At 59.0% G+C, this 57,079-nt stretch carries 57 protein-coding genes and 1 tRNA gene (2 of these 58 cut by a window edge); 25 read left to right on the top strand and 33 right to left on the bottom strand.

Annotated elements, in window-relative coordinates:
* The 11 genes from Q0936_RS07660 to Q0936_RS07610 all read left to right on the top strand — a co-directional run.
* Window positions 1–671, top strand: the 3' portion of a protein-coding gene (locus Q0936_RS07660) for a substrate-binding domain-containing protein (RefSeq protein WP_299294425.1). Its footprint begins 370 nt before the window's first position; only the last 671 of its 1,041 coding nucleotides appear in the window; the start codon falls outside the window, past its left edge; the stop codon is at window positions 669–671.
* Between the two features lie 114 nt (window positions 672–785).
* Window positions 786–1,547: an ATP-binding cassette domain-containing protein gene (locus Q0936_RS07655; protein ID WP_299145380.1), complete on the top strand. Its 762-nt coding sequence runs from the start codon at window positions 786–788 to the stop codon at window positions 1,545–1,547.
* Entirely contained in the window at window positions 1,544–2,671 is a 1,128-nt protein-coding gene (locus tag Q0936_RS07650; protein WP_299294423.1) for an ABC transporter permease, read from the top strand. The genes Q0936_RS07655 and Q0936_RS07650 overlap by 4 nt, the downstream gene beginning before the upstream one ends.
* Before the next feature lie 85 nt (window positions 2,672–2,756).
* Complete coding sequence (locus Q0936_RS07645) at window positions 2,757–3,902, top strand: substrate-binding domain-containing protein (RefSeq protein WP_299145385.1); 1,146 nt, start codon at window positions 2,757–2,759, stop codon at window positions 3,900–3,902.
* Between the two features lie 55 nt (window positions 3,903–3,957).
* Entirely contained in the window at window positions 3,958–5,025 is a 1,068-nt protein-coding gene (locus tag Q0936_RS07640; protein ID WP_299377980.1) for a LacI family DNA-binding transcriptional regulator, read from the top strand.
* Window positions 5,026–5,123: 98 nt separating this feature from the next.
* The gene (gene ugpC, locus Q0936_RS07635) at window positions 5,124–6,212 is read left to right on the top strand and encodes a sn-glycerol-3-phosphate ABC transporter ATP-binding protein UgpC (RefSeq protein WP_299294419.1); all 1,089 of its coding nucleotides are present in this window, start codon (window positions 5,124–5,126) and stop codon (window positions 6,210–6,212) included.
* A 27-nt stretch (window positions 6,213–6,239) separates the two neighbouring features.
* Window positions 6,240–7,568: an extracellular solute-binding protein gene (locus Q0936_RS07630; RefSeq protein ID WP_299145391.1), complete on the top strand. Its 1,329-nt coding sequence runs from the start codon at window positions 6,240–6,242 to the stop codon at window positions 7,566–7,568.
* 78 nt (window positions 7,569–7,646) lie between these two features.
* Entirely contained in the window at window positions 7,647–8,558 is a 912-nt protein-coding gene (locus Q0936_RS07625) for a sugar ABC transporter permease (RefSeq protein ID WP_299294417.1), read from the top strand.
* Entirely contained in the window at window positions 8,558–9,493 is a 936-nt protein-coding gene (locus tag Q0936_RS07620; protein WP_299145395.1) for a carbohydrate ABC transporter permease, read from the top strand. The genes Q0936_RS07625 and Q0936_RS07620 overlap by 1 nt, the downstream gene beginning before the upstream one ends.
* Window positions 9,493–10,236, top strand: coding sequence for a cytochrome b561 domain-containing protein (locus Q0936_RS07615; RefSeq protein WP_299145397.1), 744 nt, complete (start codon window positions 9,493–9,495; stop codon window positions 10,234–10,236). The genes Q0936_RS07620 and Q0936_RS07615 overlap by 1 nt, the downstream gene beginning before the upstream one ends.
* Window positions 10,196–11,119, top strand: a complete 924-nt coding sequence (locus Q0936_RS07610) for an SMP-30/gluconolactonase/LRE family protein (RefSeq protein WP_299294415.1) — start codon at window positions 10,196–10,198, stop codon at window positions 11,117–11,119. The genes Q0936_RS07615 and Q0936_RS07610 overlap by 41 nt, the downstream gene beginning before the upstream one ends.
* Here the strand turns inward: Q0936_RS07610 and gndA are convergent.
* Window positions 11,108–12,529 carry an NADP-dependent phosphogluconate dehydrogenase gene (gene gndA, locus Q0936_RS07605; RefSeq protein WP_299294413.1) on the bottom strand — a complete coding sequence of 474 codons (1,422 nt, stop codon included), beginning with the start codon at window positions 12,527–12,529 and terminating at the stop codon, window positions 11,108–11,110. The genes Q0936_RS07610 and gndA overlap by 12 nt on opposite strands.
* A 66-nt stretch (window positions 12,530–12,595) precedes the next feature.
* On the opposite strand from gndA, the gene Q0936_RS07600 reads away from it, so the two are divergent.
* The gene (locus Q0936_RS07600) at window positions 12,596–13,009 is read left to right on the top strand and encodes a heme-binding protein (RefSeq protein WP_299145404.1); all 414 of its coding nucleotides are present in this window, start codon (window positions 12,596–12,598) and stop codon (window positions 13,007–13,009) included.
* 101 nt (window positions 13,010–13,110) lie between these two features.
* Here Q0936_RS07600 and phoB read toward each other — a convergent pair whose 3' ends face one another.
* The 12 genes from phoB to Q0936_RS07540 all read right to left on the bottom strand — a co-directional run bounded on the left by phoB (window position 13,111) and on the right by Q0936_RS07540 (window position 24,092).
* The gene (gene phoB / locus Q0936_RS07595; protein WP_299294411.1) at window positions 13,111–13,800 is read right to left on the bottom strand and encodes a phosphate regulon transcriptional regulator PhoB; all 690 of its coding nucleotides are present in this window, start codon (window positions 13,798–13,800) and stop codon (window positions 13,111–13,113) included.
* A 12-nt stretch (window positions 13,801–13,812) separates the two neighbouring features.
* Window positions 13,813–14,514 (bottom strand): phosphate signaling complex protein PhoU, encoded by a 702-nt coding sequence (gene phoU, locus Q0936_RS07590; protein ID WP_299145409.1) that lies wholly within the window; start codon window positions 14,512–14,514, stop codon window positions 13,813–13,815.
* An 11-nt stretch (window positions 14,515–14,525) separates the two neighbouring features.
* Window positions 14,526–15,323: a phosphate ABC transporter ATP-binding protein PstB gene (gene pstB / locus Q0936_RS07585; RefSeq protein WP_299145411.1), complete on the bottom strand. Its 798-nt coding sequence runs from the start codon at window positions 15,321–15,323 to the stop codon at window positions 14,526–14,528.
* A gap of 10 nt (window positions 15,324–15,333) precedes the next feature.
* Window positions 15,334–16,659: a phosphate ABC transporter permease PstA gene (gene pstA, locus Q0936_RS07580; protein WP_299145413.1), complete on the bottom strand. Its 1,326-nt coding sequence runs from the start codon at window positions 16,657–16,659 to the stop codon at window positions 15,334–15,336.
* Window positions 16,659–18,131 carry a phosphate ABC transporter permease subunit PstC gene (gene pstC / locus Q0936_RS07575; protein WP_299294409.1) on the bottom strand — a complete coding sequence of 491 codons (1,473 nt, stop codon included), beginning with the start codon at window positions 18,129–18,131 and terminating at the stop codon, window positions 16,659–16,661. The genes pstA and pstC overlap by 1 nt, the downstream gene beginning before the upstream one ends.
* A gap of 111 nt (window positions 18,132–18,242) precedes the next feature.
* Window positions 18,243–19,283: a substrate-binding domain-containing protein gene (locus Q0936_RS07570; RefSeq protein WP_299294407.1), complete on the bottom strand. Its 1,041-nt coding sequence runs from the start codon at window positions 19,281–19,283 to the stop codon at window positions 18,243–18,245.
* Window positions 19,284–19,402: 119 nt separating this feature from the next.
* On the bottom strand, window positions 19,403–20,476 hold the full coding sequence (locus Q0936_RS07565) for an ATP-binding protein (RefSeq protein ID WP_299294405.1): 1,074 nt from the start codon (window positions 20,474–20,476) through the stop codon (window positions 19,403–19,405).
* Window positions 20,477–20,490: 14 nt separating this feature from the next.
* On the bottom strand, window positions 20,491–21,678 hold the full coding sequence (locus tag Q0936_RS07560; protein WP_299294403.1) for an aminotransferase class I/II-fold pyridoxal phosphate-dependent enzyme: 1,188 nt from the start codon (window positions 21,676–21,678) through the stop codon (window positions 20,491–20,493).
* Entirely contained in the window at window positions 21,675–21,998 is a 324-nt protein-coding gene (locus Q0936_RS07555) for a hypothetical protein (protein ID WP_299294401.1), read from the bottom strand. The genes Q0936_RS07560 and Q0936_RS07555 overlap by 4 nt, the downstream gene beginning before the upstream one ends.
* On the bottom strand, window positions 21,998–22,525 hold the full coding sequence (locus Q0936_RS07550; protein WP_299145425.1) for a gamma carbonic anhydrase family protein: 528 nt from the start codon (window positions 22,523–22,525) through the stop codon (window positions 21,998–22,000). The genes Q0936_RS07555 and Q0936_RS07550 overlap by 1 nt, the downstream gene beginning before the upstream one ends.
* Window positions 22,522–23,172 carry a guanylate kinase gene (gene gmk / locus Q0936_RS07545; protein ID WP_299294399.1) on the bottom strand — a complete coding sequence of 217 codons (651 nt, stop codon included), beginning with the start codon at window positions 23,170–23,172 and terminating at the stop codon, window positions 22,522–22,524. The genes Q0936_RS07550 and gmk overlap by 4 nt, the downstream gene beginning before the upstream one ends.
* 5 nt (window positions 23,173–23,177) lie before the next feature.
* Window positions 23,178–24,092, bottom strand: coding sequence for a YicC/YloC family endoribonuclease (locus Q0936_RS07540; RefSeq protein ID WP_299294397.1), 915 nt, complete (start codon window positions 24,090–24,092; stop codon window positions 23,178–23,180).
* A 173-nt stretch (window positions 24,093–24,265) separates the two neighbouring features.
* On the opposite strand from Q0936_RS07540, the gene Q0936_RS07535 reads away from it, so the two are divergent.
* On the top strand, window positions 24,266–24,961 hold the full coding sequence (locus Q0936_RS07535) for a PAS domain-containing protein (RefSeq protein WP_299145432.1): 696 nt from the start codon (window positions 24,266–24,268) through the stop codon (window positions 24,959–24,961).
* 98 nt (window positions 24,962–25,059) lie between these two features.
* On the opposite strand, the gene Q0936_RS07530 is transcribed toward Q0936_RS07535, so the two are convergent.
* Window positions 25,060–26,433 carry a class II 3-deoxy-7-phosphoheptulonate synthase gene (locus Q0936_RS07530; RefSeq protein ID WP_299145434.1) on the bottom strand — a complete coding sequence of 458 codons (1,374 nt, stop codon included), beginning with the start codon at window positions 26,431–26,433 and terminating at the stop codon, window positions 25,060–25,062.
* 188 nt (window positions 26,434–26,621) lie between these two features.
* Between Q0936_RS07530 and Q0936_RS07525 the strand changes: the two genes are divergently transcribed.
* Window positions 26,622–27,626, top strand: a complete 1,005-nt coding sequence (locus Q0936_RS07525) for a GlxA family transcriptional regulator (RefSeq protein WP_299294394.1) — start codon at window positions 26,622–26,624, stop codon at window positions 27,624–27,626.
* 168 nt (window positions 27,627–27,794) lie between these two features.
* Window positions 27,795–28,019 (top strand): hypothetical protein, encoded by a 225-nt coding sequence (locus Q0936_RS07520; RefSeq protein WP_299377978.1) that lies wholly within the window; start codon window positions 27,795–27,797, stop codon window positions 28,017–28,019.
* On the opposite strand, the gene Q0936_RS07515 is transcribed toward Q0936_RS07520, so the two are convergent.
* Window positions 27,966–28,697 (bottom strand): RlmE family RNA methyltransferase, encoded by a 732-nt coding sequence (locus Q0936_RS07515; protein ID WP_299294392.1) that lies wholly within the window; start codon window positions 28,695–28,697, stop codon window positions 27,966–27,968. The genes Q0936_RS07520 and Q0936_RS07515 overlap by 54 nt on opposite strands.
* Before the next feature lie 60 nt (window positions 28,698–28,757).
* Window positions 28,758–29,882: a Ppx/GppA phosphatase family protein gene (locus Q0936_RS07510; RefSeq protein ID WP_299145440.1), complete on the bottom strand. Its 1,125-nt coding sequence runs from the start codon at window positions 29,880–29,882 to the stop codon at window positions 28,758–28,760.
* 295 nt (window positions 29,883–30,177) lie between these two features.
* Between Q0936_RS07510 and Q0936_RS07505 the strand changes: the two genes are divergently transcribed.
* The 10 genes from Q0936_RS07505 to Q0936_RS07460 all read left to right on the top strand — a co-directional run bounded on the left by Q0936_RS07505 (window position 30,178) and on the right by Q0936_RS07460 (window position 37,585).
* Window positions 30,178–30,474: a virulence factor gene (locus Q0936_RS07505; protein ID WP_299294429.1), complete on the top strand. Its 297-nt coding sequence runs from the start codon at window positions 30,178–30,180 to the stop codon at window positions 30,472–30,474.
* A gap of 30 nt (window positions 30,475–30,504) precedes the next feature.
* Entirely contained in the window at window positions 30,505–31,431 is a 927-nt protein-coding gene (locus Q0936_RS07500; protein WP_299294391.1) for a methylenetetrahydrofolate reductase, read from the top strand.
* A 15-nt stretch (window positions 31,432–31,446) separates the two neighbouring features.
* On the top strand, window positions 31,447–32,529 hold the full coding sequence (locus Q0936_RS07495; RefSeq protein ID WP_299294389.1) for a methyltetrahydrofolate cobalamin methyltransferase: 1,083 nt from the start codon (window positions 31,447–31,449) through the stop codon (window positions 32,527–32,529).
* Between the two features lie 210 nt (window positions 32,530–32,739).
* Window positions 32,740–33,015: an STAS domain-containing protein gene (locus tag Q0936_RS07490; protein ID WP_299294387.1), complete on the top strand. Its 276-nt coding sequence runs from the start codon at window positions 32,740–32,742 to the stop codon at window positions 33,013–33,015.
* Entirely contained in the window at window positions 33,015–33,380 is a 366-nt protein-coding gene (locus Q0936_RS07485; protein ID WP_299145451.1) for a response regulator, read from the top strand. Before Q0936_RS07490 ends, Q0936_RS07485 begins: the two co-directional genes overlap by 1 nt.
* Before the next feature lie 11 nt (window positions 33,381–33,391).
* On the top strand, window positions 33,392–35,512 hold the full coding sequence (locus tag Q0936_RS07480) for a chemotaxis protein CheA (protein WP_299294385.1): 2,121 nt from the start codon (window positions 33,392–33,394) through the stop codon (window positions 35,510–35,512).
* 1 nt (window position 35,513) lies between these two features.
* On the top strand, window positions 35,514–35,972 hold the full coding sequence (locus Q0936_RS07475) for a chemotaxis protein CheW (protein ID WP_299294383.1): 459 nt from the start codon (window positions 35,514–35,516) through the stop codon (window positions 35,970–35,972).
* Window positions 35,972–36,865, top strand: a complete 894-nt coding sequence (locus Q0936_RS07470) for a CheR family methyltransferase (RefSeq protein WP_363323274.1) — start codon at window positions 35,972–35,974, stop codon at window positions 36,863–36,865. Before Q0936_RS07475 ends, Q0936_RS07470 begins: the two co-directional genes overlap by 1 nt.
* Window positions 36,852–37,238: a response regulator gene (locus Q0936_RS07465; RefSeq protein ID WP_299145458.1), complete on the top strand. Its 387-nt coding sequence runs from the start codon at window positions 36,852–36,854 to the stop codon at window positions 37,236–37,238. Before Q0936_RS07470 ends, Q0936_RS07465 begins: the two co-directional genes overlap by 14 nt.
* Before the next feature lie 50 nt (window positions 37,239–37,288).
* Window positions 37,289–37,585 carry a hypothetical protein gene (locus tag Q0936_RS07460; protein ID WP_299294379.1) on the top strand — a complete coding sequence of 99 codons (297 nt, stop codon included), beginning with the start codon at window positions 37,289–37,291 and terminating at the stop codon, window positions 37,583–37,585.
* Between the two features lie 31 nt (window positions 37,586–37,616).
* Here Q0936_RS07460 and Q0936_RS07455 read toward each other — a convergent pair whose 3' ends face one another.
* From Q0936_RS07455 to Q0936_RS07375, 17 genes are all read right to left on the bottom strand, one after another.
* Entirely contained in the window at window positions 37,617–37,997 is a 381-nt protein-coding gene (locus tag Q0936_RS07455; RefSeq protein WP_299294377.1) for a chemotaxis protein CheD, read from the bottom strand.
* Window positions 37,998–38,125: 128 nt separating this feature from the next.
* Window positions 38,126–39,205, bottom strand: a complete 1,080-nt coding sequence (locus tag Q0936_RS07450; RefSeq protein ID WP_299294375.1) for a chemotaxis protein CheB — start codon at window positions 39,203–39,205, stop codon at window positions 38,126–38,128.
* Window positions 39,174–41,936, bottom strand: a complete 2,763-nt coding sequence (locus tag Q0936_RS07445; protein ID WP_299377976.1) for a methyl-accepting chemotaxis protein — start codon at window positions 41,934–41,936, stop codon at window positions 39,174–39,176. Before Q0936_RS07445 ends, Q0936_RS07450 begins: the two co-directional genes overlap by 32 nt.
* 167 nt (window positions 41,937–42,103) lie before the next feature.
* Window positions 42,104–42,658 (bottom strand): sulfopyruvate decarboxylase subunit beta, encoded by a 555-nt coding sequence (gene comE / locus Q0936_RS07440; RefSeq protein ID WP_299145468.1) that lies wholly within the window; start codon window positions 42,656–42,658, stop codon window positions 42,104–42,106.
* Entirely contained in the window at window positions 42,655–43,161 is a 507-nt protein-coding gene (locus Q0936_RS07435; RefSeq protein WP_299145470.1) for a sulfopyruvate decarboxylase subunit alpha, read from the bottom strand. Before Q0936_RS07435 ends, comE begins: the two co-directional genes overlap by 4 nt.
* 24 nt (window positions 43,162–43,185) lie before the next feature.
* Window positions 43,186–44,166, bottom strand: coding sequence for an alcohol dehydrogenase catalytic domain-containing protein (locus Q0936_RS07430; RefSeq protein ID WP_299294370.1), 981 nt, complete (start codon window positions 44,164–44,166; stop codon window positions 43,186–43,188).
* Window positions 44,167–44,220: 54 nt separating this feature from the next.
* Entirely contained in the window at window positions 44,221–45,528 is a 1,308-nt protein-coding gene (hisD, locus tag Q0936_RS07425) for a histidinol dehydrogenase (RefSeq protein ID WP_299294368.1), read from the bottom strand.
* Window positions 45,529–45,825: 297 nt separating this feature from the next.
* A tRNA-Ser gene (locus Q0936_RS07420) sits at window positions 45,826–45,915 on the bottom strand.
* Between the two features lie 64 nt (window positions 45,916–45,979).
* Window positions 45,980–46,699, bottom strand: coding sequence for an alanyl-tRNA editing protein (locus Q0936_RS07415; protein WP_299294367.1), 720 nt, complete (start codon window positions 46,697–46,699; stop codon window positions 45,980–45,982).
* Complete coding sequence (locus tag Q0936_RS07410; protein ID WP_299294365.1) at window positions 46,696–49,047, bottom strand: DUF3772 domain-containing protein; 2,352 nt, start codon at window positions 49,045–49,047, stop codon at window positions 46,696–46,698. The genes Q0936_RS07415 and Q0936_RS07410 overlap by 4 nt, the downstream gene beginning before the upstream one ends.
* A gap of 3 nt (window positions 49,048–49,050) precedes the next feature.
* A complete protein-coding gene (locus tag Q0936_RS07405; protein ID WP_299294363.1) occupies window positions 49,051–50,079 on the bottom strand; it encodes a cysteine synthase A in 1,029 nt (342 codons plus the stop codon).
* Between the two features lie 52 nt (window positions 50,080–50,131).
* Window positions 50,132–51,256, bottom strand: coding sequence for an NUDIX domain-containing protein (locus tag Q0936_RS07400; protein WP_299294361.1), 1,125 nt, complete (start codon window positions 51,254–51,256; stop codon window positions 50,132–50,134).
* 5 nt (window positions 51,257–51,261) lie between these two features.
* Window positions 51,262–51,702: a TrgA family protein gene (locus tag Q0936_RS07395; RefSeq protein ID WP_299294359.1), complete on the bottom strand. Its 441-nt coding sequence runs from the start codon at window positions 51,700–51,702 to the stop codon at window positions 51,262–51,264.
* 19 nt (window positions 51,703–51,721) lie between these two features.
* Window positions 51,722–52,930 (bottom strand): cyclopropane-fatty-acyl-phospholipid synthase family protein, encoded by a 1,209-nt coding sequence (locus Q0936_RS07390; protein ID WP_299145488.1) that lies wholly within the window; start codon window positions 52,928–52,930, stop codon window positions 51,722–51,724.
* A gap of 75 nt (window positions 52,931–53,005) precedes the next feature.
* Window positions 53,006–54,424 carry a deoxyribodipyrimidine photo-lyase gene (locus Q0936_RS07385; protein WP_299294357.1) on the bottom strand — a complete coding sequence of 473 codons (1,419 nt, stop codon included), beginning with the start codon at window positions 54,422–54,424 and terminating at the stop codon, window positions 53,006–53,008.
* 78 nt (window positions 54,425–54,502) lie between these two features.
* On the bottom strand, window positions 54,503–55,729 hold the full coding sequence (locus Q0936_RS07380; protein WP_299294355.1) for an aminotransferase class V-fold PLP-dependent enzyme: 1,227 nt from the start codon (window positions 55,727–55,729) through the stop codon (window positions 54,503–54,505).
* Window positions 55,730–55,829: 100 nt separating this feature from the next.
* On the bottom strand, window positions 55,830–57,079 hold the 3' portion of the coding sequence (locus Q0936_RS07375) for a BCCT family transporter (protein ID WP_299145494.1). Its footprint extends 445 nt past the window's final position; 1,250 of the gene's 1,695 nt are visible here — the last part of the coding sequence; its start codon lies beyond the right edge, outside the window — the gene reads right to left on this strand; the stop codon is at window positions 55,830–55,832.

Below are 57,079 nucleotides of genomic sequence, written 5' to 3'. Positions count from 1 at the left end.
CGTGGCACTCTGGTCCGAAAATCGGCTGCGATGCACCCGGCGGGATCTTTTCCAACGTGTCGACCGACGCGATGACCGTTTCCGAAGTGGCCGCCGAGTGGGCCATTGACGATGGTGGCAAGGACATCGGTGTCGTCATCTTTACCGACAGCACCTATCAGATCGCCATCGACAAGGCAGACCGCCTCAAGGAAACCGTGGAAGCCGCCGGTGGCAAGGTCCTTGAATATGTGGACACGCCGATTGCCGATACATCGACACGTATGGGCCCGCTGACCACATCGCTGTTGCAGAAATACGGTGACAGCTGGACACACGCGCTGGCGATCAACGACCTGTATTTCGACTTTATGGGGCCGTCGCTGGCAGCCGCAGGTCTGTCGCCCGATGCCGGTCCCCAAGCGGGGTCTGCTGGTGACGGTTCCGAAGCTGCGTTCCAGCGTATTCGGTCGAACGGCTACCAGGCGATCACAGTGGCTGAGCCGCTGAACCTGCAAGGCTGGCAGCTCGTTGATGAGCTCAACCGTGCGATCCAGGGCGAACCCTGCTCGGGCTACATCACATCGCCCGCACTGGTGACACCCGAAGGTTTGGCCAAGCTGGGCGACAGCAACGCGTTTGACCCTGACATCCCTTATCGCGACGCTTACGCGACCATTTGGGGGAAATAGGGTCCTCCCCGCAGGGTCCCGGTGTGAGTGCTCGGGGCCCTGCACTTTGCAGATACGACCAAAGTTTCGGCGCACAATCCGCGCCACCCATCCGAGTTGGCGGAGGATAACGCCATGCAAGAGACACCCCTTGTCCAGATGACGGGCATCACAAAACGGTTCGGCGGGGTCACCGCATTGGCGGGCGTCGACCTGTCGGCATATGCAGGCGAGGTGCTCGCCATCGTGGGCGACAACGGCGCCGGCAAGTCGACCCTGATCAAAGTGCTGACAGGCGTTTACCAACCGACCGAGGGCGACATTTACCTCGACGGGCAAAAGATCGAATTTTCCAACCACGCAGATGCCGCCAGAGCGGGCATTGACGCGGTCTATCAGACACTTGCGCTGGCCGATCACCTTGATCCTGCGGCCAACATGTTTCTGGGCAATGAGCTGACCAAAAAAGTGTTCGGCATCACCGTGCTCGACAACAAAAAGATGCGGTCCGAGACCGAGCGGGTCCTGATGGAACGCCTTGGCGTGCGTCTGAAATCACTGGACGCCCCCACCGACAGCCTGTCGGGCGGGCAGCGTCAGGCCGTGGCCATTGCGCGCGCCGTGTATCACGAGGGCCTTCGGGTGCTGGTGATGGACGAACCCACCGCCGCCCTGGGTCCGCAGGAAACAGCGCGCACCCTGAAACTGATCAAGGCGCTCAAGGCCCAGGGCCTCGCCGTGATCCTGATCAGCCACTCGCTGGATGACGTGTTCGAAGTCGCCGACCGCGTTCACGTGCAGCGCCGGGGCCAATGCGTTGGCGTGGTGCTGACAGCAGACAGCTCGACCCAGGAAGTGCTGGGCATGATCGTTGGCGCCAAGGAGGACGCAGCATGAACACCGCAGTTGACGCAGACTATAAGCCGCCGCTGAGCGAACGGCTTGAGCCGTATATGGCTGTCATCGCGCCGATGGCGATGATTGCCGCCATTTTCCTGTTCATGGCCGTGGCCTCGCCTGATCGGTTCTACCGGATCAGCAACCTTGAACTGATCCTGCAGGACGCCGCCCTTTATATGCCGATGGCGATGGCGATGACCTTTGTCATCACCCAGCGCGGCATTGACTTGTCCGTCGGATCGGTTGCCGTTCTGTCGGCCATCATCATGGCGTTTCTGGTCAAGCAATTCGGGTTCTCGATCTATGTCGGCATTCCGATTGCGTTGTCGATTGGCGCGCTTCTGGGCCTGATCAACGGTCTGATCATCACGCGCCTGAACGTACCCGATCTGATCGGGACGCTGGCGATGGATCTGGTTTACAAGGGCCTCGCGCTGCTCTTGGCCAAGGGTCTGGTTCTGGCACGCTTTCCGGACGTGTTGACGGAAATGGGGCGCGGTCAAACGCCGTTCTTTATCCCCACGCCTGCCGTGATCGGGATTCTGACGATGATCGCAGGCTACTACATCCTGCAACGCACGCATTTTGGCCGCTACACCGTCGCCATCGGGTCCAGCCCGGAATCGGCGGAGCTTACCGGCATCGGCGTGAAACGTCACAAGGTCTATGCCTATGTGCTGTGTGGTGCCTGTGCGGCGCTGGCCGGTCTGATGCTGACCGGCAAACAGAACGCCATTCAGGCAACGATGGCGCCATTCTTTAACCTGCACGTCATTGCGGCGGTGGTTGTTGGGGGCACATCGCTGTTTGGTGGGCGCGCATCCATCATCGGATCGTTCTCGGGCGTGTTGCTGCTCGCCATGATGCTGAACGCACTGGTGACACTGCGGATTGAATTCTTCTGGCAGCCAGTGGCGTCGGGCTTTGTGATTATCAGCTCGGTGGCGCTTTATGCCTGGATTCAAAAGAAAGATCGCGATGGCGGGGGCGGCTGGTTTGCCGACCTCAAAACCGCGGAAGGTCAGAAACTCGTGCGCTTTTCCGCACTTCTGATCGGCGTGTTGATTGCCTTGCTTGCAATCGGCGGCGTCTTTGCCGGGGACACCGTGAACAGCGGGTAAACGGCCAAATGCGGGGTGGCCAGGCCGAGGGTGCAGCCTCGACCCGGCCGATGGCCCCGCTCTCATTGCAAAGGGAGGAACCAAGATGAGACTTTTAGCAACCACAGCCCTCGTGGCAACAGCGATGACAGGCATGGCACTGGCAGATGGCCATGCGACCCTGCCGCTGAAGGAACTGCCCGGTATCGAAGATCGCGACTACTGGGTGCCGCTTGAGGTGAATGCCGAAGGCAAGCTGGAGGCCATGCAAGCGGTCGTCGGCAGCGACGCTGTGAAATTCAGCGGCTCGCAAGACGCGCCGATCCAGATCGCTTTGATCTATCCGTCGTCGGACACTTCGGACTTCTGGGCCCGCAACTATCTGGCCATGACCAAGCGTTTGGATCAGTTGGGCATCGAGTATGAAACAACCGAATTCGCATCGCGTCAGGTCGAACATTCGTTGCAAACGACCTATGCCAACCAAGTGGTGCTGGACAAGGACGTCTATGACTATGTCGTCTTTGGCCCCTCGGAACTGGCCATTCAGGCAGACAACATTTCCAAACTGGCGGCAGAAACCGACGATCTGACCACCTATGTCTGGGCCTTCCACACTCCGCTCAAGGATCTTGAACACCAGCCAGCGGCATGGTTCGACTTCTCGTCTGCTGCGGGTGCGTTGACCATGTGCGACTATATGATCGGTCGTCTGGGCGAAGGCGTCACAATGGCGATGAACCGGGGTATTCCGGGTATCACCGACAACCAGCGCTCGGGCGATTTCAAAGCATGCGTCGAGGAAAAAGCAGGCTGGAACACCGTCTATGAACACTACGGTGAGTATCAGCGCGAAGGCGGCTTTGCCGGCACATCGCTGATCCTGCAATCCTATCCAGAGGCTACGATCATCCACAACGCCAACACCGCCATGGCGATGGGCAGCGTTGAGGCACAAGTGTCCGTCGGCAAAGAGAAAGAGATCTTCTCGACCGGTTGGGGCGGCACAGGGCTGGAACTGGACGCCATCCGCCGCGGCGAGCTGGACGCCACACCCATGCGCATGGGTGATGACGTGGGCGCGGCAACAGCCGAAGCGATCAAGGCTGATCTTGAAGACCGCGCAGACGAACTGCCCTTCGTCTTCCTGGGTCGGATCACGGTCGCCCATGATCAGATGAGCGCCGAGGAAATCGACGCTCTGGAACAAGAGGCATTCCGCTTCTCCGGTGTTGGCGCGCTGAAACGCTAACTTTGGTTTATGGGCGCATTCCTGTGTGTTTGCGCCCATTTCCCTGACAAAGGCCTTGACGCGCATTGTTACCGCGAACACCCTGCGTGATATGGCCCAAGCCCCCACAAAACCTTCCGGCCCCGTGACCATGCGGGATGTCGCCCGCGCCGCCGGTGTCTCGCGGATGACCGTGAGCCGGGCGTTGAAAAAAGACAGCCCTATTTCCCAGGATACGCGCGAACGGATCCTAAAGGTTGTGCGGGACATGAACTATGTCCCCGACCACATGGCGGGCAGTCTCAGCACCAAACGCTCTGGGTTCGTGGCCGTACTGGTGCCGTCTCTGAACAACCTTCACTTTGCCGAAACCGTCCAGGCGTTGACCGAAGAGTTGGAGCAATTTGGCCAGCAAATCCTGTTGGGACACACCGACTATTCGATTGAGCGCGAAGAACAGCTGGTCGAGGACATGCTGAAACGCCGACCAGAGGCGATTGTTCTGTCTTATGACGGGCATTCGGACCGCACGGTCGCATTGCTCAGCGATGCGCATGTCCCTGTGATTGAGCTGTGGGAACGGCCAGACGACCCGATTGGCCATACAATCGGGTTTTCCAACAGGCAGGCGGCGGCCGATATGACCCGTGCCTTGATCGCTAAAGGATACCGGAACATCACCTTTCTGGGTGAGGCGGATGACGACTGGACCCGTGGCGCGGCGCGGCGCAAAGGGTATGTCGATGCCATGACCGAAGCGGGTCTGCCAACGGACCGGGTGCTGAAAATCGGCAAACCGCCTCTGTCGATTGAGGATGGCGCTGCCGCGACCAACCGATTGTTCGAGACTTTTCCAGACACCGACTGCGTGTTCTGTGTGTCGGATGCACCAGCCTTTGGCGTGCTGTCGGCCATGCCCGCATTTGGTCGCAACGTGCCCGGCGACATTGGTGTTGCAGGTTTTGGCAATTTCGAGGTGTCGCGGTTCGCCATGCCACCGATCTCAACCGTGTCCGTCGATCCCAAGACCATCGGACGGGAGACCGGAAAACTGATTGGCGAATTGCTGTCGCGTGACTCGGATGCGAGTCGCAAATTGGTGTCCGTTCAGGTCGATCTGACTTTTCGCGGCAGCACGAAATAGCAAAACCGTAGGTAATCAATAGGTTAACGCCGGTGTTTTTTCTTGTGTTACCGGTCACAATTGCTAATGTGACCGGTAACAAAAGTGAGAATGACACAATGCCAACCATCCGGCTCGAAAATCTGGTCAAAAGATACGGCAACGTTGAGGTCCTGCACGGCATCAACCTGGAAATGGCCGACAACGAGTTCACCGTGCTGGTTGGCCCGTCTGGTTGCGGGAAATCAACTACGCTGCGCATGATTGCGGGACTCGAAGATGTCTCTGACGGAGAGATATTTGTCGACGACAAACCGGTCAGCCATCTGGAGCCCAAGCAACGCGACCTTGCCATGGTGTTCCAGGATTACGCGCTTTATCCGCACATGAACGTCGCGCAAAACATCAGCTTTGCCCTGCGTCTGGCCAAACGTCCCAAGTCCGAAATCAACGCCAAGGTCAGGGAGGTCGCCGACATGGTCGGGTTGACCGACTTTCTGGCGCGCAAGCCCGGCGCTTTGTCTGGCGGTCAACGCCAGCGTGTCGCAATGGCGCGTGCCTTGGCCAAGGACAGTGGCATTTTCCTCTTTGATGAACCGCTGTCAAACCTGGATGCCAAACTGCGCGGACAGATGCGGGCCGAGTTGGCTTTGATGAGCCAACGTGTCGAGAAAAACATGATCTACGTCACGCACGACCAGATCGAGGCGATGACGCTGGCCGACCGGATCGTCGTCATGCACGGCGGCCACATTCAACAGCAAGGCACGCCCGAAGAGCTGTTCAAGAAGCCGGTGAACAAGTTTGTCGCCGGGTTCATGGGGATGCCGCCGATGAACTTTCTCGACGGCGAAATCCATGACCGGGCAGGGGCCATTCATGTGGTGGGCGAGGGCTTTGACATCCTGCTGGAGGGTGAAAAAGCGGCGACCGCCAAGGCGCACAGCGCCAAGGACGTGACGTTGGGCATTCGCCCGTCCGACCTGCGGTTCGAGGAAAACGCAAACCCTGAGCAATCACTGCAACTGGATGTGCAGGTGTCGGAATATGTCGGCGCGCAATCCGTGTTGTTGTGCCGCTGTGGTCCGGCGCGCGTCATGGTCGAGGTCAACTCGGAATCGCCGGTGGCGCTGGGTCAGTCGTTGACCTTTGCGGTGAACTCGGCTGGCGTCCATCTCTTTGATCGCAAGAACGAAAACGCACTTTGACACATCATAAGTTCTAGGGAGGAACACATGTTAAAAGTACTGAAATCCACGGCTGTCGGACTGACGACTGCCGCCTTGATGTCCGGGGTGGCCTTTGCCAACCCTTACGAGGAATACGCGGGCACGACTGTCGTCGTGAACTTCCCGGCGCACCCACATTACAACGCTGTTCTGAAGGTGCTGCCTGAGTTCACCAAGGAAACAGGCATCGAAGTCGAGGTGGATCAGCTGCCTTACCTCAAGATGCGTGAGCGTCAGACGCTGGAACTGGCGCAGGATGAGGGCGAATACGACCTGATCTCCTATGTGGTGTTTTCCAAGGCGGACTATGTGTTTGCCGATCAGCTGGAAAACCTCGCCAAATTCTTTATGAACCCACGTCTGTCCGATCCCGCATATGACGCGGACGATCTAATTGATGGCTATGTCGAGAACATCGGCGTGGCCGGTGGTACCAAAGGGTATCTGCCCGGCAAGACCGGCTCGCTCTTTGGTATTCCGTTCGGCTCCGAGACCTCTGTTCTGGCCTACCGCAAGGACATCTTTGAAAAGCACGGTATCCCGACACCTGAAACCTATGACCAACTGCTTGATGCGGCCTGCAAAGTGCCAGAAGTCGAGCCGGGCATGGGTGGTATGGCGTCGCGCGCGGCCTCGGGCCACCAGGCCAGCCACGCGTTCCTGTTGCACCTCGCGCCACTGGGCGGTCGCGTCTTTGACGACGCATGGAACCCGATCATCAACAACGCCGCCGGTGTCGAAGCCGCCAACGCGTTGAAAACCATTGTCGATTGTGGTCCCGAAGGCGCCATGAGCTTTGGCCCAGCCGAAGCCGCCAACGCCTTTGCGAACGGTGATGCGGCCATGTTCATGGACTCCATCGCGTTCATGCCCGGCTTCGAAAACCCCGAGCGGTCCAAGGTTGTCGGCAAGGTTGGCTATGCAATGCACCCCAAAGGTGTGCGCCGCGGCAGCCAGACCGGTGGGTTCGGCATTGCCATCCCCAAGAACGCGGAAAACAAAGAAGCCGCGTTCCTGCTGATGCAGTGGCTCACATCCAAGAAAGGTGACCTGATGGTCGCCATGGAAGGTGGCAACCCCTCGCGGTTCTCGACCTATCAGGACGCAGGCCTGAACGAAAAGTTCCCGTTCGCGTCGACCTTTGGTGAAGCGCTGAAGTACGCCGACCCCGACTGGCGCCCGATCATCCCCGTCTGGGGTAAGATCAACGCCGACATCGGCACAACCATGTCCAAGGTTCTCACCGAAGACCTGGACATCCAGGAAGCCCTGGACGGTGTGGCCGAGCGGACCAAAGCCGTGATGGAAGACGCCGGCTACTACACGTGGCAGTAATCTGACCACTTCGGTGCGCGGCGGTGTTGGGCCGCGCACCACCCCTCTCTGCAGACACTCAGCGCACAAGGATCCGTCATGCGAACGGCCATGCCCAACCGGCTGACCCCCTACATGTTTATGGTGCCCGCCGTGGTCATTATGGCGATCGCCCTGATGTACCCTCTGGGTTACATGATCTGGGGCAGCTTCCGTGACTGGAACCCAAGTCAAACCATCGGCGAGGCCGAGTTTGTCGGGCTGAAAAACTACATCACACTGTGGAACGACCCCAACTTTCACGAAAGCCTTGGCGTCACGTTGCGATTTGCCTTCTTCGTCGTCAGCATCGAAATGGTGATCGGCGTCGGTCTCGCGCTGCTGCTTGACCGGGACATCCGCGGCATCTCGGTTCTGCGTACGATGTTCATCCTGCCGATGATGATCGCACCCGTCGTGGTGGGCCTGATGTGGCGCTATATGTACCACCCGACTGTGGGCACCTTTAACCGGTTTCTGGAAAGCGTGGGTTTGCCCCGTGTCGACTGGCTGGGCGATCACGCGTTGATGAGCGTCATCATTGCCGACATTTGGCAGTGGACACCGTTTATCTTCATTCTTGCCCTGGCCGCGTTGCAATCCCTGCCGCGCTCTGCGTTGGAAGCGGCCCGCATCGACGGGGCAACCGCCTGGCAACAGATTGTGCACATCAAGCTGCCCTTGATGATGCCCGTCCTCATCGTAACCGCGCTTTTGCGGCTCATCGACGCCTTCAAGGTTCTCGAAGTGATCCTCGTGATGACCGAAGGGGGGCCGGGCCTGTCGACCGAAATCCTTGCCCTGCGGATCAGCCGGACAGCCACCGAATTCCGTGAGCTTGGCGTGGCGGCGGCGATGTCTAACTACCTGCTGATGCTGCTGCTGGCCCTGACCGTGGCGATGTTCGTTTTCAACCGCTGGCAAGAAGCCCGCGCCGCGCGCCTGACCGCCGCCGTGCAGGAGGAAACCTGATGTCATCTCCCAACACCAAAGCAAATCCGGCCTTCTATGCGGTCATCGCCTTGTTGGTATTTATGTCCGTCGGGCCTGTGATCCTGATGTTCATGAACTCGTTCAAGCTGGATGTGGACATCATTTCTGGCACGTCAGGACTGATCTTTCTGCCGACCATTCAGAACTATGAGAAGGCTCTGTGTGACGTGTTGTGGTACGAACCCGATCACGTTGATTTCTGCTCGCTGAAATTTGGCGGGGCGTTTGTGAACTCGCTCATCATCGCGCTGGTGTCCACAATCCTGACATTGGTGATCGGATGTATGGCCGCCTATGCACTGGTGCGTTTCCGATTCATGGGGCGTGATACCGTGTCGCTGACCACGTTGATGGTGCGCATGGTCCCGCCTGCGGTGCTTTTGGTGCCTGTGTTTGGGCTGTGGAACAACGAATTCTGTCTGGACCGCGACGGTTTGGTCGGCGGTGCCATCCGCGAGGCATTCGGGGGCAGGGGGGATGTGTGCCTCGCCGGGACACATTCGGGCATCATTCTGATCTATGTGGCGATGAACCTGCCGTTTGTGATCTGGATCCTGCAAAGCTTTATCGTGCAAGTGCCGCGATCCCTCGAAGAGGCTGCGCGCGTCGATGGCGCGGGCCCGTTCCAGGTCTTTTTCAAAGTGGTTCTGCCCTTGATCAAACCCGGACTTGCGGCCGCTGCCATCTTTACGTTCCGCATCGCCTGGAACGAATACCTGCTGGCCTCCGCGCTCAGCGACCGCGACACAAAGACAGTGCCGATCCTGATCGTGAACAACATGTCCGAGTTCAATGTGGAATGGGGTGTGATCATGGCGACCGGCATGCTGCTGGCCATTCCGCCGATCATCTTTACTCTGTTCGCGTCACGCCAGATCATCACAGGTATGACCGCCGGAGCGGTCAAAGGCTGATGGACTGGCTGCTCGCCCCCATAGATGCGACACGCGCCCACGAGATCGGCTTTGCGGTGTCTTGGCACGCCCGGCTGATGGTTGTGGCATGGGGTGTGCTGGCGCCATTGGCGGTGTTGGTCGCGCGATTCTTCAAGGTGATGCCGGGCCAGAACTGGCCCCAAGAGCTGGACAATCAGACCTGGTGGCGCAGTCACTGGATGGGGCAATCCATTGTCGTTGGCCTTTCGGTATTGGGGCTGATCCTTGTGCTGCCCAGCGACATCGCCAGCATGACGTGGCACAACTGGCTGGGATACGCGGTGTTGGTCGGTGCAACCATCCAGATCGTGCTGGGCCTGTTTCGCGGGTCCAAAGGTGGGCCGACAGACACGCAGATGCGCGGACACCACTACGACATGACCCCGTGGCGGCGTGCGTTTGAGGCGCTGCACAAAACCATCGGATACGGCACCATTTGCGCGGGCATCGTGACCATCGTGCTGGGCCTGTGGAAGGCCAACGCCCCGGTCTGGATGTGGCTGACGCTCACGATATGGTGGGCCGGTCTCTTTGTGACCTTTGCGCTGTTGCAAAGGCGGGGTATGGCAGTGGACACTTACCAGGCCATCTGGGGCACAGACCCACAGCACCCCGGCAACAAGGTCCCAGCGGCCAGTTGGGGCATGCGGCGCGTGGGCGACGTAGAAGAAGGAAAAGACAATGTTCGGCATCATCGAGGGAACCGGGTTCGAAGTCATTGAACCTGAATTTGAGGCCTGTTTCGTAGGCCATGCACATGTCGAACGGTTGTGGACCGGTGCGCGCTGGTCAGAGGGGCCTGTGTGGTTTGCCGCTGGCCGGTATCTGCTGTGGTCCGACATTCCGAACAACCGCATCATGCGCTTTGATGAAACGGACGGATCCGTGTCGACGTTCCGCGACCCGTCGAACAATTCAAACGGACATACGATTGACCGACAGGGCCGCCTTGTCTCCTGCGAGCATCTGGCGCGGCGTGTAACGCGCACCGAACATGACGGGCGCATCACGGTTATCGCCGACAGCTACCAGGGCAAGCGGTTGAACTCGCCCAACGACGTGGTGGTGAAATCCGACGGGTCCATCTGGTTCACCGACCCCAGTTACGGGATCCTGATGGACTACGAGGGCGAACGGGCAGAGAGCGAAATAGGCGCGTGCCACGTGTACCGTGTGGACCCCGATGGCACGATCAGCATTGTTGCGGATGACTATTTCAAACCCAACGGGTTGGCCTTTTCCCCGGACGAGTCGTTCCTGTACATCGCAGACACTGGCCTAACGCATGACGCCAATGGCCCCAAACATATCCGCCGTCATACGGTTGCAGCAGATGGATCATTGGGGGACGGTGCCGTGTTCGCCGAATGCACCGAAGGGCTGTTTGACGGCTTCCGCCTTGACCGCGATGGTCGCATCTGGACCTCGGCAGCGGACGGTGTGCATTGCCTGAATACGGACGGGACCCTGATTGGCAAGGTTCACATCCCCGAACTGGTGGCAAATGTCTGCTTTGGCGGACCAAAGTTGAACCGGCTTTTCATCGCCGGCACAACTTCGCTCTACTCGGTGTTTTTGAACGTCAACGGGGTCTCACCCCTGTAGGTGCTGATCCAGCCACGGACCGTGATGTGCACCGTCGCGGTCCGTTCGTTCAAAGCTGTGTGCGCCAAAGTAATCCCGCTGGGCTTGCAGCATGTTCGCCGTCGTGCGTGCGCTGGTCAGCGTATCAAAATAGTTCAGCGCCGACGCAAGGGCAGGGACCGGATGCCCGGCTGCCATCGCGACAGTTGCGACTTTCCTCAACCCGTCCACGTTTTGTGTGATGACGTTCTGGAAATAGGGCGCAAGGGCCAAGTTTTGACCAGGCGCGTCCGCGAGCGCCGACGCCATATCATTCAACATCGCAGACCGGATGATACATCCTTCGCGCCACACACGTGCAATATCTGCCATGGGCAACGCCCAGTCGTAGTCGGCGCTTGCCTTGTCCAACAGATCAAAACCTTGCGCATAGCAAAGGATCTTGCCCGCAATCAGCGCGCGTTCCAGATCGTCTAGCGTCAGGACGTCCTGGCCAATGGTCTTGGCGTGATCGCCGAATGCGGCAGCCCCTGACAGCCGCAAGTCACGGGCCGCGGACATATTCCGTGCAACCACAGCGGCCTCGATCACCGGCACCGGTGTGCCCAGCATCTGGCTTTCGATGACGGTCCAGCGGCCGGTGCCTTTTTGTCCCGCGCGATCCAGAATGACATCCAGCATAGGCTGACCTGTTTCGGTATCTGTTGCGGCGGCAACCTTGCCCGAAATCTCGATCAGATAGCTTTCCAGCGCCCCCTCGTTCCAACGGTCGAACACGCCACCACAGGCCGCAGCATCCATGTCCATGCCGTCGCGCATGACGCCGTATGCCTCTGCAATCAATTGCATGTCTGCGTATTCGATACCGTTGTGCACGGTCTTGACGAAATGTCCGGCGCCGCCAGCGCCCATATAGGTGGCACAGGCCGTGCCCTCGTATTTGGCGGAAATCGCCTCCAGGATATGCGCCACGCGGCCCCAAGCGGCGGACGTACCGCCACCCATAATAGAAGGGCCGAAACGGGCGCCTTCAGCACCGCCGGACACCCCAATTCCCAGAAATGGCACGCCGTCGGCCTCTGCATCCTGTGCGCGACGTTGCGTGTCGTGAAAATTGGCGTTGCCAGCGTCGATGATCATGTCATCCGAGTCGAGTAGGGGGCGCAGCTGCGCGATCTGCGCGTCGACGGCTTCGCCCGCTGGAACCATCAGAATGATGTTGCGTGGTTTGGCGAGCGCCGAGACAAAATCCGACAGCTCTGCATGGCCGGAAACGCGTTCGGCCAAATCACCGGCCTGCGCCATGAACTCGGGAATGCGCGACGCCGTTCTGTTGTGCACCGCGACCCGAAAACCATTGTCAGCGATGTTGAGCGCGATCATTGCACCCATCGTACCCAATCCAATCACACCGATTTCTGCTGCGGACATCTGCTTTCCCTCCGGATTCAAATTTGTTATGTTACCGATAACAAATGTGCGGCGGGGAGGAAAGCCATGTTCACCGAAAACACCATGACACTGACACACGCGGCGACACTCGCGATGCTGAGCGCAGCGGTAAAGCGTGCTGAGGATATGGGCCAACCGCAGTGCATCGTGATCGTGGACGCGAGCGGGATGACGCTTGGCCAGATCCGCATGACGGGTGCAAAATTTCTGAGCCTGGACAGTGCGCGGGCCAAAGCGCGTACCGCGGCCTCCATTCGTGCGGCCAGTGACGCGATACCAGAAGCGGTTGGGCTTGCCATCGCAGCGGCAACCGACGGTCAGGTGACGCGCCTGGGCGGCGGTTTGCCGATCATGGTTAATGGCACATGTGTGGGCGGAATAGGTGTCGGGTCAGGTTCGCCGGATCAGGATAAGGATGTCGCGCAGGCCGCCATTTCGGCGCTGGAAGCCCAACTATGATTGGGACATCAATAAGGCCTATAATCCAAATTATGTTAATTTAATGAGCGTCTAAATAGTCGACTTGCCAGTGACTTACACGTGAACCTTAAACCAGCGCGTCAACCTAGAGCGTATCCCGCACCACGCACAGTCCGCACCGGATCGCTACCCCCATATTGTGTCAACGCTTTGCGCAAGCGTCCGATATGCACATCCACGGTCCGTGTATCGACATAGATGTCGCGGCCCCAGACACGATCCAGCAATTGCTCACGGCTCCAGACCCGGCCCGGCTTTTCCATGAACGTGCTCAACAGCCGAAACTCCGTCGGGCCAAGCTTTAACTCATCAGTTGCGCGTGTGACCTTGTGGCTTTCTGCATCCAGCACGATGTCATCGAATTCCAGACGCTGGCCCACAGAAGCGGGTCTGACGCGCCGCAGCTGACTGCGCACACGCGCCATCAGCTCGATCACGGAATACGGTTTGATCACATAGTCGTCGGCACCGGTTTCCAAGCCACGCACTTTGTCGACTTCTTCGGATCGTGCTGACAACATGATGATCGGAATAGCCCGTGTTTCCGGACGGATCTTGAGACGTCGGCAAACCTCGATCCCGCTGAGATTGGGCATCATCCAGTCAAGGACAATGATGTCTGGCATGTCTTCGTCAACAAGAAGCAAAGCCTCTTCGCCGTTTTGGGCCCGGCTTACCGCGAAACCTTCGGCCTCAAGATTGTACGAGAGAACCTCGCGCTGCGCAGGTTCGTCTTCGACCACCAGAACTCTGGGCTGATCGACAGCCATGATGCAGTCTCCTCAGGCTTGCAGTGACGTCTTGTCTGCCTTTTGGCGTGTTTCATCCGGCGTCGCGCCGGTCACGAGGTACACAACCTGTTCGGCTATGGACGTGACGTGATCACCCATGCGTTCGATGTTCTTGGCGATGAAATGCAGGTGCATACACGCGGTGATGTTACGCGGATCTTCCATCATAAAGGTCAGGAACTCGCGGAACAGCGCGTTGTACATCTGGTCGACTTCGGCGTCCCGGTCGATCACATCCTGTGCCAGCTCGGCGTCACGCGCGATGTAGGCATCCAGCGCGTCCTTCAACATCCGCTCGACCTCTTTGGCCATGCGACGCAGCGCGCCTGCGCTGTCGTTCACGGGCGCCATTTGGGACAGAACGCTGGTGCGCTTGGCCAGGTTTTTCGCATAATCTCCAATGCGTTCGAGGTTGGCGCTCACCTTGATGACCGACAAGACCAGCCGCAAATCAATCGCAGTTGGCGCACGTAAGGCGATCACGCGTGCTGCCTCTTCGTTGATCATTTCTTCTAGTGCGTCGATGGCCTTGTCGCCCTTGCGGACAAGTTCAGCACGTTCCTCATCGCGGGTCTCAAGGCTGATTGCGGCCTCGAGGATCGCATTCTCGACCAGACCACCCATTTTCATGATCTGCGCCTGGATCGCTTCTAGGTCCCGGTCAAAGGCCGAGGCAATGTGTTGGTCTTGCATGGGTCTGCTCCTTAGCCGATGCGGCCAGTGATGTAGCTTTCAGTGCGTGGATCGGTTGGGTTGGTGAAAATCTGTCCGGTTTCACCGTATTCGACGAGATTGCCGAGGTGGAAAAACGCTGTTTTCTGGCTGACCCGCGCGGCCTGCTGCATAGAGTGCGTGACGATCACCACGCTGTAATTCTCGCGCAGTTCGTCGATCAATTCCTCGACCTGGGCGGTGGCAATGGGGTCTAACGCGGAACACGGTTCGTCCATCAGCAGCACCTCGGGCTCCGTGGCCACGGCGCGTGCAATGCACAAGCGTTGTTGCTGACCACCCGACAGGCCGGTGCCGGGCGCATGCAAGCGGTCCTTGACCTCTTCCCAAATGGCGCCGCGCCGCAGTGATCTTTCGACGATGTCATCAAGGTCTGACTTGTTCTTGGCCAGACCGTGAATGCGCGGACCGTAAGCGACGTTGTCATAGATCGACTTTGGAAACGGGTTCGGTTTTTGAAACACCATGCCGACCTTGGCACGCAATTGCACCGGGTCGACCTTGGGATCATAGATGTCCTGGTCGTCAATCCGGATGTCACCGGTCACACGACACACATCAATTGTGTCATTCATCCGGTTGATACAACGCAGAAAAGTCGACTTTCCGCATCCTGATGGACCAATAAATGCGGTCACGGTTTTGTCTTCGATGTCGACGCTGACATCCTTTATCGCATGCGTGTCGCCATAATGGACCTGCACGTCCTTGGCTGCGATTTTGACGTCATTGGTTTCCACGTCTCTCTCCACAATTCTCATGTCGTTCATGGCAGCCCCCTTACCAGCGGCGTTCAAAGCGGCGCCGCAGGATCACGGCGATGGTGTTCATCGTAATCAGGAAGAGCAGCAAGATGATGATGCCACCCCATGCCTTTTCATAAAAGCCCGGATCGGCGCGGCTGGCCCAAGTGTAGATTTGCGCGGGCATGGCAGAGTTCGCATCTGTAAACCCTGCCATAAATCCATCGGGGTATTCGCGCGCGACAAATCCGACCATACCGATCAAGAGCAGCGGTGCGGTTTCCCCGAGTGCCTGCGCCAGGCCGATGATGGTGCCGGTCAGGATGCCGGGCATCGCCAGAGGCAGCACATGGTGGAACACCGACTGCATCTTGGATGCCCCTACCCCCAGTGCCGCATCACGGATCGATGGCGGAACAGCGGCCAGTGACGCGCGGGTCGAAATAATGATCGTGGGCAATGTCATCAACGTCAGCACCAGACCACCTACCAGCGGCGCGGACTGTGGCAGCCCTGCGAATTGGATGAACACAGCGAGGCCCAGAATACCAAACACGATGGACGGGACAGCGGCCAGGTTCGAGATGTTCACCTCGATCAAGTCGGTGAACCGGTTCTTGGGCGCAAACTCTTCGAGGTAGATGGATGCCGCCACGCCAATTGGCAGCGACAGGAACAGCACCACCAGCATCATAAAGAACGACCCGATCACCGAGGCCCCGAGGCCCGCACCGCCGGGATTGTCCACGCCGGAATCCTTGCCGGTGATGAAATTCCAGTTGAAAGCGCCGTGGATGATCCCCGCCTCTGCCAGCGCATCGACCAGATCAAGGTCCGACAGTTGCAAAAAGCGGCTGTCCACCAGAGTCTCACGCGTGACACGCCCGTTAAAGTATCCGTCAACCCGCGAGGACGCCGCCAGTTCAAACGAAACCGGTTGCCCGATGGCATCGGGGTTGTCCTGAAAATGCGACCGGATTGTACCGCCAGTTTTGCCGACAATCCGCTGGATGGCTTTGGCGTCAAAGGCCACGTCCATCCCACGCTCTGCCAATTGCGCCTCGAGGGCCGCGATAAAGTAGTTTTCATAGGCCTTGGTCTTGAGCATCTTGCTCTCGGCCTCGTCCACCGCCTCTTGGGTCATGGTGAATTCCACATCCACAACCGTCTGTGTGAACGCTGGAATACCGGACTTCAGGATGGATCCGAACAGGAACAACAGGAACAACAGCCCAACACTGATGGCAGCAATGCCATAGGCGCGAAACCGTTTCTCTGCCGCGTTGCGCTTGCGCGTGCGAGCGTCGGTCACCGACAGGCCCGATTTGGGCAACGCGGCATCATTCATACTTGCGTCGGTCATCAGTCGTATTGCTCCCGATATTTGCGCACGATGTAGAGCGCAAAGATGTTCAGCCCCAGCGTCAGGACAAACAGCGTCATGCCGAGGGCAAATGCCACCAGCGCCTCTGGCGAGGCAAAGTCCGCATCACCTGTCAATTGGCTCACGATCTTGGCGGTGATCGTTGTCATCGCTTCAAAAGGGTTCAGGCTCAGCCGTGCCGCGGCCCCTGCCCCCAGCACCACGATCATCGTTTCGCCGATGGCGCGGCTTGCCGCCAGCAGGATCGCACCCACGATACCCGGCAAAGCCGCAGGCAGGATCACCTGGCGGATTGTTTCGGATTGCGTTGCACCCAGCCCGTAAGACCCGTCGCGCATCGCCTGTGGCACTGCGTTGATAATGTCATCCGACAAGGAGCTGACAAAGGGGATCAGCATAATCCCCATAACGAGGCCCGCCGTCATGACAGCGGTGCCGCCCGACATCCAGCCCAATGTGTCCTTTCCGAACATCGACACCAAGATCGGCCCAACTGTCAGCAGCGCGAACAGACCGTAGACGATTGTCGGGATACCGGCGAGGATTTCGATCAACGGTTTGGCGATGCTGCGCACCCGCGGGCTGGCATATTCCGACAGGTAGATCGCCGAAAACAGGCCCACCGGCACGGCCACCAGCAATGCGATGAACGAGATATAGAACGTCCCCCACAACAGTGGCAGTACGCCAAGGTCGGAGGCGCCACCGCGCCCTGAAAAGCTGGGCGCCCATTTGGTCCCAAAGAAAAAGTCAGCCGCCGGATAAAGCCGGAAAAATTCAATCGTGTTGAACAAGAGCGCGAACAGGATGCCGATGGTGGTCAGAACCGCAATGGAGGCCGCGCTGACCAGCAACACCAGAATGCCTTTTTCAACGACGTTGCGGGCGCGGAAATCAGCATCGGATCGGGCATAGGCAAATGCCGCGCCACCCAGCGCGATGATCAGCACCAGCGCAGTCATCACAACGGACCCAATGCCCGTCAATTGCCGATATGTTTGCGCGCCGCGCAGCACATCCGGGCTGACGCTCGACCCCAGTGCTACGCCGACACCGCCCAACAATTCGCGAATGTCAGTATCCTCGGTCGTCAGTGTCCGCGCAGCGTCGACGGTCATCGCGCCTTGCTGGACCGCGACGTCGAGGCCATCGGCCACCCTGCGCACATCGCTCATCACGAGGCCCATCGAGCTTCCGTCGGCGACGGTGATGTCCGAGAGCGATGCCAGAACGCGCGAGTTTACAAAGATCGGTTGCGCCAGCAGCCAGACCAGCAGCACGGCAAAGGCCGGCACAATGGCCCACATCGCGACGTTCGTCCCATAGTAGACCGGCAACGAGTGCAGCGCACGGCTGTCGCCGCCTGCACTCTTGAGCGCGCGTGCGCGCCCCATCACATACCCCATGGCCGCAATGGCAAGAACGACGAGGATGAGCCAGGACAGTGACATGGCAGCTCCGAGAATGGTGGTTTGTTTGGCAGCGCCCGCAGCAGGACGCAGGCTAAAGGCAGAAAAAAGGAGCGGCGCGCGAACGCCGCCCCCGGTATTAGATAGCGTGGCTTAGCTGCCGCCGCCCATTGTGGCTTCGTTTGCCACGGCGTCCTGAGTGGCCGACAGTTCGGGGTCAGACACCAGACCGTATTGCGCCAGAGGGCCGTCAGAACCGGCAATCTCGTCGGCGACAAAGAACGAAGCGTATTCTTTCAGGCCTGGGATCACGCCGATGTGCGCTTTCTTGACGTAGAAGAACAGCGGACGCGACACGGGGTATTCACCGGTCGAGATGGTTTCAGTCGATGGGGCAACACCGCCCATGGTCGCGACCTTCAGCTTGTCTGTGTTGTTCTCGTAGAACGCCAGACCAAAGATGCCGATGCCGTTGAGGTTGGCGTCGATGCGCGCCAGTGTCTCGGTGTAGTCGCCGTCGATGTCGACCGATTTGCCGTCCTGGCGTACGTCGATGCAGGTATCTTCGGCGTCATCTTCGGACATGCCGGAGGCGATCATCGCTTCCATTGCGCCGGTTGCTTCGCAGCCTTCCAGCAGCACCTTGTCTTCGAACACTTCGCGTGTGCCGTGCTTGGTGCCGGGGATAAATGCGACGATGTCCGTGGCGGGCAAGTCACCGTTGAAATCGGCCCATTGCTGGTGCGGGTTGTCGACAATTTCGCCGTCCACAAGAACCTTGGACCCCAGAGCGTTGAAGATGTCGGACGGCTGGAACGCGGTGTAGGCCGGGCCGTCGATCTGGCTGGCAAAAACGATGCCGTCATAGCCGATGCGCACTTCGATGATGTCGGTCACACCAGCTTCGGCACAGGCCTTGATTTCCTTGTCGCGGATTTTGCGCGATGCGTTGGCAACGTCGATCGTGTTCTCGCCGACGCCTTCGCAGAAACGCTTGAGGCCCGAGGAGGAACCGCCCGATTCGACAACAGGCGCGGGAAAGTCAAAGTTTTCGCCAAAGGCTTCGGCCACGATGGAGGCGTAAGGCAGAACGGTGGACGAACCGGCAACTTGGACCTGGTCGCGCGCCACAGCGGCAGTTGCAGCAACGGCCGAGATGGCCAGCGCCGATGTGGTGAGTTTCACAAAGGACATGAATGTCTCCTGTCTGTACATATTTGGTGATCCCCCCCATGAGGACCTTGCCGCCCGTTTAGGCAGACCTCGCTATGCTTTTGTGACAGTTGTGTAACGGTTTTATGACACCGCCAGAATTAGTCGGATTGCGGTCCCGAATAATCCCGTACCGGCAGAATGATGGTAAAGGTTGCGCCCTCGCCCAGCACGCTTTCCACCCGCAACCGACCACGGTGCCGGTTGATGATGTGTTTGACAATCGCCAGCCCCAGACCCGTTCCACCCAGCGCGCGGCTACGGTGATCGTCGGCGCGGTAGAACCGCTCGGTGATGCGCGGCAGGTGGACTGGGTCGATGCCAGGGCCATAGTCAATGATCTGCACGCGAACGCCCGGCGCACGCAGTGCCGCTTCGCGCGGGTTCAGAACCATACGCACCGTGACCTTGCCACCTGCGCCACCGTATTTGATGGCGTTTTCGATGAGGTTGGTAAAGACCTGCTTGAGCTGATCACCGTCCCCGTTCATGACCGCGTGAACATCGTGAAAGTCCGGCTCCAATTCGACACCGGCCTCGCTGGCAAGCGGGCGCATGGTGCGCAATGTGGAATCAAGGACATCCCCAAGAACCACTGTCTCGGTCGGACGCACACGCTCGTCGCCTTCAACGCGGTTGAGCGACATCAAATCGCCCACCAACCGGTTCATGCGTTCGGCTTCGTCCTGCATGATGTCCAGAAACCGCCCGGAGGCTTCGGGGTCGTTGCGTGCAGGTCCGCGCAGGGTTTCGATGAACCCCATCAAGGCGGTCAACGGTGTGCGCAATTCGTGGCTGACATTTGCCACAAAATCACGTCGCATCTGGCTGGCTTGCTCGAGATGGGTCATGTCTTCGAACACCAGCAATGCGACCCCTGCCCCATCACGCCCCAATCCAAGGACGGGCCGACAACTCACACGGAATGTCGTGTCCTGTGCGCCGTCATTTGCCAGATACCGCGTTGTGCCTGCCTTTCCGTCGACCAGCGTCGCCTCAACCGTGTCCAACAGGGCGGGTTGGCGCAACATGGTCACGTAGTTGCGGCCCAGCACGTGCTGACCAATCAGGGCCAGTGCTGCGTCGTTTGCCGCCGCGATCCGCTCGCTGTTGTCGATGGCCAGCGCCGGTTGCGGCACAGCGGCCAGAATGCTGTTCAACACGTCGTCCTGCATTCATCCGGCCCCGATCAGCCTATGGCGGCCTGGACCGCTTCGGTGAACACATCGCATAGGGCTTTGGGATCTTCCAAACCGACCGAGATACGGAAAAACCCCTCGGTCATGCCCAGCTCTGCGCGGCGTTCAGCGGTCAATGCACGGTGCGATGACGACGCGGGGTGCGAAATGGTGGTGCCAACATCACCGAGGGTCGGTGCGAAATTCAAACCCTGTGCCGCGCGCGCAAAGGCATTGGCCGCATCGCGGTCGCCATCAATCTCAAAGCTGACCATGTTGCAATACTGCCCCTTGAGCAGAACTGCTGCCTGATCGTGGTCCGGATGGTCGTGGCGCGCAGGGTAAAGCACCCGCTTGACGCCCGGCAGACCCGCCAGATGATCGGCCAGTGTTGCGGCCGTTGACTGTGCCCGGTCAAAGCGAAGCGGAAAGCTAAGCATGCCACGCTCTGCCAACCAGCAGTCAAAGGGGCTGGGTGTCATGCCGGCCGTCACCGTAAACACCCGCAACCGATCATTCAGTGCCTGATCCTTGGCCGCGACATAGCCCAACATGACGTCGGAATGGCCCGCCAAAAGTTTGGTAACAGAGTGGATGACGATATCAGCGCCGTGATCAAAGGCCCGAAACGCGCGCGGCGTGGTAAAGGTGTTGTCGACGACCAGCAGCACCCCCGTTTCGCGCGCCAGTGCGGACAGGCCAAGGATATCTGCAACCCGCAAGGTCGGGTTCGACACGACTTCGACAAGGATCATCTTGGTGCTGGGTCGGATTTCGGCGCGCACTGCGTCCACGTCACCGGGATCAACCATGGATGTTTCGATGCCCAGGCGTGGCAAGTCTTCGGCCATCATGCGCAGCGACCGGCCATAAAGCTGATTGCCCCCGATGACGTGATCTCCGGCCTGCGTCAGCCCCAACAAAACGGCGGACACGGCAGCCATGCCGCTGGCCGTGACCACACCCATGTGCGGCGCGCCCTCCATGCGGTCAATGGCCTGCGCCACGACGTCCGCATTTGGATGCCCTTCGCGGCTGTAGGTATAGCCCTGCAGGTCGCCATCATACTGTGCGTCCAGCATGTCGGGCGTGTCGGAGGCATAGACCACCGACGGGCTCAGAGGTGTCACCACCGGGCGCGATGCGCTGTCTGGCAACGGGTCGGGGCGCATGATCGACCCCTTGCTGTTCGAGATCATTCGAGAAATTCCGTGTGATAGGTCGCCGTGCTGTATGTGATGTCGACACTCAGCCAGCATTTCGGAGGCAAATGCGCAGCGATCAGCGCAACAAGGTCCTGTTGCAGCGCAGCCGTAAACGCCGCACCACGGTGCGGTTTTGACAGCAATACCACAGAGGCCTTGAGATGCGAGTGGTGAAAAATTGGCGCCGGATAGGCTCGGCCCTTGGTCTCGCCCGCACCGTCGTCATGGCGCAGGATACAGGCCTCGACTTCGGACAGGATCGCTTTGGCATCAATACCCAGATCGTCGGAATAGCTGAGTTCGCAATGTGGCATCAGGCGACCACCTCGACCATTGTGTCGCGAAACCGGCGCATGTTCTCCTGATAATGCAGCGCCGAGGCACGCAAACCCTGGATCGCGGCGTCATCTAGCGTACGTACAACCTTGCCCGGCACGCCCATTACGAGTGATCCGTCGGGGATTTCCTTGCCCTCAGTGATCAACGCCCCTGCCCCGATCAAACAGTTTTTGCCGATGCGCGCGCCGTTCAACACCGTGGCGCCCATCCCGATCAGGCTGTTTTCGCCGATCGTGCAGCCGTGCAGCATCACCTTGTGCCCAATCGTGCACCCGGCACCGATAGTCAACGGGAAACCCATATCAATGTGCATGACACAGTTTTCCTGCACGTTCGTGCCACGGCCAATGCGAATTTCCTCATGGTCGGCGCGGATCGTACAGCCGAACCAAACGGATGCCGCCTCTTCCAGAACCACTTTGCCAATCAGGTTCGCATCCGGTGCCACCCACGTGTCTTCTGCGATCTCGGGGCGATCTTCGCCCAATGCGTAAAGTGTCATGACACCTCCTCGAATTCGGCCTGTAGAGCCCGCACATGGTCCGTCAGTTGCGGTTGCTGCAACCGGCGCAGACGGGTGGCGGTGATGATGGTCTTGAGCTGGGCCTCGGTCTCGTCCAGATCGTCGTTGACGATGACATAGTCATACCCGCCCCAGTGGCTGATCTCGTCCCAGCTTTTCTGCATGCGTCGCGTGATGGTTTCGGCATCATCTTGCGCGCGGCCCTCAAGGCGGCGGCGCAATTCGGCAATCGATGGCGGCAAGATAAAGATCGACAGCGTATGCTGGCCGAGCGCCGAGTTTGTGATTTGCTGCGCCCCCTGCCAATCAATGTCAAAAAGCACGTCCCGCCCCGCATCAATGGCGGCCTGAACCGGCCCCTTGGGTGATCCATAGAAATTGCCGAAAACATGCGCGTGTTCCAGCATATCACCTGCCGCAACCTGCGCCTTGAAATCAGCCTCTTCGATGAACCGGTAGTGTTCGCCGTCCACTTCGCCGGGGCGTGGCGCACGTGTGGTTGCGGACACCGAGAAACCCAATTCAGGATCCCATGCGCGCAATCGGCCCGCCAACGTGCTCTTGCCTGCTCCCGAAGGGGAACTGAGAATGATCAGCAATCCGCGTCTGGACTGTGTGTCGGGCATGGGCGTTATTCCACGTTTTGAACTTGTTCACGCATCTGGTCGATAAGCGCCTTCAACTCAAGACCGACGCGCGTCAGGTCCGCGTTTTGCGCCTTGGAACACAGCGTGTTGGCCTCGCGGTTGAACTCCTGCATCAGGAAATCCAGTTTGCGCCCCACGGGGCCTGCGGTGTCTAACAGCGTTTGGGCGGCTGCGACATGCGCGTGCAGACGGTCGATTTCTTCGGTCACGTCCGCTTTGACAGCCAACAGTGCCAATTCTTGCGCAACCCGGTCCGGGTCTGCGCCGTCGGTGTTGTCCAGAACGCGGGCCAGATTGCGTTTCAATGCTTCGGCCACGTCGTCCTTGCGCGCTTCGGCCAGTGCAGCGGCTTCTTGCGTCAGCGCCGTCACCGTTTCGAGCTGGCTCGACAACACGCCCAAGAGAGCAGCACCTTCGGACTGCCGCATCGCGTCAAAGGCCGTCAACAGCGCGGGCAACTCGGCCAACAACGCGGCCTTGAGCGGTGCCGGATCATCTTGCGCCATGCCCTGCTCCAGAACTCCGCGCACCAGCGCGATGTCACTGGCACGCGATGGGGCCAACGACAGGCCACGCTCCATCGCCTCGCTCTCGATCTGCAACATGCTGGCAACAACAGCCTTCATCTGCGGTACATTCAGGGCAACCGCCGCCACCGCATCATCGCGCGTCACCCGCAGCGATAGGGTGATGTTCCCCCGCTTAGCGTGGGCCGCAACCAGTGGCCGTACCGCAGCCTCAAGGCCGTCAACCCAGTCCGGCAGCCGCAACCGCAGATCGAGCCCCTTGCCGTTCACACTCCGAATGTCCCAGGACCAGCGGAAAGGCTCCAGTGATCCGGTTCCAGCGGCAAAGCCGGTCATCGAACGCAGTGTCGGCGCATTGGAAGATGTTGTCATGCTCACGCGTGTAGGACGTCACGCGAACGCAGGCAAGCCAAAGCCCAACCGCGCATCGGTTAACCAATCGTTAGGAATCTCCGCCAAAGTCCCCTCCAATTTGATACGTTTTGCCCAGATCACAGCACAGTTCCGCTGGATAATACGCAGATAACGAGTGGAAGACGCAACCAATGGACAAATCGGACCTGAACCCGCACAATATAGCCATTATGACAGAATTTCGCGCAGAAGTAGGATTTTCAGCTATTTCCCAGGTCGAGGCCTATTGGGATGGGCTGCGCGGCTCGCGCTTGATGCCGCGCCGATCCGAGATTGATCCGCGTGGGATCGAGTCGGCGTTGGAATACACCTTTGTGCTGGAACGCATCGCACCCGGAATGGCCCGGATTCGCATTGCCGGCAGCCACCTGAGTGACCTGATGGGGATGGAAGTGCGCGGTATGCCGCTGACGTCGCTTATCACGCCGCCCTGCCGCCGCCAGATCAACGATGTTCTTGAGGATGTGTGCCAGCGCCCAGCCGTGTGTGAACTGCGCCTGAATGCAGAAACGACCGCGACCAAACCGCATTTGGATGCACGCCTGCTGCTGCTCCCGCTCAAGAGTGATCTGGGCGACGTGAGCCGTATTCTGGGCTGCATGATTGCCCAGGGCGACATTGGCCACACGCCCCGGCGTTTTGACGTGGTCGGCGCCAAGATCCGCCCCATCACGGCGGCATCGACGGCACCCGAAGTGCCCGCAGACATGGCAGAACCGAAAAAGGCGGCACCGGTCCGCGGATTTTCCGAACCCGCACCACGGTTCAAAAGCCGGACACCACGGCCTGATGTGCCTTATCTCCGCATCGTCTCGTCAGACGACTGACAACACTGACATTCCAAAAAAAAGAGCGCCGGACATTCCAAAAAAAAGAGCGCCGGACATCCCAATCCGGCGCTCTTTTCGTTTGTCTCTTGGAACGATCAGCTTGCTGCGCGCGCCTTTTTCCGTGCGGTCCGCAGGTCCGACAGCTCTTCGGCAACGAGGAACGCCAGTTCCAGCGATTGCGACGCGTTCAAACGCGGATCGCAGGCTGTGTGGTAACGGTCGCTCAGGTCCTCTTCGGTCACTGCGCGTACACCGCCGGTGCACTCGGTCACGTCCTGGCCGGTCATCTCAAAATGCACGCCGCCCGGCACAGTGCCTTCGGCAGCATGAACGCCAAAGAACTCGCGAACCTCGCGCAGCACGCTGTCAAAGGGCCGTGTCTTGTAACCCGTGGACGACTTGATCGTGTTGCCGTGCATCGCGTCGCAGACCCAAGTGACCTCGGCCCCTTCTTCGCGGACCGTGTTGATCAGGCGCGGCAGATGCTCGGCAACCGTCCCTGCCCCGAACCGGGCAATTAGGCTCAGGCGGCCAGGCTCGTTTTCGGGGTTCAGCTTCGCCATCAGCACCTTGAGGTCATCGGTGGTCATCGACGGCCCGCACTTGAGGCCAATCGGGTTCTGCACACCGCGTGCAAACTCGACATGCGCGCCGTCGGGCTGACGTGTACGGTCGCCAATCCAGATCATGTGACCGGACCCTGCCAGCCACTTGCCTGTGGTGCTGTCCACGCGGGTCAGCGCCTCTTCGTATTCCAGCAACAGCGACTCGTGGCTGGTGTAGAATTCGACGGTCGAGAATTCATGCGTCGTGTCCGAGTCGATCCCGGCCGCATACATGAAATCGAGCGTGTCCTGGATGCGTGCCGCAATCTCACGGTACTTTTCCGCGCCGTTCCCATCGGCAAAACCAAGTGTCCACGAATGCACGCGGTGCATGTCCGCAAAGCCACCGGTGGAGAACGCGCGCAACAGGTTCAGGGTCGCTGCGGCCTGTGTGTAGGCTTGCAGCATCTTCTTGGGGTCGGGGATCCGCGCCTCGGGCGTGAATGCCAGCTCGTTGATGATGTCACCGCGGTAGCTGGGCAGTTCCACACCGTTCACAGTCTCTGTGGGAGCCGAACGTGGCTTGGCAAATTGCCCCGCCATCCGGCCCAGTTTGATCACCGGCACTTTGGCCCCGAATGTCAGAACCATCGACATCTGCAACATCACTTTGAAGGTGTCGCGAATGCCATCTGCGCTGAATTGGTCAAACGCCTCTGCACAGTCGCCACCTTGCAACAGGAACGCTTCGCCACGAGATGCGTCCGCCAACAGTGTTTTCAGACGCCGTGCTTCGCCCGCAAAAACAAGCGGCGGATACTTGGACAGCTGTGCCTCGACAGCGTGCAACGCCGCCTCGTCGGTATAATCGGGCATCTGAATCCGGGGCTTTTTGCGCCAGTCAGATTTTGTCCAATCGCTCATCTCATGTCTCCGCAGAATTTGTTAGCGATCCCATGACCGCGCACCTTCTATACAAAAGCTGTATCGCAGTGACCATATCACAAATGAGCCCTCTTGACGTGGCGAATACTGCGTGATCATGCTTTGCGTCAGGCGATGCAAAACGGGGGTCCCAACGGACCAACCATCAATTCAGGAATACTGCCGCGATGTCCACCACGCGCCCGGCGACACAGACCCGACAAGAGGTCGATAAAACCAAGCGTTTTGTCTTTGTCCTGCTTGATAATTTCACCATGCTTTGTTTCGCCGCCGCGCTGGAAAGCCTGCGGATCGCAAACCGCATGGCGGGCCGCGAAGTATACAGTTGGCGGATCATCGGCGAAGGCGGGGATTTCATCACCTGCTCTGCTGGCACAGGCTTCAAACTGGATGGTGACCTCGAAGAGTTGAACCGCGACGATGTGGTGATGTTGTGCGGTGGCATTGACGTTCAGGCGGCATCGACGAAACGGCTGCTGGGCTGGTTGCGTCGTGAATCGCGCAAGGGCCTGCCTGTCGCTGGTCTGTGTACCGCCGCCTATACTCTCGCCAAGGCCGGTTTGCTGGATGGCAAACGTGCCACGATCCATTGGGAAAATCAGGACAGCTTTGCCGAAGAGTTTCAGGAAGTTGAACTGACCAAATCGGTCTTTGTGGTCGATGACAAGCGCCTGACCACAGCGGGCGGTACGTCTTCGATTGATCTGATGCTCAAGCTGATTGCCAACGATACCGACGAACAGCTGGCGAATGCAGTGGCGGATCAGCTGATCTATTCGTCAATCCGCACAGATCAGGACACGCAGCGTCTGTCTGTGCCCACACGGATCGGGGTACGTCACCCCAAGCTGAGCCAGGTCATTCAGATCATGGAACAGAACATCGAAGAGCCGATCAGCCCCTCTATTCTGGCCAAGGACGTGGGCATGTCCACGCGCCAGTTGGAACGGCTTTTCCGCCGCTATTTGAACCGCAGCCCCAAGCGGTACTATATGGAACTGCGCCTGCAAAAGGCCCGCAACCTGTTGATGCAGACGGACATGAGCGTGATCAACGTGGCCTTGGCGTGCGGGTTCGCCTCGCCCTCGCATTTCTCGAAATGTTACCGCGCCCACTATGACACGACGCCCTACCGCGAGCGCGGCACCCACGCGGCCCGTTTGTCCATCTGACGCAACGGGTTCGATCGTGCCATTGCCGCGGGCGATTTTCACGCCATACGTGCGCGTATTAACGTTCTTGTAATACCCCGCAATTCGCGTAAAATTACAACCATCGACTTTGATCGTAGGCTGCCGCCTTTCATCTTATTTTTATGCCGTGTGATGGTTATTGTACCCATGTCTTTTCACGATCCTAACAACCCGCGCCATGGCCGCATTTTTGAGTTGCTGCGCCAGAATGATGCCGCTCTGAACACGTCCAACACCCCGCGCGTCGCGCGACAAGACGCGCTAAACCCGTCGGATGTCGATGCGCTCAAGTCTCTGGCGCTCAAGTCGCTGGAACGGTCAGACGGGCGCGGACGCGCCGCGAAATCCGGTCGCCACGACAAACTTCTCTGAACTGTCGGCACGTGACGCGGGTGGCTTGACGTTTGCAACCTTGTCAAAGCGTTGCTTGAGCAGTTTTTGCAGGCTGCCCTCTGCCCCACCAGCAAGCACTTTGGCGACAAATGTGCCGCCCTCCTCCAGCACATCAAATGCGAAATAGGCCGCGGCCTCGCACAGTGAGATGATGCGCAGGTGGTCGGTCTGTTTGTGACCTGACGACGATGCCGCCATGTCGGACATGACAACATCCGCCTTGCCGCCCAGCCAGCCTTTGACCTTTTCGTCGGCGTCGTCTTCCATGAAATCCAGTTGATACAGCTCGCACCCGGCGATGGGCTCCATCTCTTGCAAATCCACGCCCAGGATCGTGCCGACCGCTTTGCCGGACCGTTCGCCCAACACGTTGCAGCGTTTGACCGCCACCTGACACCAGCCGCCAGGGGCTGCGCCCAGATCGACGATGCGCGCGCCGGGCACCAGAAACCGAAACTTGTCATCAAGCTCAAGGATCTTGTAGGCTGCGCGCCCCCGATACCCTTCGGCTTGCGCGCGCTTAACGTAGGGATCGTTCAACTGCCGCTGCAGCCAGCGCGTCGAAGACAGCTTGCGCCCGCGTGCCGTCTTGACCTTCACCTTGAGATCACGCTGCCCGCGTCCGGATGTGTTCTTGCCGCTTGGGGTCTTGGCCACGGGGTCTACCCTTTCCATATCAGGCGTGTCCGATACCGCGCGTCGCCGCGCGTATCAAGGTCACACCATCTGATCATCCAGAACGCCATCGGCGCTCATCTGCGCATAGAGTAACCCCTCGCGCAAACCGCGATCCGCCACCGACAGACGGTCCGTGGGCCAACAGCGCATCAACGCCTGCAAAATTGCAGCCCCCGACATGATCAATGCATGACGGTCCGATCCAATGCGCGGGTCCGCGCGTCGCCCGCCTGGTCCCATCGACAAATAGGAACGGATCACCGCATCGATCTGTTCTGATGACATGCGCAGGCCGTCCACCTTGGTCCGGTCATAGCGTTTCAGCCCCAAATGCGACGCAGCCACGGTTGTCACCGTCCCCGAGGTGCCGACAATCTGAAACCGCTCGGTCGGCTCTGTCGCGTGATACGGCGAGAAGTCCGCCAGGTTTTCCTCGAAAAACCAGCTCATCAACGCAAAGCGCGCGGCATCGTCCTCGACATCGTTGAACTGCTCGCGCAGCGTCGCCACGCCCAGCGGGACGCTGATCCAATCCACCACACGTGCCTCTGGCACATCGCTCACCGCGCGGATGAACCCAGAGTGCAGCCGCATGATCGCCTGTGGCCGGTCCCGTTTCGGCACCGCAGACAGGTCAATCCACACCAGCTCGGTTGAGCCGCCACCAATATCAACCACCAACAGGTTTTCCGTCTTTGGGCTCACCAGGGGCGCACAAGAAATCACGGCCAGCCGGGCCTCTTCCTCCGGCTCGATGATATCTAGCCGCAGGCCTGTTTCCCGGTGTACCCGTTCGATGAAGTCACGCGCATTTACGGCGCGGCGACAGGCTTCGGTCGCGACCAGGCGCATGCGCTTGACCTTGTGCCGCTTCAGTTTCTGCTGACAAATCCGCAATGCCTGTACGGTGCGTGTCATCGACCCGCGCGACAGCTTGCCAGACCGCTCAAGGCCAAGGCCCAGCTGCACCGATTTCGAGAAACTGTCGACAACATTAAACCCCGCGCCTCGCGGCTCGGCGATCAGCATACGACAACTGTTCGTGCCCAGATCGAGCGCGGCATAAAGCTCGGGCGATCCTGGGGCACGCGGCACGGGCTGAGACCGCAAAGCGTGGCCTCTTTTCTGAAACGCGCCCGCACCTTGGGGACGCTTTGGCGCCATCTTCTGCGCCTTTCTTTTCGAGTTGCACCAACGATAAGTCCTAAGTGTCAGCCACGCAAGTGGCCGCGGACCTGTGACACCCTCTACCCGCTGAAATCGCACAGGTTCCGTCGCGGTTCGCCGCAGGATCAATATGAAAATTTCGAGATTTACCGACGCTCCGCGATACGCCATCACCACCACAGCCATCACCGCGCCGCTTTACAGGTCGCAACAGTGGCTGGTTTTGTCGAAAACAAGCCGCGTGCTGCACCTGTCGTGCCGTATTGAGGGAAAAATTGATCGGAGGAATCAGATGCCGGACGTCACCATCGTATTTTGGCGCGATATTCCCGCACAGGTGATCGTCGGCAAGGGCCGTCGTGGTGCCAAACGCCAGCTCGAAGAGCGGTTTGAGCAGGCCATCGACCGTGCCGCGATGAAGGTGAACGCCAAGGACGCGGACGCCTATCTGGCCGAGTGGCGCAAGGCCGCGCCCTACCCGGTTGACGGTGACCCCGACGCCGTGGCCGAGGCCGAAGCCGTCCGTCTTGAAACCGAATATGACACCGCGCGGATCAAGGCGCTGATCGACAACGAGGGATGGGCCTAGACCCCGCAACCCCAGCCAGGAGGCACCGTTATGGCATTGCTGAACTTCAAGAAAGATGACGGGCCCACGCCTGGCACGCTTGGCCCAGATGTCGAGGCGTTTTTGCAGGGATACTCGATCGAGGTCATGCCCCGCACCGCGCAAAAGGTCGATGATTTTCGCGCCATCCTGCCCGCTGGTACGCGCGTGTACATCGCTCATATCGAAGGCACGCCCATCAGAGACATGGTCGCAACCGCCAAACGTCTGAACGACGAAGGCTTCCCGGTCATGCCGCATTTTCCCGCGCGCATCATCAAGGACGCGGCCACGCTCGCCGACTGGATTGCGCGCTATCAGGGCGAAGCGGATGTGGATCAGGCGCTATTGTTGGCCGGGGGTGTGGACACGCCGCATGGCGACTACCACAGCTCGATGCAGCTGCTCGAAAGCGGGCTGTTCGACAAAGCCGGGTTCAAGAATCTGCATGTCGCCGGACACCCTGAGGGCAACAAGGACATCGACCCCGACGGTGGCATGACGAATGTCGAGGACGCATTGCGCTGGAAACAGGACTTTTCCAACCGCACGGACGCACAGATGGCGATTGCCACGCAATTCGCCTTTGAGGCCGCACCGATCATCACGTGGGCCGACAGTCTCAAGGATGCTGGCATCGACCTGCCGATCCACATTGGCATCGCGGGCCCGGCCAAGCTGCAAACAATGATCAAGTTCGCGATTGCATGCGGCGTCGGTCCGTCACTGCGGGTGTTGCAACGCCGTGCCAAGGACGTGACCAAGCTTTTGTTGCCGTTCGAGCCGACCGACGTGATCTCGGAACTGGCCGCACACAAGGCCGCAAATCCGGATTTCAACATCTCCCAGGTGCACTTTTTCCCGCTGGGTGGGATCAAGACCAATGCCAACTGGGCCATCGAGAACGGCGGCGCCGCCGCGGTTCCAGCCAACGCCTAAAGGACTGCAATTATTATGGTACGCACCGTCGTCGAATCCAAAACCAAGACCGCGTTGATCGGTTTTGATCAGCCCTTTTGCGTTATTGGCGAACGCATCAACCCCACCGGCCGCAAAATCCTGAACGAAGAGCTTGAGCGCGGCGACTTCTCGCGGGTGGAATCCGATGCGCTGGCCCAGGTTGCGGCGGGTGCCACCGTGCTCGACATCAACTCCGGTGCCGTATTCTCGAACAAGATGGCCGAAGACCCTCGGTACGCCGACAACAACTTTGTCGAGCCCACACTGATGCAGCAGCTCGTTGAAACCGTTCAGGCCGTGACCGATTGCCCGCTCTGCATCGACAGCTCGGTACCGGGTGCGCTGGAAAACGGTTTGGCCGCCGCCGAGGGTCGCCCCCTGCTCAATTCCGTGACGGGCGAAGAGGAACGGCTCGAACTGGTTCTGCCCTTGGTCAAGAAATACAATGTGCCGGTTGTCGCCATTTCCAACGATGACACCGGTATATCCGAAGACCCGGACGTGCGTTTTGCCGTCGCCAAAAAGATCGTGGAACGTGCCGCCGATTTTGGCATCCCGGCCCATGACATCGTTGTGGACCCGCTGGTGATGCCCATCGGCGCAATGGGCACCGCCGGGTTGCAGGTTTTCACGCTTGTGCGACGCTTGCGCGAAGAATTGGGCGTTAACACCACCTGCGGCGCGTCCAATATCTCCTTTGGCCTACCAAACCGACATGGCATCAACAATGCGTTCCTGCCGATGGCCATGGGGGCCGGGATGACCTCTGCGATCATGAACCCCGTCGCCCTGCCCGTTGGTCCAACCAAGATCGCCGAAAAACGCGCCGAGATTGAGGCCGCTGGCATCGTGTTGCCGGATGGGATGGACGACGAAGCGTTGGTGCAATTGTTTGGCATGGGATCGACCAAACCCCGTGCGGGCAAGGAAATGGAGGCCATTCGCGCCGCCAACTTCCTGACCAACAACGATGATGGCGGCGGTGCGTGGATCGAGTTCAACCGTACAGCGCCCAAAGCCGGGCAAGAATCGCGCGGTCGTGCCGGTCGCACGGGCGGGCGTCGCCGCCGCGCATAACGCCCCCACACGCTTACAAAAAATCGCAACCCGCGCCCTGCATCGGCGCGGGTTTTTTCGTGCTGTGATACGGCATCACGCAAAACCCCGTCGGTACGGGCCAAACCAGTAACGCAGTCTTAACCGAGCGTCCGCTACACCCCTGATGCAGATTGAACATTCGGAGGTGTGGCATGGCATCAAACGCACATGCGGCAAACTGGCGGTGCCATGGTTGAGACTCTTACTTTGCCGCCGCGGCTGGACGCATCCACAGTCAATGGGTTGAGCCGCGAAATCACATCTCGCCTCGACACCGGGACACTACGGTTCGACGGATCGGGCGTGACGCATATGGGCGCGCTTGGTGTCCAACTGATCATGAGCGCCGCACGCTCTGTGCGCGCAAATGGCGGCCAGATCGAAATCACCGACCTGAGTGACCGCGCAGAGCGGCAATTGTCATATATGGGGATCACACCCGAAAATCTTGTGGAGGGCGCGTAATGGGGCTCGAAATTCTGGCTGTGGATGACAGCCGCACAATGCGTGACATGATCCGTTTGGCGCTGGAGCCTGCGGGCTTTACGGTTCACACCGCTGACGACGGCATCCACGGCACCGAGGTGCTTGCCAAAACGGCGCCCGACGTCATCATCACCGACATCAACATGCCGCGCATGGACGGTTTTGGTTTCATCGACGCCGTGCGCGACCAAAGCGCTTATAAAACAACGCCAATCCTCGTCCTCACCACTGAGGCGGCACCGGAACTCAAGATGCGCGCCCGCAGCGCCGGTGCAACGGGATGGATCGTAAAGCCTTTTGACCCCGCCAAACTGGTCAAAGCCCTGCAAATGGTCGCTGGTTAGGAAACTTGAGCATGGCACCCACCGATCCCATGGCCGAAATTCGCGCCTCCTTCTTCGTCGAATGTGAGGAACTGCTCGAGGCGATGCAGGACGGCCTGCAATTGATGGATGACGGCGAGGATGACAGCGAAACCATCCACATCGTGTTCCGGGCTGTCCACTCGATCAAGGGTGGTGCTGGTGCCTTCGGGCTCGAAGCGTTGGTGCGCTTCGCCCACAAATACGAAACCGTTCTGGATGGCGTGCGTTCCGGTCGCCTGAATGTAGATTCTGAACTGCTGAAATTGTTCTTCCGCGCAAGCGATCACCTTTCGGACTTGGTGCGCGCCTGTCGCGATGACACCGACATTCCCACTGCCCAGGGCGAACACCTGGCGGGGGAACTGGACGCCTGCATCGCCGCCGAACCCAGTCTCGCAGAGCCAGAGCCGGAAATTGACTTCAACCCCGTTGGTTTGAAGCTCGATTTCGACTTTGGTCCGGACTTGTCTGAGGAAACCACGTCAGAAGGCGTAAAAACCTATCTGATCACCTTCACGCCCGACAATGAAATGTACGAGAACGGCAACGACGCTTACCCCGTTTTGCACGCATTGTCCGAGTTGGGTGACTGCAAGGTCACGTGCAACACATCCAAATTGCCCAGCTTCGACCAACTCGTTCCAGAGACGTCCTACCTTTCCTGGAGCATTGAGCTTTCAACAGCAGTTGATGAGGCGGAAATCAACTCCACATTCGAATTCGTGGAAGGTCTGTGCAGTTTCTCCGTCACCGACTCCGATGGCGAAACTCCCGAGCCCGTATCGATCCCATCGCTTGAGCCACTGCCTCCCCTTGATAAAGCGCCAACTGCGCCGCCCGAACCCATTTCCGCATCTGCGCAGCCTGCACAAAAACCCGAAGAGCAACGCGCACCTGTTGCTGCGAAATCCGTTGTACGCGTGGATCTGGACCGTATCGAACGCTTGGTGAACCTCGTTGGTGAATTGGTGATCAACCAAGCCATGCTCGCACAAAGCCTACTGAGCGCCGGGCTTTCACCGCACTCGGACGCCATGAATGGCCTCGAGGAATTCCAACGCTTGACCCGTGATATACAGGACAGCGTGATGATGATCCGCGCCCAACCGGTCAAGTCGCTCTTTCAACGCATGTCTCGCATTGTTCGCGAGTCGTCGGCGGCCGTCGGAAAAAATGTGCGCTTACACACCGATGGCGAGACGACAGAGGTCGACAAAACAGTCATAGAACGGCTCGCCGACCCGTTGACCCATATGATCCGAAACGCAGTCGATCACGGTTTGGAAAGCACCGCCGACCGCGTCGCTGCCGGCAAACCTGAAGAAGGCGTTGTACGATTGTCCGCCGCACACAGGTCCGGCCGGGTGATCATCGAAGTCGCCGATGACGGTGCAGGTATCGACCGGGCGCGTGTTTTCAAGATTGCTTGTGAAAAGGGACTGGTTGCCGCAGACGCAGCACTCAGCGACACTGAGATTGACAACTTACTCTTCCTTCCTGGTTTTTCCACCGCCAGCACTGTGTCCGATCTGTCTGGGCGAGGCGTTGGCATGGACGTGGTTCGCACAGCAATCCAGGCTTTGGGCGGCCGCATCTCAATTGCCTCTAACGAAGGGTCCGGGACCACGTTCACGATCTCATTGCCCCTCACCCTTGCGGTCCTCGACGGCATGGTCGTCGAAGTTGCTGGAGAAACCCTAGTTTTACCGCTGAACATGGTTGCAGAAACCATGACGCTCACCGAAACGTCCCTAGAAACACTGCAACCAGGCCTCAATATCGTTCGAGTCAGGGATGGTTTTGTCCCACTTTTCGACTTGGGTCATTTGCTAGGTTACCGAGACCGAAAGGACACGTATGTCGATTCCGTGGCTCTTCTCATTTCACACGAAGATGGCCGCGCCGGTGCGCTGATCGTCGACGAAATCCAAGACCAACGCCAGGTTGTCATCAAAGGCCTCGACGACACCTATTACCGCGCACCAGGGATCGCCGCCGCGACAATACTGGGCGATGGGCAAATTGCCTTGATTCTCGACCCATCCGACATCGTCGCCCAAGCGTCCGACCTGTCACGACCGGCACCCGCCCCAATGAAAATGGAAGCATGACATGCCCGAAACACTCGCTACGCAAACGGTAGAACTGCTTACCTTCAAACTCAGTGATCAAGAGTATTCGCTGGACATTATGAGTGTTCGGGAAATCCGCGGCTGGACCAAAGCCACCCCCCTTCCCCATGCACCAAGCTTCATGCGTGGTGTCATAAATCTCCGCGGTACAGTTCTGCCTGTGATGGATTTGGCCGAGCGCCTTGGGCTGCCACCCAAAGAGCACTCGGACAGGCATGTCATTATCGTGGTCAAACATGAGGACACAATGACCGGGCTGTTGGTCGACGCTGTGTCGGACATCATTGCGTTGGAAGAAAGCGATTTGCAGCCGCCGCCGGACAGTGTCGGCCAGAACCATCCTACCGTCATAAAGTCACTGACTTTGATCGACAACAGAATGATACGCGTCTTGGACTTACCTAACGTGATCTCAATCGTGCAAAGCGATGCCGCTTGATGGATGCTGATCACTCACGGCCCAACATGGATCCAGCATCATTCGAAGAACTCTCCGCTCTTGCGCGTCGCGAGTGTGGTCTAAAGTTGAGAGCCGAGAAAAGGATGATGGTTCAATCCCGATTGAGGCATCGGTTACGGGCTTTGCAAATGAATGAATTTCAGCACTACGTTAAGCATGTCTGTTCTGACGCTGGAATTTCAGAAAGACGCCATATGATATCGGCGCTCACAACAAACGTTTCACATTTTTTTCGAGAGGCTCACCACTTTACAACTCTATCAGACAGGCTGGGTAACGTTATTCGCCAAAAGATATCTGATGGGCGCCGCATTCGAATTTGGTCCGCCGGCTGTTCAAACGGACAAGAACCGTACTCAATTGCGATGTATATGCTGAGGAATTTCCCCAAACTATCTCATTCAGATTTTCGCATACTTGCCACTGACATTGATCCCAAGGTAGTTGATTTCGCGCGAAACGCGACCTACTCCGAACGCCAAGTGGCAGGTTTGTCCGCAGCAGACAAGCAGCAATTCACAGATGTCGTTTCCGATTTGGAAGATGAGTTCAAAGTAAAGAAGTCAATACGTGATTGTATTAGATTTCATGAACTCAATTTGTTTTCCGAGTGGCCCATGCGGTACAAGTTCGACGCAATATATTGCAGAAACGTCGTTATCTATTTTGATCAGACGGCTCAGGAAAGCCTATGGTCACGCTTTCACGCGGAGCTAGAAAGCAACGGGCTATTTTTTCTGGGCCACTCCGAGAGAATATCATCTGCCTTGGAACATGGGTTCAAGTCTGTCGGACCGACTTCCTATGAACGTATAGAGCGATCACTTTCCAAAAATGGACAGTCGCGAAAGGACATACATGGCACTTCGTGATAAAATTCGCATTATGGTGGTCGATGATATGTCGACAAGCCGCGGTATCTTGACCCAAACTTTGGATAGTTTTGGCATCAGACACATCTCGACTGCTGAGGATGGGCAGAGTGCAGTTCATGCGTTGGCAAAGTCGCCGGTACACCTGGTCATCTCGGACTATAATATGCCGAATATGGATGGTCTCAAACTGCTTCACCACTTGCGTTCATCTGCACAGACAAAGTCCGTAGGCTTCATATTGATTACGGGTCGGACTGAGCAGCAGATTATCGATTACGGCCGAAAACTTGGCATGAACAATTTCCTGAAGAAACCGTTTCAACCGCAGGACCTTCGCAAGTGCATTGAAACTGTCGTAGGTCCGTTGTGAAAGCAAAGTCAGAGACTAGCGACATTAATTTCCAGCGAGTCATGGGGAATATGGCTGGCCTACTGGACCAATTGGCTGCGGACCTCGAATCTGTCTCAGATGGCATCTCGGAGCTAAGCTTGTCTGATTCTGCAAACATTCAAAGCCAGTCGATCATAGATTTCCAAAAATTGGACAATTTGCATCAATCACTCATCGACCTAGCTCGGTTGACCGAGGCTCTTACCTTGCGTGGGGAAATGCAAACACTGGCCATCTCTAGTCTGCAACTGGCAACGACAAAGGATCTGCTTGATCAGGAATCCACAATTCAAGAACGCCAGGCCGGGTCTCTAGACTTGTTTTGAAATGAATTTTACGAAAGAGTATGGAGCATTTTCAGAAGATCTCCACATCATGGCCTATTGCCGGGGTCGGCCGAGGCTCAATGCACCCCACTTCTGTATCGCTCACCCTTTGCAATACACGTCCAGATGTGGGCCAGAATCGCAGTGTTCGAGCTCGCGTACCACCCAAAGACTGGGTAACAAGTGGAATGCCCTCTTTCTTCAGGTAAGAAACTGTAAATTCTGCGTTCTGGGCCCCAATATCGGAAAGCCCCTTGATCATTCTGGCGCCCCCAAATGCTTTTGCTTTCAAACGGGGCTTTGAAGCACCAAGTTTGACGAGGTCGTTGATCAGCAACTCCATAGCGCTCAAACCTGACAGGGTCCGAACGGTATCGCCCGCTGAACCCTGAGCCAAAAGCATATGGTTCATACCGCCTACACCGGCTTGATCATCCCACAAACAGCAAGACACGCAGGACCCTAACAGAGTAGAGATTACCACTTCATCGAAGGACGATGTCGCGTACTCACCTTGTGTGATGTGGATGCGCCGTTCGGTCACAGTGGATAAACCTCATGCTCCTTAGCCTTTAGCCGTGCCAGCATCTCGGTTCCGATCTCCTCTATTGGGAATTCTGCTTCGGACGCGTTCATGGCCAACGCAGCGCCCGGCATTCCGTAAACGGCACAGCTGTCCCGTGATTGTCCCAGTGTCGTCGCTCCACCGCGCCGAAGGGCCAACATGCCTTTCGCGCCGTCAGTCCCGAGCCCAGTCAATAACAATGCGCCGACTTGGTGTGCCCATGGGACCGCTGATGCAAACAATACGTCGACCGAAGGGCAAAATGTGTGATCTACTCTCTTTGCAGTGAAGTTGATATGCCACGCTCCGCTGTGCCAAGTGACACAAGTCTGAGCGTCAGTTGATGGCGCAATGCGGATCTCTCCAGGCGCTAGGCGCATACCGTCCGAAGCCAGGCCAATATCATGCGAGACAAGGCGGTTCAGCCGTTTTGAGAAACTCTTGAGATAACTGTGTGGCATGTGCTGTGCAATTACGATTGGCGGCGCATCCTCGGGCAGCTGGTTGACCAGGACTTCAATCGCTCCCACGCCTCCAGTCGAAGCACCAACAAGCAGAATTTGGTCGGCGAAATTGGGTTTGGTTGATCTGTCTACAACGTTCGGGAGCGCCCGACCTGTTGCGGCTGCGTAAATGCAGTCTCGTAAGTGTGCATTTTCATCATGCGTTGGGATCGCGGGCTTGTTCAGACAAAAAGTAGCGCCAACAGCCATCGCGTGTGTGGCTGCATTGGGTTGCCTGTCAAATGCACCGGAAAAAACGATGACCGGCATCGGTCGCAATCGCATGATATGACCAAGAAACTCCAAACCGTTCATACCGGGCATCTCAATGTCCAAAGTTAGAACGTCTGGATTTGTCGCCTTGATCACGGCACGCGCCTCGTCGGCGGACCCGGCGGTTCCAACCAGCTCCAGTCGAGGGTCGGTCGCGACGACGCTGGTGAGCCACCGCCGAATTGTGCGGGAGTCATCCACAACAACAACACGGCTTGGTTTCATTTCATGAAGCGCATTCACGGTCTCAGCCCGCCTGCGCATAGGCTTCTTGCCCATCCCGCCTCTTGTCTCGCAAGACAAACTCACTGAGAGTACCGGTCAACGCTTCCGATTGAGACAGTAGTATTCGGCTCGAAGAAGACGTTTGTTCGAACATTGCGGCATGCTCTTGTGTGGACCTGTCAATGTCCGAGACCGTTGCGTTGACATCCGCGATGGCTTGCGACTGTTCCGAACTGGCTGCAGCTATACTGGTCATGTGATCACTGATGTCGGTCACTGAGTCTGCGATTTCACTTAATGCCTTACCTGTTTCCCTAAACAAATCCACACCACGATGGACATGATCCCCACTTGTTTGGATCAGCGCCCCAATTCGAGACGCCGCGTTTGCGCTTCGTTGCGCGAGCGCGCGCACTTCGGATGCAACCACGGCAAAACCCCGTCCCGCTTCGCCCGCGCGTGCTGCTTCCACGCCGGCGTTCAGCGCGAGAAGATTGGTCTGAAACGCGATGTCATCAATCACCGACACGATATGTGCAATTTCACCAGAACTGTCCCGGATCGCAATCATGGCAGCTTCCGCTTCTTGCAAAATGGCCCCATGTGCCTGCGCCCGTGCGCTTGTTTCGCTCACCATTCGGTTGGACGCGTTTGCGCGGGATGCGGCTGTCTGAACGTTCTTGGTCAACGCATCCATCGTTTGCGCCGTTTGTTGCAAGGCTATTGCTTGCGCCTCGCCTTGTTTTGCCAGTTGGTGCGACGCCGTCGAAATCTCAGCGCTTTGTTGGCGGATTGTGAAACCAGTGTGCGACGCTTCAAGCAGCGCGCGTTCCAAAGTGTCACATGCGGCATTGAAGTCTAGTCTAAGTTGTTCATAATCCTCGGTAAAGCGTTCCTCGAGACGTACGGTCAAGTCACCGTTCGACAGTTTGGCAAGGCCGGATCGCAAAACATCCACCACCTGCGTTTGTGTCTGTTGCATGGACGATCGCTGAGCTTCCGCAGCTTGCAAGGCACGCACGGCTTTTGTGACATCAGCGGCCAACAGCACAAACTGTACCACCTTGCCATCTGCATCACGCACGGCTGACATACTGCCCCGCAATACAGTTGCGATTTGAAACGGACAAAGCGCCAACGACCCATCCCAATGATCCTTGATCACAAGCTCTTGCCAGGATTGATCCGCGTTCAGTTCTGACCAAGACACGCCCACAACCTCTTGACCAACTGCCTCGACGAAGTTGCCGTTGGCTTTCAAGACCGTTCCACTGGGTGAAAAATCCACACGAATTTGATGTGTGTCCAAACTTTGCAATACGGCCTGTTCACGGCTGGTGGTGGTAACATCCGACAACTCAAGAACCCAGCCCGCCATCGTGTCGTCGGCGGCGCGTATGGGATCGAGCACGATGTGCAAAGACACGTCATCAATAACCAAATCTGCACGGTGCCGTTCCCGGTGATTGCTCTCAAAAATGGCGCGTGTTGCGGACGGAAGCCACGAGGGCGGTCCAGCCAAGGGCCGCGTTTCTGCCGCCAATGCCAGCCTGTCACACAGATCCTGCGCTGCCGTATTCCTGTACGTTTCTGATCCGTCTGCGCCCAGAATGATCATAGCGGCAGAGCTGGCATCCATCGCTGCACTTCTGATCCGGTTGTCTTGCATCGCAATTTCGGCGTTGCGCAGTGTACCCTGAAACGTCTTCAATGTGCGGGCCATGTCGCCGATTTCATCGCGCCGGTCAGTGGCGGGTATGGTGGCGTCATACCGCCCTTGACCGATCATGCGCATGGCGCGCCGCAATTGGTTCAATGGCGCAGCCAGACCGCGGGCAATGAACATGCCCGCCAAGGTCATCACCGCAAGGACAATGGCACCCTGGGTCATCATCGTATTCAGAACCAACGTCGCAGGCGCAATGAGATGTGCCATCGGTTCACGTGTCACCACGCGCCACTCAGCCCCCTGTTTTGTCAGGGCTTCTTCGGCAAAGACATCATCAGTTGCCCCATCCATGTCTGCAACGCGCGCACCGGGCTCCAGCACCGAGGCGATGACAAGACCGTCCCGGCCAGTGACGTAAGTCGCGCCATCATCGCTGAGGGCAACCGAGTGTGTCAGAATCCGCGCAATCGCATCGCCGGACACACGGTACACCAGAGTTCCCATTGGATCACCGCCGCCGTCGCGGATCACGGCGGCAAAATGTGTCACCGGCTTTTCCGCCGCTTCAGGCACTGCAAAATCGACCAAAGCACCCAAGCCACCCTCGACGCGCGACGCCGCAAGGGCCGCATCGCGCAGCAATGGCGGTGTGTCAGCCGCAGCAAAATCCGCACCTTTGAAGACGGAGTAGTACACCGCCCCGTCCCGCCCAATGAGGAAGACATCGTCATAGCCACGTTGATTGGCCATAGATCGGAAAAATTCGTGGTGTTTTCGATGGTTACGGGAATAGGCCGACCTGTCATCGGGATAGATCAGTGCATCCCGTTCGGCGACCGGGTTTGGGTTATCGTCGACATAGACCTTGCGCAAATACTGTGTCGGATCGCCGTCCAGCGTGCGCCACGCGCCCTCAAAGGACCGCAACGCATTGATGATATTCGGGTTCTGCGATTGCAGCGCGATATCGTCCAGTGTCCAGTCCAGCCACTCGTCGATTTCCACCTGCCGTGCGTGGGTCGTCGCATCCAAACGCACGTGACCTTGCTCAATCAGTGCCGTCTTGGCCACGCGGTAAGAGAAAAACCCCATGGCCAGCATAGCCACAGCCGCCATTGCAAACATCATCAATGGCAGTTTCAGAGAAATCCGCGGCGACTTTCGCCAGTCAACGCCCATCTATGCGCACCCCGTGCATGTCTTTGACGGCACAGTAAGCAAAGAGGGATGAAGAGCGGCTTAATGCAATCGGGCCAGTGGCGCAAAACCACCGGCCCTTGGGCTTAGGCCTGGACGGCCTTCATGAACCGGTCCTTGATCACAACCGGATCCATCGTGATGACCGGCATCTTGGCATTGCCGCTCTCACATTTCACAACCATCACAGTCATTTTGCGCTCGGCAATCGCCTTTTCCAGCGCAGGCCCGGTGTCGACGTCCATCACTTCGACCACGTTATCGCAGCCGGCCGCACGCGCCATGCCGGCCAGCGACGTCTTTTTGCCCGTGTAGGTCGGTTGATCACCAGTGGACCCATAGGACCCATTGTCGATGATCATCAGGATGTAGTTGTCGGCCACGTTGTTGGCGATGGTCGGCAGTGTACACAGGTTGGTCAAAACCGACCCATCGCCGTCAATGGAAATGACGGTCTTGTCCTGCGCCAGCGCCAAGCCCAGACCAATCGAAGACGACAGGCCCATCGTGCCGAGCATATAGAAATTGGTCGGTTGATCGTCGATGGCATGCAATTCCTGGCTGGGAATACCGATGTTGCACACAACCAGCTGGTCACGCAGGATCGGGGCAATCTCTTTGAGAATTTCGGAACGGATCATTGGTCGCCATAGCCTCCCCAGAAATTGGCGTCCGTCAGGATCGCCACCGGTTTGTTGCACATGAATGTGTACTTCAAGATCATATCCAGCTCTTCCACGTCCGACTGTTTGTGGAAGTGGTAGGTCGGGATCGCCATCTGTGCCAACAGCGCCTTGGTGTGCACTGCCATTTCGACCTGACAGGCCACCGGCTCGCGCAGTTCACCGCGGTACGAGATCAGCATCGGCAGCGGCATCCGGTAGTATTGGATCAGCGTCGCCAGCGTGTTGATCGTCACGCCAATCGCCGTGTTCTGCATGATGATCGCGGGGCGTTTCCCGCCCATCCACGCGCCTGCGCACAGGCCCATGCCCTCGTCTTCCTTGTTCGACGGGATGTGGAAAATTTCGTCCCGTGTGTCGACTTCCTCGATCACACCGGCGAGCTGCTTGCACGGCACGGTTGTCACAAACGAAATATCGTTCGCAACAAGATCGTCCGCGATCTTCTTGTCTATGTTCATTTGTCTGTGTTCTCCGATCCGGTGTCAGGTCCAGGGGGTTAAAATGATCTTTGGTGCCGCCACAACGCCTGCGCGCAGGTCGGCAAAGGCCGCTGCCCCTTCGGCAAGGGGGCGGTGTTCTGTCCAGTCCAGCGGCCCAAGACGGCCGTCGAAAATCGCGGCACAGGTGTCGCGGAAATCTTGCGCAGTATAGGTGTAGGTGCCGATAAACGTGATCTCTTGCAGCGTCATGCGCCGCACATCGAGACCACCGGCGTCTTCGCCAAGACCAATGTGCAGGATCATACCGCCCGGCTCTGCCAGTGCCGAGGCCACCTGGCGCGTCGCGGAATAGCCCACGGCGTCCACCACCAGCCCGTATTGACCTGTCCCCGCGTGGACAACCGTTTGACCACAGCGCTCAGTCAGGAACGCCCGGCGCGTGTCACTGGGCTCAGCAATGGTCACGTCGTCCATCCCTTGCGCCTTGAGCGCCAGTGCGGCGGCTAGCCCGATGGCACCGCCGCCAATCACCAGCGCGGTCTGCGATGCGCCTGCATGCAACGCCTCCAAACCCAACCTGGCCGCGTGCCAGCTCACCGCCAAAGGCTCAGCCAGTGCCGCCTTGGTCAGCGGCACATCGTCCGGCACAGTCACAAGGTTTTCGGGCCGCATCGCCACGAACTGCGCAAACGCGCCCTCGCGTGGCGGCATGGAAATGATCATGCGTTCGGGACAGAGGTTTTCACGACCCGACACACAGGCGGGACAGGTGCCGCAATTGACCAGCGGGTTGATGGTCACGCGGGTTCCGTCACGCGCACCGCCCACAATCACACCCGCCGCTTCGTGGCCCAGGATCAAAGGCGCGGGTCGTCTGTCATCGTGACCCAGATAGGCATGCATATCCGACCCGCATATGCCTGATGCCTCGATGCGCACCAACTCTTGGCCCGCTGCCGCAACAGCATCCGGCACATCGCGAAATCCCAGGGTCTCTACCCCGTCATATACTAATGCCTTCATCGTACCTCTCCCTCCCAGCGCAGCCTACCAAACCTTGGAACCCGGAATACCGGGTCAGCCATCCGCGCTGAGGTCAAAGTTCTCGCCGGGGAAGTATTTGGCCAGCCGGACGTCCGCGGCGCGCGCATGCCCTTCCATCCCCTCCAGCCGGGAAATCCGGGCCGTTGCCTCTGCCACTGGGCGCGACCCTTCGCGCGTGGCACGCTGCCATGTGACGATCTTCATGTATTTGTGCACCGACAGACCACCAGTATAGCCTGCGGCCCCGGAGGTCGGCAGAACGTGGTTCGTGCCCGATGCCTTGTCGCCATATGACACGGTGGTCTCCTCGCCCAGGAACAACGACCCGTAGCAGGTCAGCCGCTCCAGCCACCACTCTAGATCCTCCGCCTGTACCGTCAGGTGTTCAGGCGCATAGTCGTCGGAACAGGCCGCCATCTCTTCGCGGTCCGCACAGACGATCACCTCGGCATAGTCGCGCCACGCGGCAAAAGCGTTGTCGCGGTTCACCTCAGGCAGATCGTCGATCAATCCTGGCACGCGGCCCATCACGTCCTCGGCCAGCGCGCGGTCATCCGTGACCAGCCACACGGGCGAATTGTACCCATGTTCGGCCTGGCTGACCAAATCCGTGGCAACAATGTGCGGGTCCGCCGACGCATCCGCGAGGATCAGGCTGTCGGTGGGGCCCGCGATCATGTCGATACCCACCCGGCCAAAGAGGATACGCTTGGCCTCGGCCACAAACTGGTTCCCCGGACCCACGAGGATGTTCGCCTTGGGCAGGCCGAACAGCCCAAACGTCATTGCGGCCACACCCTGCACGCCGCCCATAGCCATGATCTTGTCCGCACCGCAGATATGCGCGGCATAGACAATCGCTGGGGCCACACCAACACCGGGCCGGGGGGGTGAACAGGCGGTGATATGGTTACATCCCGCGACTTTGGCGGTGGTCACCGTCATGATGGCGCTGGCAATGTGGCTGTACCGACCACCCGGCACATAACATCCCGCCGCATCGACCGGGATCGCCTTTTGACCCGCGATCAGGCCCGGCACAACTTCGACCTCGAAGTTGGCAACGGTGTCTTTTTGGGCTTCGGCAAACTTGCGCACATTTTCGTGGGCAAACTGGATGTCAGCCTTGAGCTTTTCCGGCACGAGGGCGCTGGCCGCCGCAATCTCTTCGGCACTCAAAAGAACGCTGCCTTCGTATTTGTCGAACTTGGCCGCATAGTCCAGCGCAGCGGCATCGCCACCTGCTTCGATCGCATCAAGAATGCCGGACACCGTGTCGCGCACATCCGACGCGCCCGATTGTGCCGTCAACGTCGCTTTCTTGAGGTATTCGCGTGCCATATGAGTGTATTCCCTGTCTGTGCCGGATGCGCCGCAGGACGGATTCCGTCGCCGCGTTGCGCACAAGGTAAGACGCAAATTTCAGCAGGTACAGAAGCGCACGGCCTCATGTGCCATTTATTGAAAACATTTGTCTCACTATTCACGATTTTCGAATGTCGCTGTGCGCAAATTGACGTTTGTCTCAATTATCACCGAATTCTATGCGGCTAGTATTCAAGACTCAACATTCAGGCGGACATCAGACAACTGAGAACACCCCCACCAGGGGCCCTACAGATGCACAAATGAGGTGGGTGGCGGACAGACAGGGATTCGAACCCTGGAGACGGTCTCCCGCCTACACACTTTCCAGGCGTGCGCCTTCGACCACTCGGCCACCTGTCCGTGACGCTGTCTCTATCCAATTCCGACACAGAAAGGCAAGACGCTAGATGCCACAAAAATGCGCCTAGTCGTCGAGATGCAGGTAAACACGGCGGTTCATGCGGCCCTTCTTTTCGATCTTGCCGATGCGCAGGGTGCCAATCTCACCCGTGCGCGCCACGTGCGTGCCACCGCAGGGTTGCAAGTCGACAACATTGTCACCGTCACCGATGCGGACCAGACGAATGCGCCCTGCCCCGCGCGGTGGTTGCACCGACAGGGTTTTGACCATGCCTGGATTGGCGTCCAGATCGTCTTGGGTGATCCATTCCTCGCTGACGCGCAGGTCGGCAGAAACGTGATCGTTCAAGGCCTGCTGCAATCCGTCGCGGTCTTGCGGGGCGTCGGCCATGTCGAAATCCAGCCGCCCACGACCCGCACCGATGGCCCCGCCAGTGACACCAAACGGCAAGGCCACCGACAACAGGTGCAGCGCGGTGTGCACACGCATGTGCGCAAACCGGCGGTCCCAATCGAGGGCTTGCGTCACAACGGACCCAACCGTCGGCAGCACGCGCGGCTCGGCAGGGACCAGCACAATGGCGTCGCCCTCCCCCTTGATCGCCGTCGCAATCGAAATGTCTCCCCCGGACCAGGCGATCGAACCGCTGTCCCCCGGCTGTCCACCACCCGTGGGATAAAACAACGTGCGGTCCAAAACGATCCCGCCCTCCGGTGTGTGTGCCACCACGGTGGCCTCCGCCTCTCGCAGATAAGCGTCGTCGCGAAACATCATCTCGGTCATCTGTCACCTTCCTGATCCGGCGCAGGCGCGCGCGGCTGCAATGCCTCTGGGTTGCGCAACCACACATCCCGCTGGGCAAAGGGTATCTCGATCCCCTCTTCGGCAAACCGGGCGGCGATCTGGTGATTGACCTCATTCTTGACGGACATCATCCAGTTCACATCCCGCAGGATCATGCGGATCTCGAAATCGAGACTGTCAGCCCCGAACCCGGCAAAGAGGATCATCGGAGCAGGATTGGCCAAAGCCATCGGATGCGCGTCCGCGATTTCCTTCAGCACCCGCTCCACATGCCGCGTATCGGTGCCATAGGCCACACCAACCGGGATGATCACACGCCCCACCGTGTTGCCACGGGTATAGTTTGTCACTGTACCGGAAATCAGATCGGCATTGGGGACAATCACATCCGTCCGGTCAAAGGTCTCGATCCGCGTCGACCGAACAGAGATCGACCGGACATACCCCATTTGCCCACCAACCTCGATCCAGTCGCCTTCGGAAATCGGGCGCTCGATCAACAGGATGATGCCTGAGACGAAATTCGACACCACCGTCTGCAAACCAAAACCGATGCCCACCGACAGCGCACCGGCCACAATCGCAAGGCTCGACAGGTCCAGACCCGCCGCCGTGATCGCCACAAGGGCCGCAAGGAATATCCCGACATAGCCCAGTCCGGACACGATGGCCGTCTGTCCACCGGGATCAATCCGCGTCTTGGGCAGAACGGACGTCTTCATCGCGCCCTGCACGCCGCGCGTCAGCAAATAGCCCAGCACAAAGACGATGATCAGGGTAAAGAAACTGCCCGGCGAAATCGTCATGTCGCCAATGGTCAGCCCAGAGCGCAGGCGCGCCCAAACTTCGGTCAGATCGGTGATCCGCGCGCCCCAAATTAACGCCAACAGCGGCAAGGACAGCAGCACCAGCACGAAACTGGCCAGCGTCGGGATCAGGCTTTCGGCGGCTCCTTCACCGGGTCGCAGCGTCGCATAGAGATCGCGCAGAAAACGCTGCATCAATGCAACCGTGCCGACCAGCGCCAGCGTCAGGATGGTCGGATAGACCAGCGATTGCGCCGCCGCGCCGTACCCCAATGCCGCAAGGATCGGTGCCACCAAACCTGCCACCGACACCAGACGCCCGAGCAGGCCGACGAAACGCGATGCGTAATCCCCATCGAAATCCGGGTTGTCCTCGGACCTGTGCTGCAGGTTGCGGCGCATCAGCCAGCCCATGCGCATCAACAACAGTCCACCCACCAGCGTCAGCGGGAAATTCAGAACCGCAAGCGCAGGCAGATCATAACGGTCATAGTCGGAAAATGCGTTGAGCAGGATATAGGCGGCAAAGACGACGCCCAGCACAACGGTATAGATGTTACCCTCGACCCGGCGTTCCGGCGGCAAGGCAAGCGGCGTGCGCAGCGTGTCACTGCGCGGGAAAATGCGGCTGGCCAGCCACAGCGAAAAGAACAACGTCAGGCCCATCGGCTCGAGCGCATTCAACAGAACAGCGCCCCGTTGACCCAACAGCTCGGTCACCCCGATCGCACGGACAATGGCAAACAGACCCAGCATGGGCAGCAGGATCTGGCCCAGTGACACCACGAACCCTGCCGCTTCGGCCCCGTATCCACTGTCGGCACGCTGAATGCGTGTCGCCAGCACTTCAGACCAGCGCCGCGACCGGCTGACCAGAACCAGCCCAACAGCCAGCAGCATCAGCACCAATGGCAGGTTGTCCTGCGCCCGCGCACGCGCTGCCGGGTTGTGCCAAGCCTGTTGAACGCTGGCCAGAATGGCGCCCGCGCTCTCGGTTGCATGGCGCAACGCGCCGGGCCAATGGGTCGGGTTCACGGGCGATGGGCCTGCGTTCAGCAACGCATCCGCCTGCCGCTGTCTCAGGATCTCGTCGATTTCGGCGATCACACCGTTGGCGCGGCTAAACGCTTCTTCGGCCGTGCGCCGGGGCGTCGACAAACGCTCGCGCTGTGCGCTCAGTTCGGCGCGTCGCGCTGCGATTTCACTGGCTTCGCTTTCGCCCTCTGCGGGCGCTGGCCCCAGCGCGTCGATCTGGTCGGCCAGCGTCTGCAACCGGCTGTCATTGGCCGTCAGTTGTGCCTGGAATTGCTGCCGCCACCCGGCGACTTCGGCCCGCAAAGTGGTGAGCGCCTCATCAGAGGCCTGCGCGGCCTCGACCGCTTGCTCGGCGCGCGTCGCAACGCTTTGCCATTCGGCGTAATTGGGGGCGGACACCTGCTGCGCCCAGGCCATCGACACAGACAGCACCAGCACCACGCAAACCGCGCGCAACACCTGCCATACGTGGGCAAAACCCTGCACGCGTCACACGTCCTCGAACACGCCGGGAATGCTCGCAGGCCCCTGGTCGAGCCATTGCGGCACCGGCAACCCCTTTTCCTTCAGGAAATCGGGGTTGAACAGTTTGGACTGATAGCGCGTACCGAAATCGCACAGGATGGTCACGATGGTGTGGCCTGGCCCCAGATCGCGTGCGAGGCGCATGGCGCCCGCAATGTTCACCCCGGTTGATCCGCCCATGCACAGGCCTTCATTCTGCATCAGATCAAAGACGATCTCGCAGGCCTCCGCATCCGGCACCCGGTACACCATGTCCGGCGTGAACCCTTCGAGGTTGGCAGTGATGCGCCCCTGCCCGATGCCTTCGGTGATAGAGTTGCCGGGGTTTTCCTCGCCGGTATAGATCTTGAACAGGCCCGCGCCTTCGGGATCGGTCAGAGCGATCTTGACGCCCTTGGGCTGCAACACTTCGGCCACGCCCGCCAGCGTCCCGCCCGAGCCGACAGCACAGGTAAAGCCGTCGACTTTGCCACCGGTCTGTTCCCAGATTTCCGGACCGGTCGTTTTCACATGCGCCCGGCGGTTGGCCACGTTGTCGAACTGATTGGCCCAGACCGCACCATGCGGCTCCGTTTCATTCAGCTTCTCCGCCAAACGTTGCGAATAGCGGATATAGTTGTTGATGTTGGCATAGGGTTTGGCAGGCACCTGAACCAACTCTGCACCCGCAAGGCGCAGCATATCCTTCTTTTCCTGGCTCTGGGTTTCGGGGATCACGATGACTGTCTTGAACCCCATCGACGCGCCGACCAGCGCCAGACCGATGCCCGTGTTCCCGGCCGTGCCTTCGACAATCGTGCCGCCGGGCTTCAGCGCGCCCGATGCCACCGCATCCTCGATGATCGACAGCGCCGCGCGGTCCTTGACCGACTGGCCGGGGTTCATGAACTCCGCCTTGCCCAGAATGGTGCACCCGGTCTCTTCGCTGGCCTTGCGCAGCTTGATCAACGGGGTATTTCCAACGGCCGCAGCCAGATCCGAAGCATAGTGCATGACAGCGTTCCTTTTCTCTTTCACTCAGGTGTAGCGGGCGCGATGTGCGACCTCAACCCACGACGCTCTGTGCGCCGCTGCGCAGACGTGTGCGGTGATGCGCCAACCAATAGGTCAAAAGGGTCAATGGAACATTCGCGGTTTTGCGCGCCTCGGCCAGCTCCAACAGTGCCTCAAAAGACATCAGATGCGACCGGATGTTTTCACCCTCGGATTCTTCCCCGCCAACGCCACCCGCTTCATCAGGTAAGTCGCATAAACCCACGTAAAGGTGAAAGAAATCCGTCGACGACCCAGGTGACGCATAGCACTCACCCACAGGCTCCAGCGCGACAAATCTCAGCCCCGCCTCTTCAAACGCCTCGCGATGGGCCGCATCTTCGGGACGCTCACCGGGATCAACAAGACCGGCCACCGGCTCCATCTGCCACACAACCGAATCGTGCCGCCCAACAGCGCCCAACCGAATTTGCTCAACCAACAGCACCCGGTCTCGCACCGGATCGTAGGGCAACACCACTGCCGCGTCGGACGAGATGAACACCGCCCGGTCCAGCACCTCGGACATGCCCCCGTCAAAGGTCTCGTGACGCAGCTGTATTTCATCGAGCCCGAAAAAGTTGGTGTGCGCCCGGCGCCGGTCAACAATCTCGACCCGGCCATCCAGAACGCCCTGTCCATGGCGGCCCGACTTGGCCAACACCCGGCTCCAGGCGCGCGCGCGGATGCGAGGGAACCGGGCCGCGATCTCTTCGGGCGATGCCACGCCGTACGCCGCCATAACCTCGTCAGCAGCGGCCAGGCTCATCGCGCCCCAATCTTGCACCCAGCGGTCCAGGGCCCACGCCGCCTCTGTCACTTCGACTGTGGGCGAAGGCATAAACACCTCGGCCTGCGCGCCCGAGATCAACTTGATCTGGCACAGATCATAGTCGAACCCGCCCTCGTAAAACCGCAAGCGCGCAACATCCGCCTCACTCAACCCGCGCACCAGAATGCCCTGCGCCACTGCGCCCGCCTGCGGCACCAGCACCGGAAACACGCCGCCCGGTGCGGCCAACACGGCATGATCCGCCAACGCCGCGTCAGACAGGTCCAACTGGTCCGCGCCGCGCCCCAACACAAATTCCAACAAAGGAACGTGGCGCAAAGAGCCGTAAAAGAACAAGTTTTTCATGGGGATTAACGCCAGGTCCGCCACGCATATTCGGTCAGCAACCCGACAACAACGCCGCCAGCCAGCAAGGTGGCCCAGACCGGGATCGTCGTCATCAAGAGCGCCCATTCAGCACCGATCTCGAACACCGCAACCAAGGCTTCGAACGCGCCATCATAACGGTTCTTCATCGCGATGCGCACCATTTCGTTGCACGATTGGATGAACAGCGCCCAGAACACCATGACCACAGGACCCGTCAGGCCCACATTCACCGCCGACACCATCCCGCGGCCTGCGCGGCCACCCACGACAAACCAGCCCGTCAGAATACCGACCAACACGTTCACCTGCGTGAACCAGCCGAAATTCGTGCCTTCTTCGAACAGGGGCATGATCATGCCCGACACTACAAAGGCAAGCAGGCCCAAGCCGATGCCGGCCACCAATTTGGCTGCGTCAGGCATGGGTCGTGTCCATCATCGTTTATCCGGGTCTTTTGATCGTGATCTGGGTCACGTCGCAGTTGGCACTTTCGAACGTCGCCGCGCAAGAGGTGAGGTAAAAATTCCACATCCTGCGAAACCGGTCATCAAATCCCATATCAGCGATCTGATCCCACTTTTCGTTGAATGTCTCATGCCAGCGACGCAGCGAGATGTTGTAACTCTGACCAAACTCAACCGACCGCTCAACGGCGAGCCCCGCCTTGACGATCTGCTCGCGCAACGCCGACGGGCTGGGCAGCATACCGCCCGGAAAGATGTACTTCTGGATGAAATCCACACCACGTTTGTAAACGTCCCAACGACGGTCCTGCACCGTGATGATCTGAAGCGTCGCGTTCTTGCCGGGTTTCAGCCGCTCGCGTACAGTCTCGAAATAGACAGGCCAGTATTTTTCGCCCACCGCCTCGAACATCTCGATGCTGGCGATGCCGTCATAGGTGCCACGCTCATCCCGGTAGTCTTGCAGCTTGAAGTCGACCTGGTCTGAAAGGCCAGCCTTTTCAATGCGTTCCTGCGCGTACTTAAACTGCTCTTCGCTGATCGTCAGCCCCGTAACCTTCAGGCCACGTTCCTTGGCGGCGTATTCGGCAAAGCCGCCCCAACCGCAACCGATCTCAAGGATATGGTCGCCGGGTTGCGCGCCCATCTGGTCAACCATGCTGGCATATTTCGCAATTTGTGCCGCCTCGTGGCTTTCCTGTCCGGTCTCGAACAACGCTGACGAATAGGTCATCGTGTCGTCCAGCCACAGGCCATAAAACTCGTTGCCCAGGTCGTAGTGATAACTGATGTTTTTGCGCGCCTGTTGCCGGTTGTTGCGTTGCAGCCAAAAGCGAAACTTTTCAAAACGGCGCACCAGACCCATGCCGGGAAAGCCATCATAGATGTCATCATTGTCCGCATGCGCCCAGTCCATGAACGCCTGCAGGTCCGGTGTGGTCCACCATTCGTCCAGATATGCGTCGCAGAACCCCAGATCGCCTTCGCGGATCAACCGCGCAAACAAATCGTTGTTGTGGACATGCACCTCGGCCACCGGGCCCGGATTTGGACCTTCGGCGCGAAAGTGACGGCCATCAGAAAGGACAAAGTCGATGCGCCCCCGGTTCATCGTTTTCAGCAGTGTGAACGCGCGGGCGAAATAGCGCGGCAAATTCCGTTCGCCGTCTGTTGTGGTCTTGATCATGCGCTCTCCCCGTTCGCATTTTTGTCAAGCTAGCTTGACAGTCAGTGTCACGCAAGCGCGCGCACCAAATTGTGTTCAAAAATCCCGGTTTTCATAGGCACTTAGCGCGATTTTGCGCCCTTGATCCGCGGCCACGATCGGGTCGGGATAGGGGGCGTCCGGTGACAGGCCCCACGCCTGAGGGATCGCCTCAAAGTATGATAGTGCGTCCGCGTGTTTGTTGCTGCGCCCTTCGGCGATCCAGCGGGTCACGTAGTCTCGGTTCTTGTCAAACTTGTCGAGCTGCGTGACCGGGTTGAACACCCGGAAATAGGGCGTGGCATCAGGGCCCGATCCCGCCGACCATTGCCATCCCATTGCATTGGCGGCAGGGTCCCAGTCGATCAGGCAGTCGTCAAACCACTTTTGGCCTATGCGCCAATGGGTTAGAAGGTGTTTTGTAAGGTAACTCGCCACGATCATGCGGCCCCGATTGTGCATGCGGCCCGTCACGTACATCTCGCGCATGGACGCATCGACAAAGCGGATGCCGGTGCGCCCCATTTTCCACGCCTGAACGTCGGGTGTGGTGTCGTCTGTGTTCCACGGGAACGCGTCCCAGTCGGGTTTCCAGTTGGCATCCAGGATGCGCGGCGTGTGGTGCATCAGGTGGTAGGCAAACTCGCGCCAGACCAGTTCCTTGAGATAGGTCTCAGCCCCCGGTTTGCCCTCTTCACGGGCACGGATGGCGGCGTGCCAGCACTGGTGCGGGCTGATCTCTCCGAGGGCGAGGTTTTCCGACAGGTTGGACGTGCGGTCTTCGGCGGGGATGTCGCGGCCCGCGTCATAGGTGGCCACGCGTGATGCGATGAACGCGCCAAGGCGGTCTTGCGCCGCGCTTTCGCCCAGACGCACATAGGGCCGCACGATGGCCGCCCCTCGGTTCATGGCTGCGCCCAGTGACCAGTCTGCCAGATTGTCCGTTACAGGCCAGCTTTGTGGTGCTGGTATCTTTCCAGGTGCAGGCAGCGGGGCGTCGACGGTGCGATCCTTTACCGATTTCCAGAACGGGGTGTAGACCTTGTAAAAGCCACCGGTCTTGGTCTCGGTGGTCCACGGCTCGAACATCAGATGCCCGCCAAAGCTGCGCGCGTCGATGCCTTGCTCTTTAAGGGCGGCCTTGACCTCTGTATCACGGGCGACGGCCTGCGGATCGTAAAGGCGCGACCAATACACGGCCTCTGCCCCCGTCTCGGCGATCAGCGCTTTGAGGACGTCCAGCGCAGGCCCGGAGCGATAGGTCAGACGGCTGCCCGCCGCAGCGAGGCTTTGGCCCAGATGATCAACACCGAGGCCCCACCGCCACTTGGGTGCGGCCCCCAGATCATCGACAGAAGCATCGCGGATCACAACCGGGATCACCGGACGACCGGTCTCGCACGCGGCGGCCAGCGCTGGATGATCGCTAAACCGCAGGTCCCTGCGGAACCACATGATGATGGGTGAACTGCTCACGTCCCTGTCTTTCTTTTGTTACCGAGACTTACGTAGCCCGACACCATTCGGATCAACAGAAAACAGGATGACTTAAGGTCACAAAACGGCGTCGAGTGCGACCAGCAGCTGATCGATCTCTGCGTCGTTCGTGTAATGCGTGAAACTGAGCCTCAAAACACCGCGCGACGGGTCCACGCCCATCGCCTCGAGGACACGGACGGCATAGAAATCGCCACCCCCTGCCATCACGCCGTGACGCGCCAACGCGGCGGCAACGGCAACAGGGTCGCGGCCCACTTCCAGCGCAACCGTTGGTGCACGCCGGGTGGCATCGGTGGGGCCTAGAACGCGCAGGTCGTTGCGGTCCTTGAGTGCGTCCATAACGCGGCGCAGAGCGACGACTTCGCGGTCGCGCATCAGGTCATGGACGGTCTGTCCCCGCGGGGACACTTGTGCCTCACCCCCACCCGTATGGTGGTCAAAGAGCGCGTCCACATAATCAGCCATGCCAGCACAGGCCGCCACCTGCGCGTGGTCGGGTCCGGCGGGCGTAAACCGCTTGGACAGGGAACCTGCGTTAAAGTAGTGTCCCTGATTGGGCAGCAATTCGCCCAAGGCACGCCGGACCACCATCAACCCCTGGTGCGGGCCATAGGTTTTGTAGGCGGAGAACATGTAAATGTCGGGACCAAGCGCGCCCACATCGGGAAACCCGTGCGGCGCATAGCTGACCCCGTCCACACAGACAAACGCGCCCGCAGCATGGGACAGCGCGGTGATCTCTGTCACCGGGTTGATCTCGCCCACGACATTGGAGCAATGCGGAAAACAGACGAGACGTACGCTTTCGTCGAGCATGTCCTCTAGGGCGGCGGGATCCAGATGCCCTGTGGCCGGGTCAACCTGCCATTCGCGCACCTCGATCCCGCGCTCGGCCAGCCGCCGCCATGGCCCGGTGTTGGCCTCGTGATCCTGATTGGTGACGATGATCGCCTCGCCCGGTTTCATCATCTGTGCAAAGGCCTGCGCCAGCACATAGACGTTCTGGGTGGTGGACGGACCAAAGCTCAGCTCGTCCGTTTCCACGCCAAGGATCGCGGCCATGCGGTCGCGCGCCTCATCCATTTCCAGACCGCCCAGACGCGAAGCGTCATAGTCGGCATAGGGCTGCACCTTGCGCTGGGTGTAAAACCGCGTCAGCCGGTCAATGACCTGCTTGCAGGCATAGCTGCCGCCCGCGTTCTCAAAGAACGCCTGCCCCTGCAAGGACGGTTCGGAAAACGCAGGAAACTGTGCGCGGACAAATTCGAGATCAAGGGACAATGGCCAACACTCCGACGGGACAGAAAAAGGCCCCAACCATCCGGTCGGGGCCTTTCGATGTTATCCCAGTTGCCCCAACGGGCAACAGGAAAGTCAGAGCTTATTCAGCAGGTGACAGGCCATTCCCTGTGGCACCCGGAATTTCCGAATGCACCGCCGGTACACCTGCCGCCTCGCGGCGGCCATCGTTGTAGATCGCCTTGATCAGCGCGATGCACATCAGCGCCATCACGATTGAGAACGGCAGCGCGCCGATCACCATCGCAGTCTGAATGGCACCGGTGCCACCAGAGATCAGCAGACCCGCAACAACCAGACCCAGGGCGGCGCCCCAGAACAGGATGTGGGGGCGCGCCTTGGGACCTTCGTCGCCCGCGGCGTTGATGGTGTTCACGATCAGAACCGCAGAGTCAGCGGATGTGACCAGGAACGTCATCAACAGCACAACGATCAGAACCGCCATGCCCCAGGCCAGCGCCTGTGCGATGGGGGCCAGCATGAATTCGGTCATGGCAAAGATCTTGTCACCATTGGCCGCATCCAGGATCAGGCCGTTGGCCTCACCGTTCAGTTCCAGGTCGATCGCTGTGCCACCGGCCCAGGAGAACCAGACAAAGCACATCAGCGACGGCACGATCATGGCACCCAGTACGAATTCGCGGATGGTCCGACCACGCGAGATGCGCGCAAGGAACAGACCCACGAAGGGGGCGAATGCGATCCACCAGGCCCAGTAGAACACCGGCCACCAGCCCTGCCATTGTGTGAGCAGGAACGCTTCGGAGCCTTCGACGCCGTCAGAACTGTAGACGTTGAAGCTGAGCCATGGGAGTGCGATCAGGTAATCCCAGATCCCCACAAAGAACGCTGTGGCCCCAAAGAATGTCGCACCAAAGATGATGAAGAAGCCGAGCAGGACAATCGACAGCACCATGTTGATGTTGGACAGCCATTTGATGCCCTTGCCAACACCGGACAGCGCCGACAGTGTCGAGGCCCCCATGATGACAAGCAGCGCCACGATGATGCCCAGCGTTGTTGCAGAGCCGTCTTCGAGCACCAGACCGCCGATGCCGATACGGGTCAGACCCGCAACGAACTGTTCCACGCCAAAGCCCAGCGTCTGTGCCACACCGAGGATGGTCGCAACCACGGCGACGATGTCGATGATGTTGCCCAGCAGACCCGAAAGCCGCGCGCCAAAGAGCGGCGTCAGCGACGACCGGATCGTCAGCGGCAGGCCGCGACGGTAGCTGAAGAAGGCCAGAGCCAGACCCGCGATGGCGTAGCACGCCCACGCGCCCAGACCCCAGTGCAGGAACGACCAGACATAGGCCTCGCGCACGTTGT

It is taken from the genome of uncultured Tateyamaria sp. (assembly GCF_947488715.1).
In the GTDB taxonomy this organism is placed as follows: Bacteria; Pseudomonadota; Alphaproteobacteria; order Rhodobacterales; family Rhodobacteraceae; genus Tateyamaria.
The sequence above is the reverse complement of the archived record's forward strand: the minus strand, read 5'-3'. Positions and strand labels throughout refer to the sequence as shown.

Excerpts from the sequence above, each read along its gene's own strand:
- Q0936_RS07655 (WP_299145380.1), top strand. The coding sequence starts at position 786 with ATGCAAGAGACACCCCTTGTCCAGATGACGGGCATCACAAAACGGTTC.
- Q0936_RS07650 (WP_299294423.1), top strand. The coding sequence starts at position 1,544 with ATGAACACCGCAGTTGACGCAGACTATAAGCCGCCGCTGAGCGAACGG.
- Q0936_RS07645 (WP_299145385.1), top strand. The coding sequence starts at position 2,757 with ATGAGACTTTTAGCAACCACAGCCCTCGTGGCAACAGCGATGACAGGC.
- ugpC (WP_299294419.1), top strand. The coding sequence starts at position 5,124 with ATGCCAACCATCCGGCTCGAAAATCTGGTCAAAAGATACGGCAACGTT.
- Q0936_RS07630 (WP_299145391.1), top strand. The coding sequence starts at position 6,240 with ATGTTAAAAGTACTGAAATCCACGGCTGTCGGACTGACGACTGCCGCC.
- Q0936_RS07625 (WP_299294417.1), top strand. The coding sequence starts at position 7,647 with ATGCGAACGGCCATGCCCAACCGGCTGACCCCCTACATGTTTATGGTG.
- Q0936_RS07620 (WP_299145395.1), top strand. The coding sequence starts at position 8,558 with ATGTCATCTCCCAACACCAAAGCAAATCCGGCCTTCTATGCGGTCATC.
- Q0936_RS07615 (WP_299145397.1), top strand. The coding sequence starts at position 9,493 with ATGGACTGGCTGCTCGCCCCCATAGATGCGACACGCGCCCACGAGATC.
- Q0936_RS07610 (WP_299294415.1), top strand. The coding sequence starts at position 10,196 with ATGTTCGGCATCATCGAGGGAACCGGGTTCGAAGTCATTGAACCTGAA.
- gndA (WP_299294413.1), bottom strand. The coding sequence starts at position 12,529 with ATGTCCGCAGCAGAAATCGGTGTGATTGGATTGGGTACGATGGGTGCA.
- Q0936_RS07600 (WP_299145404.1), top strand. The coding sequence starts at position 12,596 with ATGTTCACCGAAAACACCATGACACTGACACACGCGGCGACACTCGCG.
- phoB (WP_299294411.1), bottom strand. The coding sequence starts at position 13,800 with ATGGCTGTCGATCAGCCCAGAGTTCTGGTGGTCGAAGACGAACCTGCG.
- phoU (WP_299145409.1), bottom strand. The coding sequence starts at position 14,514 with ATGCAAGACCAACACATTGCCTCGGCCTTTGACCGGGACCTAGAAGCG.
- pstB (WP_299145411.1), bottom strand. The coding sequence starts at position 15,323 with ATGAACGACATGAGAATTGTGGAGAGAGACGTGGAAACCAATGACGTC.
- pstA (WP_299145413.1), bottom strand. The coding sequence starts at position 16,659 with ATGACCGACGCAAGTATGAATGATGCCGCGTTGCCCAAATCGGGCCTG.
- pstC (WP_299294409.1), bottom strand. The coding sequence starts at position 18,131 with ATGTCACTGTCCTGGCTCATCCTCGTCGTTCTTGCCATTGCGGCCATG.
- Q0936_RS07570 (WP_299294407.1), bottom strand. The coding sequence starts at position 19,283 with ATGTCCTTTGTGAAACTCACCACATCGGCGCTGGCCATCTCGGCCGTT.
- Q0936_RS07565 (WP_299294405.1), bottom strand. The coding sequence starts at position 20,476 with ATGCAGGACGACGTGTTGAACAGCATTCTGGCCGCTGTGCCGCAACCG.
- Q0936_RS07560 (WP_299294403.1), bottom strand. The coding sequence starts at position 21,678 with ATGATCTCGAACAGCAAGGGGTCGATCATGCGCCCCGACCCGTTGCCA.
- Q0936_RS07555 (WP_299294401.1), bottom strand. The coding sequence starts at position 21,998 with ATGCCACATTGCGAACTCAGCTATTCCGACGATCTGGGTATTGATGCC.
- Q0936_RS07550 (WP_299145425.1), bottom strand. The coding sequence starts at position 22,525 with ATGACACTTTACGCATTGGGCGAAGATCGCCCCGAGATCGCAGAAGAC.
- gmk (WP_299294399.1), bottom strand. The coding sequence starts at position 23,172 with ATGCCCGACACACAGTCCAGACGCGGATTGCTGATCATTCTCAGTTCC.
- Q0936_RS07540 (WP_299294397.1), bottom strand. The coding sequence starts at position 24,092 with ATGACAACATCTTCCAATGCGCCGACACTGCGTTCGATGACCGGCTTT.
- Q0936_RS07535 (WP_299145432.1), top strand. The coding sequence starts at position 24,266 with ATGGACAAATCGGACCTGAACCCGCACAATATAGCCATTATGACAGAA.
- Q0936_RS07530 (WP_299145434.1), bottom strand. The coding sequence starts at position 26,433 with ATGAGCGATTGGACAAAATCTGACTGGCGCAAAAAGCCCCGGATTCAG.
- Q0936_RS07525 (WP_299294394.1), top strand. The coding sequence starts at position 26,622 with ATGTCCACCACGCGCCCGGCGACACAGACCCGACAAGAGGTCGATAAA.
- Q0936_RS07520 (WP_299377978.1), top strand. The coding sequence starts at position 27,795 with ATGTCTTTTCACGATCCTAACAACCCGCGCCATGGCCGCATTTTTGAG.
- Q0936_RS07510 (WP_299145440.1), bottom strand. The coding sequence starts at position 29,882 with ATGGCGCCAAAGCGTCCCCAAGGTGCGGGCGCGTTTCAGAAAAGAGGC.
- Q0936_RS07505 (WP_299294429.1), top strand. The coding sequence starts at position 30,178 with ATGCCGGACGTCACCATCGTATTTTGGCGCGATATTCCCGCACAGGTG.
- Q0936_RS07500 (WP_299294391.1), top strand. The coding sequence starts at position 30,505 with ATGGCATTGCTGAACTTCAAGAAAGATGACGGGCCCACGCCTGGCACG.
- Q0936_RS07495 (WP_299294389.1), top strand. The coding sequence starts at position 31,447 with ATGGTACGCACCGTCGTCGAATCCAAAACCAAGACCGCGTTGATCGGT.
- Q0936_RS07490 (WP_299294387.1), top strand. The coding sequence starts at position 32,740 with ATGGTTGAGACTCTTACTTTGCCGCCGCGGCTGGACGCATCCACAGTC.
- Q0936_RS07485 (WP_299145451.1), top strand. The coding sequence starts at position 33,015 with ATGGGGCTCGAAATTCTGGCTGTGGATGACAGCCGCACAATGCGTGAC.
- Q0936_RS07480 (WP_299294385.1), top strand. The coding sequence starts at position 33,392 with ATGGCACCCACCGATCCCATGGCCGAAATTCGCGCCTCCTTCTTCGTC.
- Q0936_RS07475 (WP_299294383.1), top strand. The coding sequence starts at position 35,514 with ATGCCCGAAACACTCGCTACGCAAACGGTAGAACTGCTTACCTTCAAA.
- Q0936_RS07470 (WP_363323274.1), top strand. The coding sequence starts at position 35,972 with ATGGATGCTGATCACTCACGGCCCAACATGGATCCAGCATCATTCGAA.
- Q0936_RS07465 (WP_299145458.1), top strand. The coding sequence starts at position 36,852 with ATGGCACTTCGTGATAAAATTCGCATTATGGTGGTCGATGATATGTCG.
- Q0936_RS07460 (WP_299294379.1), top strand. The coding sequence starts at position 37,289 with ATGGCTGGCCTACTGGACCAATTGGCTGCGGACCTCGAATCTGTCTCA.
- Q0936_RS07455 (WP_299294377.1), bottom strand. The coding sequence starts at position 37,997 with ATGAACCATATGCTTTTGGCTCAGGGTTCAGCGGGCGATACCGTTCGG.
- Q0936_RS07450 (WP_299294375.1), bottom strand. The coding sequence starts at position 39,205 with ATGGGCAAGAAGCCTATGCGCAGGCGGGCTGAGACCGTGAATGCGCTT.
- Q0936_RS07445 (WP_299377976.1), bottom strand. The coding sequence starts at position 41,936 with ATGGCGGCTGTGGCTATGCTGGCCATGGGGTTTTTCTCTTACCGCGTG.
- comE (WP_299145468.1), bottom strand. The coding sequence starts at position 42,658 with ATGATCCGTTCCGAAATTCTCAAAGAGATTGCCCCGATCCTGCGTGAC.
- Q0936_RS07435 (WP_299145470.1), bottom strand. The coding sequence starts at position 43,161 with ATGAACATAGACAAGAAGATCGCGGACGATCTTGTTGCGAACGATATT.
- Q0936_RS07430 (WP_299294370.1), bottom strand. The coding sequence starts at position 44,166 with ATGAAGGCATTAGTATATGACGGGGTAGAGACCCTGGGATTTCGCGAT.
- hisD (WP_299294368.1), bottom strand. The coding sequence starts at position 45,528 with ATGGCACGCGAATACCTCAAGAAAGCGACGTTGACGGCACAATCGGGC.
- Q0936_RS07415 (WP_299294367.1), bottom strand. The coding sequence starts at position 46,699 with ATGACCGAGATGATGTTTCGCGACGACGCTTATCTGCGAGAGGCGGAG.
- Q0936_RS07405 (WP_299294363.1), bottom strand. The coding sequence starts at position 50,079 with ATGCACTATGCTTCGGATCTGGCTGCGGCCGTTGGAAATACCCCGTTG.
- Q0936_RS07400 (WP_299294361.1), bottom strand. The coding sequence starts at position 51,256 with ATGAAAAACTTGTTCTTTTACGGCTCTTTGCGCCACGTTCCTTTGTTG.
- Q0936_RS07395 (WP_299294359.1), bottom strand. The coding sequence starts at position 51,702 with ATGCCTGACGCAGCCAAATTGGTGGCCGGCATCGGCTTGGGCCTGCTT.
- Q0936_RS07390 (WP_299145488.1), bottom strand. The coding sequence starts at position 52,930 with ATGATCAAGACCACAACAGACGGCGAACGGAATTTGCCGCGCTATTTC.